Annotated in this window: 47 protein-coding genes and 1 pseudogene; 16 read left to right on the top strand and 32 right to left on the bottom strand. The window is 58.2% G+C overall.

The features are described from left to right. Positions 1–408: 408 nt before the first annotated feature. On the bottom strand, positions 409–1830 hold the full coding sequence (locus EHO01S_RS09925) for an NCS1 family nucleobase:cation symporter-1 (protein ID WP_024523811.1): 1422 nt from the start codon (positions 1828–1830) through the stop codon (positions 409–411). A gap of 629 nt (positions 1831–2459) precedes the next feature. Continuing rightward, positions 2460–3773, bottom strand: coding sequence for an MFS transporter (locus EHO01S_RS09930; RefSeq protein ID WP_024523812.1), 1314 nt, complete (start codon positions 3771–3773; stop codon positions 2460–2462). A gap of 174 nt (positions 3774–3947) precedes the next feature. Here EHO01S_RS09930 and EHO01S_RS09935 point away from each other — a divergent pair, with 174 nt between their 5' ends. Together EHO01S_RS09935 and tnaA are read left to right on the top strand one after the other, a co-directional pair. After that, positions 3948–4757: an AraC family transcriptional regulator gene (locus EHO01S_RS09935; RefSeq protein WP_024523813.1), complete on the top strand. Its 810-nt coding sequence runs from the start codon at positions 3948–3950 to the stop codon at positions 4755–4757. A gap of 559 nt (positions 4758–5316) precedes the next feature. Further along, positions 5317–6729 (top strand): annotated as a pseudogene (tnaA, locus tag EHO01S_RS09940) (tryptophanase); the annotation flags it as partial. Between the two features lie 255 nt (positions 6730–6984). On the opposite strand, the gene EHO01S_RS09945 reads toward tnaA, so the two are convergent. Then, complete coding sequence (locus EHO01S_RS09945) at positions 6985–8439, bottom strand: GGDEF domain-containing protein (protein ID WP_024523815.1); 1455 nt, start codon at positions 8437–8439, stop codon at positions 6985–6987. Positions 8440–8717: 278 nt separating this feature from the next. Further along, positions 8718–9710, bottom strand: coding sequence for a TDT family transporter (locus tag EHO01S_RS09955; RefSeq protein WP_024523816.1), 993 nt, complete (start codon positions 9708–9710; stop codon positions 8718–8720). Positions 9711–9819: 109 nt separating this feature from the next. Here EHO01S_RS09955 and EHO01S_RS09960 point away from each other — a divergent pair, with 109 nt between their 5' ends. The 9 genes from EHO01S_RS09960 (at position 9820) to EHO01S_RS10000 (ending at position 19878) form a co-directional block, all read left to right on the top strand. After that, positions 9820–10698, top strand: a complete 879-nt coding sequence (locus tag EHO01S_RS09960; RefSeq protein ID WP_024523817.1) for a LysR substrate-binding domain-containing protein — start codon at positions 9820–9822, stop codon at positions 10696–10698. A 141-nt stretch (positions 10699–10839) separates the two neighbouring features. Next, entirely contained in the window at positions 10840–11364 is a 525-nt protein-coding gene (locus EHO01S_RS09965) for a Dps family protein (RefSeq protein ID WP_024523818.1), read from the top strand. Between the two features lie 176 nt (positions 11365–11540). After that, positions 11541–12026: a DUF1198 family protein gene (locus EHO01S_RS09970; protein WP_024523819.1), complete on the top strand. Its 486-nt coding sequence runs from the start codon at positions 11541–11543 to the stop codon at positions 12024–12026. A gap of 599 nt (positions 12027–12625) precedes the next feature. Further along, on the top strand, positions 12626–13144 hold the full coding sequence (mprA, locus tag EHO01S_RS09975; RefSeq protein ID WP_024523820.1) for a transcriptional repressor MprA: 519 nt from the start codon (positions 12626–12628) through the stop codon (positions 13142–13144). 369 nt (positions 13145–13513) lie between these two features. Next, a complete protein-coding gene (gene emrA / locus EHO01S_RS09980) occupies positions 13514–14689 on the top strand; it encodes a multidrug efflux MFS transporter periplasmic adaptor subunit EmrA (protein ID WP_024523821.1) in 1176 nt (391 codons plus the stop codon). A 17-nt stretch (positions 14690–14706) separates the two neighbouring features. After that, on the top strand, positions 14707–16242 hold the full coding sequence (gene emrB, locus EHO01S_RS09985) for a multidrug efflux MFS transporter permease subunit EmrB (RefSeq protein ID WP_035370437.1): 1536 nt from the start codon (positions 14707–14709) through the stop codon (positions 16240–16242). 237 nt (positions 16243–16479) lie between these two features. Further along, complete coding sequence (locus EHO01S_RS09990; RefSeq protein WP_024523823.1) at positions 16480–17529, top strand: extracellular solute-binding protein; 1050 nt, start codon at positions 16480–16482, stop codon at positions 17527–17529. Continuing rightward, positions 17513–19192 carry an ABC transporter permease gene (locus EHO01S_RS09995; RefSeq protein ID WP_024523824.1) on the top strand — a complete coding sequence of 560 codons (1680 nt, stop codon included), beginning with the start codon at positions 17513–17515 and terminating at the stop codon, positions 19190–19192. The genes EHO01S_RS09990 and EHO01S_RS09995 overlap by 17 nt, the downstream gene beginning before the upstream one ends. A 2-nt stretch (positions 19193–19194) precedes the next feature. Beyond that, positions 19195–19878 carry an ABC transporter ATP-binding protein gene (locus tag EHO01S_RS10000; protein WP_024523825.1) on the top strand — a complete coding sequence of 228 codons (684 nt, stop codon included), beginning with the start codon at positions 19195–19197 and terminating at the stop codon, positions 19876–19878. Positions 19879–20043: 165 nt separating this feature from the next. On the opposite strand, the gene degP is transcribed toward EHO01S_RS10000, so the two are convergent. Beyond that, the gene (degP, locus tag EHO01S_RS10005) at positions 20044–21456 is read right to left on the bottom strand and encodes a serine endoprotease DegP (RefSeq protein WP_024523826.1); all 1413 of its coding nucleotides are present in this window, start codon (positions 21454–21456) and stop codon (positions 20044–20046) included. Positions 21457–21675: 219 nt separating this feature from the next. Beyond that, positions 21676–23199, bottom strand: coding sequence for a dGTPase (gene dgt / locus EHO01S_RS10010; protein ID WP_024523827.1), 1524 nt, complete (start codon positions 23197–23199; stop codon positions 21676–21678). Positions 23200–23395: 196 nt separating this feature from the next. Between dgt and mtnN the strand changes: the two genes are divergently transcribed. The 3 genes from mtnN (at position 23396) to EHO01S_RS10025 (ending at position 25858) form a co-directional block, all read left to right on the top strand. Continuing rightward, positions 23396–24094 (top strand): 5'-methylthioadenosine/S-adenosylhomocysteine nucleosidase, encoded by a 699-nt coding sequence (mtnN, locus tag EHO01S_RS10015; protein WP_024523828.1) that lies wholly within the window; start codon positions 23396–23398, stop codon positions 24092–24094. 3 nt (positions 24095–24097) lie between these two features. Beyond that, entirely contained in the window at positions 24098–24958 is an 861-nt protein-coding gene (gene btuF, locus EHO01S_RS10020; protein ID WP_024523829.1) for a vitamin B12 ABC transporter substrate-binding protein BtuF, read from the top strand. Between the two features lie 288 nt (positions 24959–25246). After that, the gene (locus tag EHO01S_RS10025) at positions 25247–25858 is read left to right on the top strand and encodes a TRIC cation channel family protein (protein WP_024523830.1); all 612 of its coding nucleotides are present in this window, start codon (positions 25247–25249) and stop codon (positions 25856–25858) included. A gap of 174 nt (positions 25859–26032) precedes the next feature. Here the strand turns inward: EHO01S_RS10025 and erpA are convergent, their stop codons facing one another. Next, entirely contained in the window at positions 26033–26377 is a 345-nt protein-coding gene (gene erpA / locus EHO01S_RS10030; RefSeq protein ID WP_024523831.1) for an iron-sulfur cluster insertion protein ErpA, read from the bottom strand. A 106-nt stretch (positions 26378–26483) separates the two neighbouring features. Beyond that, positions 26484–27908, bottom strand: a complete 1425-nt coding sequence (gene clcA, locus EHO01S_RS10035; protein WP_024523832.1) for a H(+)/Cl(-) exchange transporter ClcA — start codon at positions 27906–27908, stop codon at positions 26484–26486. A 226-nt stretch (positions 27909–28134) separates the two neighbouring features. Between clcA and hemL the strand changes: the two genes are divergently transcribed. Beyond that, positions 28135–29418, top strand: coding sequence for a glutamate-1-semialdehyde 2,1-aminomutase (hemL, locus tag EHO01S_RS10040; RefSeq protein ID WP_024523833.1), 1284 nt, complete (start codon positions 28135–28137; stop codon positions 29416–29418). Positions 29419–29567: 149 nt separating this feature from the next. On the opposite strand, the gene EHO01S_RS10045 is transcribed toward hemL, so the two are convergent. The 4 genes from EHO01S_RS10045 to guaB form a co-directional block, all read right to left on the bottom strand. Continuing rightward, positions 29568–30536 carry a BsuBI/PstI family type II restriction endonuclease gene (locus EHO01S_RS10045; RefSeq protein ID WP_024523834.1) on the bottom strand — a complete coding sequence of 323 codons (969 nt, stop codon included), beginning with the start codon at positions 30534–30536 and terminating at the stop codon, positions 29568–29570. Beyond that, complete coding sequence (locus EHO01S_RS10050) at positions 30533–32002, bottom strand: Eco57I restriction-modification methylase domain-containing protein (protein ID WP_024523835.1); 1470 nt, start codon at positions 32000–32002, stop codon at positions 30533–30535. Before EHO01S_RS10050 ends, EHO01S_RS10045 begins: the two co-directional genes overlap by 4 nt. 520 nt (positions 32003–32522) lie before the next feature. Then, positions 32523–34100 (bottom strand): glutamine-hydrolyzing GMP synthase, encoded by a 1578-nt coding sequence (guaA, locus tag EHO01S_RS10055; protein WP_024523836.1) that lies wholly within the window; start codon positions 34098–34100, stop codon positions 32523–32525. Between the two features lie 84 nt (positions 34101–34184). Next, positions 34185–35651 carry an IMP dehydrogenase gene (guaB, locus tag EHO01S_RS17540; protein WP_035370439.1) on the bottom strand — a complete coding sequence of 489 codons (1467 nt, stop codon included), beginning with the start codon at positions 35649–35651 and terminating at the stop codon, positions 34185–34187. A gap of 171 nt (positions 35652–35822) precedes the next feature. Between guaB and xseA the strand changes: the two genes are divergently transcribed. Beyond that, positions 35823–37208, top strand: a complete 1386-nt coding sequence (gene xseA, locus EHO01S_RS10065) for an exodeoxyribonuclease VII large subunit (protein WP_024523837.1) — start codon at positions 35823–35825, stop codon at positions 37206–37208. A 24-nt stretch (positions 37209–37232) separates the two neighbouring features. Here xseA and EHO01S_RS10070 read toward each other — a convergent pair whose 3' ends face one another. The 20 genes from EHO01S_RS10070 to pepB form a co-directional block, all read right to left on the bottom strand. Then, complete coding sequence (locus EHO01S_RS10070; RefSeq protein WP_035370440.1) at positions 37233–37817, bottom strand: TPR domain-containing protein; 585 nt, start codon at positions 37815–37817, stop codon at positions 37233–37235. Then, complete coding sequence (locus tag EHO01S_RS17545; protein ID WP_035370442.1) at positions 37817–38206, bottom strand: cytochrome c-type biogenesis protein CcmH; 390 nt, start codon at positions 38204–38206, stop codon at positions 37817–37819. Before EHO01S_RS17545 ends, EHO01S_RS10070 begins: the two co-directional genes overlap by 1 nt. Next, positions 38206–39885 (bottom strand): heme lyase NrfEFG subunit NrfE, encoded by a 1680-nt coding sequence (nrfE, locus tag EHO01S_RS17550; RefSeq protein ID WP_035370444.1) that lies wholly within the window; start codon positions 39883–39885, stop codon positions 38206–38208. Before nrfE ends, EHO01S_RS17545 begins: the two co-directional genes overlap by 1 nt. A gap of 33 nt (positions 39886–39918) precedes the next feature. Further along, a complete protein-coding gene (gene nrfD, locus EHO01S_RS10080) occupies positions 39919–40869 on the bottom strand; it encodes a cytochrome c nitrite reductase subunit NrfD (RefSeq protein WP_024523839.1) in 951 nt (316 codons plus the stop codon). Then, on the bottom strand, positions 40866–41537 hold the full coding sequence (gene nrfC, locus EHO01S_RS10085; protein ID WP_024523840.1) for a cytochrome c nitrite reductase Fe-S protein: 672 nt from the start codon (positions 41535–41537) through the stop codon (positions 40866–40868). Before nrfC ends, nrfD begins: the two co-directional genes overlap by 4 nt. Further along, positions 41534–42133, bottom strand: coding sequence for a cytochrome c nitrite reductase pentaheme subunit (gene nrfB / locus EHO01S_RS10090; protein WP_024523841.1), 600 nt, complete (start codon positions 42131–42133; stop codon positions 41534–41536). The genes nrfC and nrfB overlap by 4 nt, the downstream gene beginning before the upstream one ends. Before the next feature lie 43 nt (positions 42134–42176). Continuing rightward, on the bottom strand, positions 42177–43631 hold the full coding sequence (nrfA, locus tag EHO01S_RS10095; RefSeq protein WP_024523842.1) for an ammonia-forming nitrite reductase cytochrome c552 subunit: 1455 nt from the start codon (positions 43629–43631) through the stop codon (positions 42177–42179). Between the two features lie 442 nt (positions 43632–44073). Next, positions 44074–44295, bottom strand: a complete 222-nt coding sequence (locus EHO01S_RS10100; protein WP_024523843.1) for a zinc ribbon domain-containing protein — start codon at positions 44293–44295, stop codon at positions 44074–44076. Between the two features lie 9 nt (positions 44296–44304). Further along, positions 44305–45261, bottom strand: a complete 957-nt coding sequence (locus EHO01S_RS10105; protein ID WP_024523844.1) for an AEC family transporter — start codon at positions 45259–45261, stop codon at positions 44305–44307. 92 nt (positions 45262–45353) lie between these two features. Then, complete coding sequence (gene der / locus EHO01S_RS10110) at positions 45354–46841, bottom strand: ribosome biogenesis GTPase Der (protein WP_024523845.1); 1488 nt, start codon at positions 46839–46841, stop codon at positions 45354–45356. Positions 46842–46976: 135 nt separating this feature from the next. Next, on the bottom strand, positions 46977–48155 hold the full coding sequence (bamB, locus tag EHO01S_RS10115; protein ID WP_024523846.1) for an outer membrane protein assembly factor BamB: 1179 nt from the start codon (positions 48153–48155) through the stop codon (positions 46977–46979). An 11-nt stretch (positions 48156–48166) separates the two neighbouring features. Continuing rightward, the gene (locus EHO01S_RS10120) at positions 48167–48787 is read right to left on the bottom strand and encodes a YfgM family protein (RefSeq protein WP_024523847.1); all 621 of its coding nucleotides are present in this window, start codon (positions 48785–48787) and stop codon (positions 48167–48169) included. A 13-nt stretch (positions 48788–48800) separates the two neighbouring features. Then, positions 48801–50075 (bottom strand): histidine--tRNA ligase, encoded by a 1275-nt coding sequence (gene hisS, locus EHO01S_RS10125; RefSeq protein WP_024523848.1) that lies wholly within the window; start codon positions 50073–50075, stop codon positions 48801–48803. A gap of 106 nt (positions 50076–50181) precedes the next feature. Then, positions 50182–51306: a flavodoxin-dependent (E)-4-hydroxy-3-methylbut-2-enyl-diphosphate synthase gene (gene ispG / locus EHO01S_RS10130; RefSeq protein ID WP_024523849.1), complete on the bottom strand. Its 1125-nt coding sequence runs from the start codon at positions 51304–51306 to the stop codon at positions 50182–50184. 25 nt (positions 51307–51331) lie between these two features. Continuing rightward, complete coding sequence (gene rodZ / locus EHO01S_RS10135; RefSeq protein ID WP_024523850.1) at positions 51332–52369, bottom strand: cytoskeleton protein RodZ; 1038 nt, start codon at positions 52367–52369, stop codon at positions 51332–51334. Continuing rightward, entirely contained in the window at positions 52359–53108 is a 750-nt protein-coding gene (gene pilW / locus EHO01S_RS10140; RefSeq protein ID WP_024523851.1) for a type IV pilus biogenesis/stability protein PilW, read from the bottom strand. Before pilW ends, rodZ begins: the two co-directional genes overlap by 11 nt. A gap of 82 nt (positions 53109–53190) precedes the next feature. After that, positions 53191–54363 carry a dual-specificity RNA methyltransferase RlmN gene (gene rlmN, locus EHO01S_RS10145; protein WP_024523852.1) on the bottom strand — a complete coding sequence of 391 codons (1173 nt, stop codon included), beginning with the start codon at positions 54361–54363 and terminating at the stop codon, positions 53191–53193. A gap of 250 nt (positions 54364–54613) precedes the next feature. Continuing rightward, positions 54614–55045, bottom strand: coding sequence for a nucleoside-diphosphate kinase (gene ndk, locus EHO01S_RS10150; protein ID WP_024523853.1), 432 nt, complete (start codon positions 55043–55045; stop codon positions 54614–54616). A 302-nt stretch (positions 55046–55347) separates the two neighbouring features. Further along, positions 55348–56223, bottom strand: a complete 876-nt coding sequence (locus EHO01S_RS10155; RefSeq protein WP_332270325.1) for an enhanced serine sensitivity protein SseB C-terminal domain-containing protein — start codon at positions 56221–56223, stop codon at positions 55348–55350. Between the two features lie 69 nt (positions 56224–56292). Continuing rightward, a complete protein-coding gene (pepB, locus tag EHO01S_RS10160; RefSeq protein WP_024523855.1) occupies positions 56293–57594 on the bottom strand; it encodes an aminopeptidase PepB in 1302 nt (433 codons plus the stop codon). Between the last annotated feature and the right edge of the window lie 77 nt (positions 57595–57671).

Consider the following 57671-nt stretch of genomic DNA (forward strand, 5'->3'; position numbering starts at 1 on the left):
GATTCAAAATCTAGTTGTTGCACTTCCACCTAGATCTGAAGAACTAAAAATTATCGATAAAGTGAATGGACTGATGACTCTCTGCGACCAACTGAAATCCCGCCTGCAAACCAGTCAGCAGACCCAGCTTGCCTTGGCCGAGTCACTGGTGGAAGGGGCATTGGCTTAACTACCGCAAGGGCTTCCGCTGTGAAGCCCTTGCCTCTTTATATGCCGCCATTCACAGCAACCGCCGTTGCCAGCGAACGCCTGCAACTGCATCAGGATCGGTAAGCGGCTTTACCCGTTCAGCCTAGCGTTACCCTGCGCGCTTTACGTTTCGCATGCCTCCGGCAGACTCATGCTGCCATCAATGATCATCTCTCGACGTAAAGCGCGACATGGCACGCTCCCGGTGAGCGCTGACGATTACCGATTCGCCGCATTAGCGCTAATTTTACTCAATGCAAAGTAGACAAACGCGCCTAAGAATAGGCCAAAAACATACGATGAATCATACAGCCAAGCCAGAGCGTCTATATTTTTTGATAGCATTATCCCGCCCCAAACGCTCAGCAAGGCGATGACCGCATTTTTATTGACGCCCTGATACCTGCCGCTATCCACTTTGTAGAGATCCACCATGTCAATTTTGGTCTTATTCTCAATCCAGTAGGAGACCAGATAGATCCCGGTAATCGGCCCCAGTAGCGCACCCAACATACCAAGAACCACAAAAATAAGATTATCGGGGTCCGCCAACACCTTCCAAGGCATGCCAAAAACGGAAAGCAAGGCCACCAGCACCACCGCATATGAGTATTTAAATCCTGTTATCTTGCTTGATATTAATGTATTAAAGACATTCGAAGGTGGTATTAAGTTCGCCGGTACATTAGTAGTAAGCGTAGCCAGTAAAATAAATGCTGAAGTGATGATAACCAAGGAGGGGCTTTCAAATCTTGATATTAAAACAACCGGGTCCCAAATTATTTCGTTAAAGGCAATGGAAGAGCCGGCAGTCATGGCTACGCCGACAAACACGATATAAGCGGTAGCTAACGGTGCAAAAATTATTTGTCCTAAGAACTGAGAGCGTTGATCTTTAGCATTCTTGGTAAAGTCTGACATATTAAGAGCGATGGTGCTGTCAAAAGCAATAAATGATGATAGCGCGGGAAAGAAGATAAGCCAAAAGTTTTCTAGATCCTCCTTCCCAGAGACGGCCGGTTGAGATAAAAGCGCACTCACACTCCAACCTGACACCGATAGCGCCCAAAGAATAACCAGCAAAGAAAGAAAAATCAAAATCATTGCTGACTTATCAGCCAGCCATTTAACCCCGGCGTTTTCATTAAACGCCACGATAATATTGAGCAGTACAAATAAAAAGAAAGACAGAAACGCTGAAATAAAGCCTAGCGAGGAATACGCAGGGAAAAAGATAGAAATAATGTTAGTGATAGCTTGACCGCCAATCCACGCCGTCACACCAAACCAAAAACAGCCCAAAACAGCCCTAACGAATGTAGGGATGATACTTCCTTTTATGCCAAATACTGCCCGGGATAACAGAGGGAAATTAATACCATACTTAGCCCCCGGATACCCAAGCAAAACAGCGGGGATCATCACGATTGTATGCCCCAATACCACGGTAAACAGCGCCTGCGACCATGACATACCGACCTGTATAATCCCCGTTCCCAGCATCAATGCTGGAATTGATACCATTATCCCTATCCACAGCGAGGCAAAACTCCCGATGCCCCATGTTCGCTTAACAACGGGCTTGGTGTATTCATTATAAATATTTTTACATCCTAATAACTCCGAAGGAAGGCTTGCCATGATTCCACTCTTCACCATTATTTATAGTGTGTTCTATATCAGGAAAGCCATTACATCCAATTACTGTGCCAAATATTATCTATCTGTAAATAACATTGTGTTATAGTTGATGCGTGTGATAGTCATCTCAAATATAAATGACGCGTATGTAATAAGACTTAGCATAAAGATAAATAGTCCTCGTCATTGGGCCTAATGCCCCCAGCCCCTTCTCAATATGAGAATCATATGAAAATCAATATGATAAAATGCAAACATATTGATAACGAAATACTCTTCCCGAATAAGCGCCACACCGGCCGCCCACGCTGTCGGCTGATGGGGATGCATCAGTAAATTAGAAATAAAATCAATATGATAACAACAATCCTCTGCTATGGGCATGGCGGTATAGGTTCAATTTTTGCCAAGTTAAAGGCCCTGGCCGTGCCGACCATCGCGGGGGGAATAAGGAGAGGTTCAGAAGCACTAACGCGTGCCATGGCAATACTGTCCTAACCACGCGCGGCACCCTAGCTCGCCCACTCGCTGACGCTTAGCGCGAGAGGCGCGCAAGACGGAGCCCGCCGCCGCGCTGCGCTCACCACGCCCCGGCTATAACTACGCGACATGGCGGCCAAGAGCCGCGCTCATGTGTCAGGATCGCCCAGGCGCCAAGCAGAATAAGCGGCACCCAGCATCGCGAGCAGAGTTATCCCTATAAAGCCAAGATAACCGTGCGCGACACGCACCTGCGCCGAAAGTAATGCCGTACTGAACAAGCTCCCTAGGACACCCCCTATCAACTGCACCATACGGATCAACATGCTGGTGTCATTGAGCCAAATACGCGGCGTCAGCCGATAAGGCGCGCTAAGCAAAACCAGCAACGCCAAGCCGATACCGCCCCCCCGTACCAAGAATCCCAGCGCCTGCCATCCCAACGTGCCGGGCATGATCAATACCAGGCTCACAAGTGATAAGGCTAATCCCAACGCCATCACGCCAAAGTCGCTCCACTGGGCGAGCCGTGGGTAGAAGAGCCAACGGCTAATGCCGCTTCCTATCCCCTGGAGCGCTAACATCGCCCCCAGATACCACACGGGAAACGCCCCTTGCGACACCGCGGCCAAAGGGTAATAAACGAGAAAACCATAAAAAACCAACGAAGTGATCAATCCTAACCCCATCTGGGCCGCATAATGCGCATGACGAAACAACGTCAGCGTGAGCAGGGACTCCGCCATGGTCTGGTTGAGCCAAGTCGCCAGCGCAAACAGTAGCAAGGCGGCGACAGTGAAATAGAGCCCCCAGAGGAGAGAGAGCATCAGGCAGAAAAAAGCGAGGAAGAACAGAAGGAAAACAAGCCGATTAAAGCGCACTGCCGCTGACCGCACGTTTTCGCATACCGTCGGCCCGCTTAGCCATAACGCCGCGACGACCAGGGGAAGATTGAGCCAGAAGGCGAAACGCCAACTCCCACTCGCGCTCAATAATGCGCCCAACAACGGCCCGATCGCCGGGGCGAAAACCGCCAATACACTGATGCGCCCCATCATCGTTTTCACCTGATCCGCCGCCACGCTCACCACAATCAACGTCGGTACCTGCACCATCATAACCCCGGCGACGACGCCCAATAACGTGCGGCTCAGCAGCATCAGGTCGAAACGGGAGGCCAGTGCTACCAGTAGGGACGCGACGGCAAATACCGTGAGCGAGGCGCGCCACACGCAGCGGTATCCCCAACGCGCCGTCAGGTAGCCGGAAAGCAGCACGCCGGCCGCACTGGCGATGAGGTAAAGTGTAACCAGCCACGGCATGGCCACCAGATCCCCCTGTAGACTCTGCGCGATGTCGGGCAAGATCACATTGATAAGGCTGCTATCGAGCAAGGGTAAGATGGCGGCGATGATCATCGCCGCCTGCCATCGGCCGCTTATCTGCGTGGCTATCTGTGCCATCTTCTCCATCCTCACACGGGATAAACCGGGAGCGCCTGTCTGCATCGGGCTAACGATATGCCGAGCACGCTCGGCGCAGGAGAGAATATAGACAATGCCGTGCGTGGCCTGCTAACCTGCTCGGGTCAATCGCTATCCCATTGAGGCCATCTGTCTCCAGGAATCGCCCTGATCATGGAGCATCCGTTGCTCGCGCCGCACATCGCCGCCTCGCACCAAGGGGCCGTCATCATCGCCCGAGTCATCGAGCCGACGGGAAGGATAGCGCAAAAACATTCACACAATCGTGGTCAGGTAGTTTGTGCATTCAATGGAGTTATGGTTATCCAACTCGCGCAGGGCGCATGGCTGCTGCCGCCGCGCTATCTCTTGTGGCTCCCACCACATCAGCCGCACCGCCTGCAAAGTCTGACTCATACCGTACCGGGGATCGCCCTCTATATCCGTCGACACGCCTGCCTGCGCTTGCCGCAGCAGCCCTGCATCTTGCCGCTCTCCTCGCTATTACAAGCGGCGCTCCAACGCGTCCTGACATGGGACGAGCAACGGCTCGACGCACAGCAACAACGCCTGGCGGCGGTGATCCTCGACGAGATCGTGACGCTCCCCCCCACACGTCTGGCCCTGGCCTACCCTAGCGATCCCCGTCTGCAACGTATCGCCTGCGCCCTGACACAGACAGCGGCAGATCCCCGCAGCGCCGAGGCGTGGGCCCATGTGGTCGGCCTCTCCCGCCGCACGCTGAGCCGCCGCTTCGTGCAGGAGACCGGGATGCACTTTACCGCCTGGCGGCAGCGACTGCGCCTCTTACAGGCCTTGCCGCTGTTAGCCCACGGCGACGCTGTCACCGCCGTTGCGCTCCAACTCGGCTACACCAATATCAGCGCCTTTATCACCCTGTTTCGCCGACAGTTCGGCATCACCCCAGGGCAATATCGGCAACAATGTGAAGGAGCTCTCTCCCCCACGTCTTCCCGTCGCTAATAGAATAGGAATCGTGTTTACCAAGATAAACATGGCGTTATATATGCGCTGCCCGGCCAAGGCGCCGCTAACGGCATCCTCAAGCTTTTTCGCATGACAATGATCACCCGTGACATTCTCTCACCAGACTAACGCTAACAATAACACCTGACTTTATCTGATAAATTATTCAGTTAAATTATGGCGCGTGAATTTCATCACAATTGACCAATATGATCATAGACAAACAAATTACCCGCGAGCATTTTATGCTAACAAAAGTCACTACGGATATTTGCATATCATGAAAAAGCCATGTGAAACATACATTCCTAGCAAGTGGTTTAATCTCGATACCATCCTGGTCGAATTCTTTTCCTAATATCTCATCCGCGACACTTACACCTTTGACAAACTCGCATAGGATAACGTATTGCGGGATTTGCTCTATTAGATATGCGCTCTACGATATAACTATTTCGTTATATCCACGCGCGTTCGCCCTATATTTTATTTATCTACAGCGTTCTTTACCGCCGGTAAAGAACTCCCTACCTGTATAGCTAAAAGGGTAAGCACCATGGATAACTTTACACATTTACCAGAACCATTCCGTATTCGTGTTATTGAGCCAGTGAAAAGAACCACGCGTGAACATCGCGAGCTGGCGATCGTCAAATCGGGGATGAACCCTTTCCTGCTGGATAGCGAAGACGTATTTATCGATCTGCTCACCGACAGCGGCACCGGCGCCGTCACGCAGAGTATGCAGGCCGCCATGATGCGTGGTGACGAGGCCTATAGCGGTAGCCGTAGCTACTACGCGCTGGCCGATGCTGTTAAGCGGATCTTTGGCTACCAATACACCATCCCCACCCATCAGGGACGCGGCGCCGAACAGATTTACATCCCGGTATTGATCAGGAAGCGTGAACAAGAGAAGGGGTTGGATAGAAACAAGATGGTGGCCTTCTCCAACTACTTCTTCGACACCACCCAGGGTCATAGCCAGATCAACGGCTGTACCATCCGTAACGTCTACATCGAAGAGGCCTTCGATACCGCGGCACGCCATGACTTTAAAGGCAACTTCGACATCGACAAGCTGGAGCAAGGTATCCGTGAGGTCGGGGCCAACAATGTGCCCTATATCGTGGCGACCATCACCTGTAACTCGGCGGGGGGCCAACCGGTCTCCATCGCGAACTTGAAGGCGATGTATGCCGTCGCCCAGAAGTACGATATCCCGGTGGTGATGGACTCGGCCCGTTTTGCCGAAAACGCCTACTTCATCCAGCAACGCGAGGCGGAATATCGCGACTGGAGCATCGAGGCGATCACTCGCGAAACCTACAAGTTCGCCGATATGCTGGCCATGTCGGCGAAGAAAGATGCCATGGTACCGATGGGCGGTCTGTTGTGCTTTAAGGATGAGCACTTCTTCGACGTCTACACCGAATGCCGCACGCTGTGCGTGGTGCAAGAGGGCTTCCCGACCTATGGTGGCCTGGAAGGCGGCGCCATGGAGCGTCTAGCCGTCGGGTTGCACGATGGCATGAACCCGGATTGGCTGGCCTACCGCATCGCCCAGGTGCAATACCTGGTCGATGGGCTGGAGGCGATCGGCATCACCTGCCAGCAGGCCGGGGGACATGCCGCCTTCGTCGATGCCGGTAAGCTGTTGCCGCATATTCCCGCCGAACAGTTCCCGGCCCAGGCACTGGCCTGCGAACTGTATAAAGTGGCCGGGATCCGCGCCGTCGAAATCGGCTCCTTCTTACTCGGCCGCGATCCTAAGACCGGTAAACAACTGCCCTGCCCCGCCGAATTGCTGCGTCTGACCATTCCGCGCGCGACCTATACCCAGACGCATATGGACTTTATTATCGAGGCATTCCAACAGATCAAACAGAACGCCAAGAATATTAAGGGACTAGAGTTTATTTACGAGCCGAAGGTACTCCGTCACTTTACCGCCAAGTTAACAGAGGTCTACCCCCTAAAAATAGGAGCCTGCGCGCTCGGCGCAGGCTCTTTTCCATCAAAAATCATTATATTCTAAATAAGCGTGAGGTCTTATTCGCCAACAGGACACTCCTCAGCGAAACGCTCACCATGCAATTGGGCCATCAGGTTAATCCTCGTCAGCTCGGCATCGCCACGGCCATTCTCGGCTGAAATCACGCCAGAAGTGCCCCCAGCGGCGGCCTGTGCCTACCGCGCTGGCGGATCGCCAAGGTGTTCCGCCTTACAGCGTCTTCAATTCACGATGTTTCAATCGGTTACGGCCACTATTCTTCGCCTGATACAGCATCTCATCGGCATGACGCACCAAGGCATCGAAATCATGCGGAGTCACACTCTGCCGGGGCAACAGTACACAGCCGATACTGACAGTGAGATGGCCCTGCAATGCCTTATCGCTGCCGTAATCCAACGTCTCACGTAGCTTATCCAACCGCGCCAATACACCACAGACATGCTCGGCACTGCACACTACGATGAACTCCTCTCCGCCGAAGCGGCCAATCAAGCTCTCCGGCTCGCGAAAATGATGGCGCAATGCGCTCGCGAAATAGACCAAGGCCTCATCGCCGGCCTGATGACCATAGGTGTCGTTGTAGTGTTTGAAGTAGTCTAAGTCGAATAACGCTAGTGCCATCCATGATCCCGCCTGCGCTAGCATCGTTGCGAACTGCTGTATCAGGCTACGCCGGTTGCGGATCCCCGTCAGGTAGTCGATGCTCGCTTGGAGGGTCAACGCCTGATTCAGGCGCTGCAACTGTTCACGCTGCGCCGCCAGTTCGCGCAACGCCGTTCGCTCAGCCTGAATATCCTGGATTTGCGAGATATAAAATAACAGCACGTCATTTTCATAGATGGCCGAAACGCTCAGGCGCACCCACAGGTAGGCGCCATCCTTCTTCTGATAACGCTTCTCCAGGGTATAGGCATCGATACGGCGCTGCGCCAGATCCTCCAGATGCTGCAAGTCCAAGGCTAAATCATCCGGATGGGTGATGCTTTGGAAACAGATGCTGCGCATCTCCAGTTCGCTGTAGCCCAGCATCTTGCAAAAAGTGCGATTCGCGCGGCGGAAATAACCGCCGGGAGCCACCAGCGCCATGCCGATCGCCACGTAGTTAAATGCCTTATCAATGACCGTGTTGATGCGCTGATTCTCGCGTATCAGTTGCTGATTGGTATGGAGCAGCCGCGTCTGAGACAACAGGTGACCGATACTCCGCGCCAGGAGCGCGACATCGGCAAGCTGAGACTCACTAAACGGCGTTGACGGCGCCTGGGATGAGAGCAACTCCAGCAAGCCATAGCGCTCCTCTCCCAGCCATAACGGCACACCGATATAACAGCCCAGCGGCTGCGCACGGTAGGGGGCAGGCAGACATTGCACGACCTCAGCGGGTGGGGCGACCTGCACCACCACACCGTTTTCATCCATGACCCGCTGGCTGAAATCGGCGTTGAGACTCAACCGACGCCCAGGAGAAAACGCCGCTGAGGCGGGATAACGGTAGATGACGCTGGCGATGTTGTTACTGACCCGGCAGATCACAGCGAGTTGCATATGCAAACTCGCCAACCCCATCCGCAGGATGGCGTGGTACACCTCATCATCATCGCCGGCGGGCAAGACCGACGCTGGCGGGGTGGCTCGGGCCGGCGACGGTTCGTGGTTATTCACGGCGTCTCTCCTTCTCGGCTGGAGGCCAGGCGGCATTGCCGCAGGGCGCCAGGCAAACGACCTGACGTTATTACTATAGAACAGGAGCCCAGGGATGCTGCGTCGCAAGACGGGAGAAATAAAAAAACCCGGCCATCTGGCCGGGGAAAACGATACAACGATTACAGAGTCATCACATTTTAGAGAAACAGAGCCCATACGGTACAGGCGGCGAACAGCAGTACGGCCAATAACGGAGCCAGAGAGATAGCGCGACTATTCATTAATTTCACTCTCCATCAAGCCATCGGTTTGCACTGGGTATCATTCTTACTGCTCAGACGTAGCCCCGGCAGCCAGTAGTTGTGGGCATAACGCAGCGCGACGTAAGCGATAATCACCGTGGCAATCGCCACCTCGACCGTCGCCATCAGGTGCAGTTGAGCGGCATAGTCTTCAGCTCCCGGATACTGCGCGACCAGATGAGACATTTTGTACAGCGCGGTAGCGCCAATCGCCATCGGGAAGGTGAAAGCCGCATAACCCGGGCTAAACGGCAACTGCAACAGACGGAAGAAAGAGCAGTAGATCACCACCGTCATCAGTAACGCGATGCCCAACAGGATGGCGCAGAGCAGCAGAGAGGGCTGCTGTACCACGGTCAGATAACCCGCTAAAGAGAGGCTAGCCGGTGCCGCCATGATAGCGATGGTCGGTTTGGCTGCATCCGGTACTTCGTTGCAGAACATGAAGCGGTAGATCATCAACGGCAGCATGATCAAGTAGCTCACCATCCCGATCACCAGCAGGAACTGGGCGAAACCGACAAACGGTGCTCCCGGGCAGCAAACGTCAGCAACGATGATGCCGACCGGCGGCACGAACCAGCTCGGCACCATGTGGTGCATACGCGGCTCACGGGCACGATGGAAGAAGAACAGCGCCAGCGCGATCAGGTGTACGACCACCGCCGCCAGCCACAAGGCCATGCCGACACGCGGCAGGTAGTGCCCGACGGCGACGGAGACCACCATCGTCGCCATGGCAAAAGTCGGCACAATGCTGCCCACGACCGGATGTTTGATGTCTTGCATCAGGGTGTCTGGGTGGAAAATAAACCGCACGGTTAACGCCAGCAGGATCGCGCCGGCGATCAGTGCCCCGATGTTCTGTCCGACACCATGCAGCGGCAGCGCATTCTCTAAACACCAACCAATACTGGCGATACCCAGAGCCAGTCCAGCCGCCGGCGTAGGCATGCTACGAACTTTGCGATGAATTAATCTCAACACCTGAAACACCTCATATGTTTTTCATTCTTTCTATGGCTGATACTATAGCCACAGGATATTATTTAAAAAATCAATAAATATTTTACCATTGGTTTAGGGAAACTAAACAATGAACATCACCTTCAAGCAGCTACGCGTCTTCGTCGCCATCGCGCGCGGCGGAACCCTGACGCAAGCCGCCACGCAACTGTTCATGACCAAGGGGGCCCTATCCCAGACACTCAGCGAACTGGAGAGTCAGCTCGGGGTACGGCTGTTTGAACGCCAGCACGCCCGTCTGCTATTGAACCACGAGGGACAGCGTCTACTGCCGGTCGCCGACGAGCTGCTGACGCGCATGCAGGGCGTGGAAACCCTGTTCGACAATAGTAACGGCGACACGCGCTTACTGGTCGGCTGCACGAAAACCATCGGCAGCTATCTGCTGCCCGATCTGCTCTATGCCTTTCAGCAACGCTACGGCTGGCTCCCGCTGCCGATCATCGCCAATACTCAAACCATCGCCGGCATGGTGGCGGGCTTCGAACTGGATGTAGCGCTCCTGGAAGGCCCGGTCACCGATCCAGCCTTGCTCTGCCACCCTTGGCTCGAAGATGAGATGGTGGTCGTCGCCAGCCTAGCGCACCCCTTGGCTGGCTGTGGCGCATTGAGCTTCGCCCAACTCAGCCGGCAACACTGGCTACTGCGCGAGGCTGGCTCTGCCAGCCGCGCCTTCTTTGATCACCAACTGGCCCCCCGCTTGGATAACCCACAGGTGGTGTTGTCGCTGGATGCCTTCGACGCCATTCTGGCCTGTGTCAAAAATAATCTGGGGATTACCTTTATCTCGCGCCGCATGTTGGAGCAGCCGCTGTACGCCGGCCAATTCTGCGTCCTGCCGTGCGAACAGCGTTTTAGCCGCCATTTTTCGCTCTGTCTACAACGCAATAAGTATCTCTCTCCGACACTCAACTTATGGTTAGATTTTTGTCGTCATTGGCGCAGATAACACCGCACTGTAACGATTACTGGCCGCATCTGTTTGAAACGCTATGTATTATAAATAAACCCCCACTAACACAGGATGATCTATACTGCTTGGGTACTGAGCACTACTGCTGCTTTGATTATCTAATATAAGGAGATCAAGATGAGCACGGTTAAGAAAAGCGACGTCCAAGCACGCCAACGTCTCCCACTGTCTACCCCAACCGATTTGGGTCATGAGGCAACCAAAGCAATCAGCGCAGCAATGAATGCACTGTTGGCCGACATTTTTGCCCTTTACCTGAAAACCAAGAATTTCCACTGGCACATGAGTGGGGCGCATTTCCGCGATTACCACCTGCTGCTGGACGAGCAAAGCGCACAACTGTTTGCCATGACCGATGATATCGCCGAACGCGTACGTAAAGTCGGCGGCACGACCCTGCACTCCATCGGGGAAATCTCCCGTATCCAGCGCATCAAAGATAATGATGCAGAATATGTCGATCCGTTCGATATGCTGGCCGAGTTGTGCGAAGACAATAAACAAATTGCTGCCGAACTGCGTGCTGCTCATGCAGTCTGCGACGAATACCACGATATCTCCAGCGCGAGCCTGATCGAGAACTGGATCGACGAAACCGAACGTCGCGTCTGGTTCCTGTTCGAAGCTGGTCGTCGCTCATAAGATGCCGCACGGCGCCTAGCGGGCGCCGTCTTCTTTCCCGCTCTCCGCTTTTCAACGCTCCTGAATCATTGCTCGCACCCCCATGCCGTACGCCTAGCGCTCGGATAATGCCGCCGCGCTGGCCGAGCGCCAGCTTTGCCCGTATGATGTTCCCTCTGTTACTTGCGGAGAGCGGCATGATCTGGTTAATGCTCGCCACGCTGGCACTGGTGTTTATCGCCGGCTTTCGTGTGCTCAATACCCCAACCCGACGGGCTTGCCAACGCTTGACCCAGCGTTTGAACATCGAGCCAGTACACGTCGAATCCCTAATCAGTCAGATGGGGACGCAACAGGGTCAAGCCTTCGTGCGTTATTTGCTCAGCGGCGGCGAATCTCATCTTAATAACGGTGCCATGGTGTTATTGATCTATCAGACTTTTATCGTTAACGAGTCCGATGACAACCTCCATTATTGGCGTTCGCTCATCCGTAAGGCGGGATTAAATGCTGATATCAGTCCACAGCAGGTGAGATTAGCACTCGATTTTCTACGCGAGTTAGCACCAGATGCCGCAGAGATGTTGGCTTTTCGCCTACGTTACCAGCAACTTTTTGCCCAACCAAGCGAGGACGCTGCGGGCGAGGGAGATAATATCTATATCCTTGACGATTTCAGATAACTATAATAAGCGCCGTTAACGTTTCTTGTAGTGTATGTCACAAATCTGACATAAGATTTATTGCATATTACTAGTGTAACTTTTTATTCTCACTCTAATTAGTTAACTAAATGGTTCAATCCATGCGCTGCGTCCCCCGCCGCTCAGCCGTTTTTCCTGTAGCAGCGAGTGCGGCGCGCGGGTCCCTTGAACCCCGCCACGTTCAACACACCGACGGGCGGCCTAAGCAGGTGTCCACGGCGGAGACCTGTGCCGGAGCGGAATCCCGGCGCCATCGAGTAAGGACATTTTTTATAAAAATAAAGAGTTATTGGCCTAACTCGATAATAGTGAAAAAATGTATAACCCACATCTGTACGCTTCAATCAGCATCGCCAGTCGCTGCCATTTGGTGAGTTGCGACTGCCTTCCCTCCATCTGTCGCGACGCTCATATCTATCGTTTTGTTATAGATAACACATTAAAAACAATAAATTACTACATTATAATTTCCTCAGTAAATTTATTACCACACCGGTTAATGCTTTCTCAGAAACGTCGTTTACAAAACTGATAACCGAAGTTACTATAATCAATGAAACCAATGAGGTCATTACTCAATGCCACGTTCTATCACTCAAATCGAAGAAATGCTGAAGCAACGCGCAAAGCGGCAGAAAGATTTTCCCTATCAGGAGATCCTGCTGACCCGCCTGTGCATGCACATGCAGAATAAGTTGCTAGAAAACCGCAACAAGATGCTGAAAGAACAAGGGATTAATGAGACGCTGTTCATGGCGTTGATTACGCTGGATGCGCAAGAGGACTACAGTATTCAACCTTCCGAACTCAGCGCGGCGTTAGGATCATCGCGTACCAATGCGACCCGTATCGCCGATGAGTTGGAGAAGCGGGGTTGGATTGAGCGGCACGAAAGCGACAATGACCGTCGTTGTCTGCATCTGCACCTGACGGAGGCAGGAAAGGCATTTTTAGCTGAAATCATTCCACCACAGCATAAGTGTCTACACTTCTTATGGTCAACGTTAACACAGGAAGAGCAACAACAATTGGAAGTGTTGACACGTAAGCTGTTATCGCGCATTGAAGAGATGGAGCAATCAGGATTGACACAGTAAGCGGGTGAGCCGATAACCTCCTTACGCATGTAGACGATCGCGCGTCCGCCCCCTCTGCCTTGACTCGCTGGTTCCCGAGTGTCACGGCGGTGGGGTCTATCCACCCGCGCGCGATCCGCCTCCGTTCTCTCTTGCCTATTTTCTCCTCATCCGACGATATAGCGCACGTATCCGCCAGACGATTGGCATGGCGGTCTGTTTCAATGCGCGGCTAAGACTCTTTACCGTTTGACTCCCTCTGCCACGCCCCCCCTGCGTCTGTCCCTAGCCGCAGGCATGGCGGAGCGTTAGCCGAGGGCGGCGGGAAATGCATGCAGCATTAAAAAATCATTAAACTCGTAAGAAACAAGAAAAACTCGGAGATACACCATGAGTGACAATGTGGCGAAACAGGTTCAGCAAGCCCCCGCCCCAAACAAGAAGCGACAACGTAAAACCTGGATGCTGGCGATGACCTGTGTGTTTATTCTGATCGCCCTGGCCTATCTAGCCTACTGGTTCATCGTGCTACGTCACCACCAAGATACCGACGACGCCTACGTCACCGGCAACTTGGTGCAGATCAATGCCCAAGTCTCCGGCAGCGTAACGCAAGTCAATTTCGAAGGCACCGATCTGGTGAAAGCTGGCGATGTGCTGGTCACACTGGATAAAACCGATGCCCAACAAGCCTACGAGCGCGCCAAGACAGCCTTGGCTAATAGTGTCCGCCAAACCCACCAACTGATGGTCAACGCTAAACAATACCAGGCCAACATCGTCGTGAATCAGGTTGCCCTGAGCAAGGCTAGCAGCGACTATCAGCGCCGTCTGGCGTTGAGTCGCTCCGGCGCCATCGGCCGTGAAGAGCTGCAACACGCCCAAGATGCGATGGACAGCGCCCGCGCCGCGCTGGATGTCGCTATCCAACAATACAACGCCAACCAGGCGCTGATCCTGTCGACCCCGCTGGAGAAACAACCGGCCGTCTTGCAAGCGGCGGCGCAGGTGCGTGATGCCTGGCTGGCCCTTGAGCGTACCCAGATCCGCAGTCCGGTGACCGGCTACGTCTCACAGCGTAGCGTGCAGGTGGGGGCCCAGATCAGCCCGAATACCCCGCTAATGGCGGTCGTCCCCGCTAATCAGATGTGGGTGGATGCCAACTTTAAAGAGACACAGTTGGCCAATATGCGCATCGGCCAGCCAGCCACCGTCATCAGCGACATGTATGGCGACAAAGTGGTGTACCAGGGTAAGGTCGTCGGCCTAGATATGGGAACCGGTAGCGCCTTCTCCCTGCTGCCGGCGCAGAATGCTACCGGTAACTGGATCAAGGTGGTGCAACGTCTGCCGGTACGTATCGAACTGAACGCACAGCAGCTGGCTAAGTACCCGTTGCGTATCGGTCTCTCCACCCTGGTTACGGTCGACACCGCCAATACCCAAGGCGCGGTGCTGGCCCAGCAAGTCCGTAAGACGCCGGCCTACCAGAGCGACGTACTGAAGCTGGATCTGGCGCCGGTAAATCGTGAGATCGCCGAGATCATCCAGGCAAATGCCGCTTAATCTGCGCCGAGGTACCCGTGCAACAAAAACCGCTTGAAGGAGCCAAGCTTGCCTGGATGACCATCGCCTTGTCGATGGCGACCTTCATGCAGGTACTGGACTCCACCATCGCCAACGTGGCTATCCCGACCATCTCGGGCAACCTGGGAGCCTCGAACTCCCAGGGCACCTGGGTGATCACCTCATTCGGGGTGGCGAACGCCATCTCGATCCCCATCACCGGTTGGTTGGCGAAGCGTTTCGGCGAGGTACGACTATTCCTGTGGTCGACCGGGCTGTTCGCCCTCACCTCTTGGCTGTGCGGAATTTCCCACAGCCTGGAGATGCTGATCCTGTTCCGCGTACTGCAAGGTCTGGTAGCCGGCCCGTTGATTCCGCTCTCTCAGAGCCTGCTGCTCGGTAACTATCCCCCCGCCAAACGCAATATGGCTTTGGCCCTCTGGTCGATGACGGTGATCGTCGCCCCGATCTGTGGGCCCATCCTCGGCGGCTATATCAGCGATAACTACCACTGGGGCTGGATCTTCTTCATCAACGTGCCACTCGGCATCGCGGTGGTGTTGGTGAGCATGTCGACCCTAAAAGGGCGTGAAACACGCATCGAGCATAAACCGATCGATACCGTCGGTCTGGTCCTGCTGGCGTTAGGTGTCGGCTGCCTACAGGTGATGCTGGACAAAGGGAAGGAGTTGGACTGGTTTAATTCCCCAGAGATCATCCTGTTGACGGTCATCGCCGTGGTCGCGCTGGTCTTCTTGCTGATCTGGGAATTGACGGATGAACATCCCGTGGTGGATCTGTCGCTGTTCAAGATCCGCAACTTTACCATCGGCGTGCTGTGTATCAGCCTGGCCTATATGCTCTACTTCGGCGCCATCGTACTGCTGCCACAGTTACTCCAGGAGGTGTATGGTTATACCGCCACCTGGGCTGGCTTGGCATCGGCGCCGGTCGGCTTCATTCCGGTGTTGCTGTCGCCGATCATCGGCCGCTTCGGCGCACGTCTCGACATGCGCCGGCTGGTCACCTTTAGCTTCATCATGTACGCCATCTGCTTCTACTGGCGCGCCTATAGCTTCGAGCCGGGTATGGACTTCGGTGCCTCAGCGTGGCCGCAGTTTGTGCAAGGCTTCGCCGTGGCCTGCTTCTTCATGCCACTGACCACCATCAGCCTATCCGGCCTGCCGCCAGATCGCATCGCCGCAGCGTCCAGCCTAAGCAACTTCTGCCGTACTCTGGCTGGCTCGATCGGGGTATCGATCACCACTACGCTGTGGACGCGGCGTGAGTCGCTGCACCACACCCATCTGGCCGAATCGATCACGCCCTATAACCCCATCGCCCAGCATGCCTATGGCGAGATGGAGAAGCTTGGGCTGAGCAGCCATCAGGCCTCCGCCCTGATCGCCCAGGACATCACCGCCCAGGGACTGATCATCTCGGCCAATGAGATCTTCTGGGCCTCGGCCAGCGTTTTCCTGGTGCTGCTGGTGCTGATCTGGTTCGCCAAACCGCCCTTCTCCAGCGCCGGTGACAGCGGCGGCGCCCATTAACCCCGCCCCCTTGCCGCGTCGCCCTGTTCCGGGCGGCGTGGCAGTGCCGCTCTGCCAACACCGCCTTCCCTACTCTTTCTCCCATGCGGTTTCCTGCACGTGAATTCACCATCACCACGACCCGATGCAACAACAAGAATTAAATTGAAATTAAAAGTCATTATCATTTACAATCCGTTTCGCTTGGTACGGCGCCGCAGGTCGCGCGCCGCCCCCCGTTGATATGGAGAACAATCGATGATGCGCACCCTATCCTCCCGCATAAACACTTGGCTACGACTGGGCGCAGCCAGCCTGCTGTTCGGCCTAAGCACCCTACCTGCCGGTGCGGCCAGTGAATCGCTCACCCTGTATACCACCCGCGAGCCGGGATTAATCAAGCCCCTGCTCGAAGGATGGAGCCAACAAAGCGGGGTTCAGGTCAATACGGTGTATATCAAGGAGGGGATGTTAGAACGTCTTAAGGCCGAAGGGGCCAACTCACCCGCCGATCTGTTGATGACCGTCGATGCGGGTAACCTGCTGGATCTGGTCGAAGCTGGCGTGACCCAACCTGTCGACTCGGCCACCTTGACCCAGGCCATCCCTGCCAACCTGCGCGGTAGCGATAACCAGTGGTTCGCTCTGTCGATGCGTGCTCGCGTGCTGTATATCGCCAAGGATCTACCGGGTAGCGCGATCCAGTATGAAGATTTGGCGAAGCCGGAGTGGAGTAAACGTATCTGCATGCGCTCCGGTCAACACCCCTACAACACCGCACTGGTGGCGGCGATGATCGCCCACCAAGGCGAGGCGAAGACCGAGCAATGGTTGCGCGCCCTCAAGGCCAATCTAGCGCGTAAACCGACCGGCGGTGATCGTGACGTGGCACGCGATATCCTCGGCGGCATCTGCGACATCGGTATCGCCAACTCTTACTACGTCGGCCAATTGAAGAATGCCAAAGCGGGCAGTGACGCACGCCAATGGGGGGAGGCAATCAACGTGATCGCTCCGACCTTCGCCAGCGGCGGCACCCACGTTAATATCAGCGGCGCCGCCGTCGCCCGTCATGCGCCCAATCGTCAAGCGGCCATCCAACTGATGGAGTACCTGGTTTCGCCCGAAGCGCAACAACGTTATGCGCGCGCCAACTATGAGTACCCGGTACGCCAAGGCGTCGCGCTCGATCCGGTTATCGCCGCGACCATCGGCACCATTACCCCGGATCCGTTGCCGTTGAGCGAGATCGTTCAACACCGTAAACAAGCCAGTCTGTTGGTAGATAAAGTTGGCTTCGATCAGTAAATGCCTTCCCCGCCGGTTCGCGCCGGCGGGCGGCCTGCTCCGCTCCCCACTGGCACCCGGTGCCATCTTGGTAGCCCTGCTGGCCGTTACCCCGCTACTCTCGCTGTTATGGCTGGCGCTGGATGGCGACCTCGCCCATTGGGGCAACCTGCTACGCTATGTCCTGCCGCAAGCCACGCTGAACACCGTGTGGCTGCTGCTTGGCGTCGCGCTGCTGGCTGGAACCCTTGGCGTCGGCTGTGCCTGGGCGGTCAGCGCCTTCCAATTTCCTGGCCGACGATGGTTGACGTGGGGACTGCTGCTGCCGCTGGCGATGCCAACCTATATCGTTGCCTTTTCCTGGCTGGATCTGCTGCACCCCATCGGCCCGTTGCAGAGCACATTGCGATTACTGCTTGGCTACGACAGTCCGCGCCAGTTCCGCCTACCGGATATCCGTTCCGTCAGTGGCGCCATTGTATTATTCAGCCTGGTACTCTACCCCTATATCTATCTGACGATGCGAGCGATGTTCATCAGTCAACCCGCCCATCTGCTAGAGGCGGCGCGTACCCTAGGTGAAAACGGACGCGGCACTTTCCTGCGTGTAGTCTTACCGCTCGCCCGGCCAGCGCTGGCCGTCGGCATTAGCTTGGCGCTGCTGGAGACGCTTAACGATCTCGGTGCCTCCGAGTTTCTCGGTGTGCAGACGCTGACTGTCGCCGTCTACACCACCTGGATCACCCGCTCCGACATCGCCGCCGCCGCCCAGATCGCCTGTATGATGTTAGGCTTTATCTTCCTGCTATTGACACTGGAAATGTATGGCCGCCGCCGCCAACGCTACGCGGGCCGCGGACTACGCACACTCCAGCCACAAGCGCTGCACGGCGTGCGTGCCTGGTTGCTGACGGCGCTGACGGCGCTGCCGCTGCTGTTGGGCTTCGTCGTACCACTGCTGCATCTGATCTGGCAGAGCGTCAAGCGGCTCGAAAACCAGCATCTGCCATCGCACGATCTGTTGGTCGCTCTGGGCAATACCCTGATCTTGGCGCTGAGCGTAACCCTGCTGGCTATCGCAATCAGTCTGGCGCTCGCCTGGTATGCCCGTATCCGAGCGCTGGCACCAGCCAGCTCACCACTGCGCCGTCTAAGTCTGCGCCTGGCCTCGCTGGGTTATGCCGTACCGGGAACGATCCTCGCCATCGGCTTTATGCCGCCGGCGCTATACGCCGATCGCTGGCTGGCCAGCATACTGGAGATACGCGGCCTGCCGCTATTTTCCTGCGGCCTGCTACTGGTCCTGTGTTGTACCCTGCGCTTCCAGACCATCACCCTGGGGGCATTGGATGCCGGACTGGCTCGCATCCCGCCCAGTCTGGAGCAGGCCGCCCGTTCCCTCGGGGCCAACGAGCGCGGCACCTTCTGGCGCGTACACCTACCGCTGCTACGTCCGGCGCTGATCGGCAGCGCCCTACTGGTCTTTGCCGATACCATGAAGGAGTTGCCGATCACCCTGCTGCTGCGTCCGGTGAATGTCGAAACCCTGGCGACCCTACTGTACGCCGAGGCGGCACGCGGCAGCTATGAAGACGGCGCCATCGCCGCGCTGTTGATCGTGTTGGCCGGCACGTTACCGATGGCCTTGTTGGTTCGCAATCAATTGAAACAGGTGGGAGAATGATGATGAATAGCCTGGCCCTCAGCCTCGATAATCTGCATGTCGGTTATGGCCACGGACGCCATACCCAAACGGTGCTGAACGGCTTCTCTCTGCATCTGCGTCGCGGTGAGTTGGCCAGCCTGCTCGGCGCCTCTGGTAGCGGCAAGACCACCGTGCTGCGGGCCATCGCCGGCTTTGAACGCCTCAGCCAGGGCAGCATCCACCTCGCAGGACGCTGTGTCGCCTCGCCACAGCACCATCTGCCACCCGAGCTGCGCCGTGTCGGCATGGTCTTCCAAGATTATGCGCTGTTTCCACACATTACCGTGGCGCAGAACATCGCCTTCGGCCTACGGCGTCAACCGCGCCAGCAACAGCAGGCGCGGGTACACGAACTACTGCGTCTGATCGAACTGGAGGGAATCGGCGAGCGCTATCCGCACGCCCTCTCCGGCGGCCAGCAGCAACGGGTCGCCTTGGCGCGTGCCTTGGCTCCGCAGCCCGATATCGTGTTATTGGATGAGCCCTTCTCCAGTCTGGATGAGGCAACGCGCGAGCGTCTGGGACAAGAAGTCCGAGCCATCCTCGCCGCCGCCGGTCAGACGGCGTTACTGGTGACCCATAGCGCCCACGAGGCGCGTACGATGGGCGGGCCGATCCTGCACATCGCCCAGGGGCGTGCCATCACTTGCGCCGAGGCGGCGTAAGTCGGGTAGCGCGAGAGAAGTCACATCGGTAGCCAATCGGAGCGAGAGTTAATCGGGGTAAACCGCAGGCTAAGTGCGGTTCTAGGCAGAGAAAGCAAGGGAGCGATAAAAACATCGCCCGGCCTAAGCCGGGCGATTAAGGTTGGATAATCGGGTGTTGTTGACTTACTGCATCAACAGATACAGGGTGTTATCGCCACGCTGAATGTTCAGCGCCAGAACCGGCGGTTTGGCATCCAGGATCTTACGCAGCTCACCGATATTGGCGATAGCCTGCTGGTTAACGCCCAGGATGACATCCCCTTTCTGTAGGCCGATACGCGCGGCGGTAGAGCCTTTCTTCACGTTGTCCACCTTCACGCCCTTGCCACCCGCGGCGTTACTCAACTCGGCACCTTCGATGCCGCTGAAGATATTAGCGGAAGCGACCTGGCTCTGGCTGCTCTGCTCCAGCGTCGCCTCGACCGTCATCGGCTTACCATCGCGAATGATACCCAGCGACAGCTTACTGCCGACCGGCATGGTGCCGATCTCCGCCCGGAACGAGGCGAAGCTGGAGATGCTCTTCCCGTTCAGGGAGACGATGACGTCACCCGCCTTCAGCCCCGCCTTCGCGGCGGCGGACTTCGGCAGCACCTGACTAATGAAAGCACCACGCTGGGCGTCGATCTTCATCGCCTTGGCCAGTTCGGAGTTCAACTCGGTCCCCATGATGCCCAACTCGCCACGTTTCACTTGACCGTATTCAACCATCTGACCGGTCAAGTTTTTCACCATGTTGCTCGGAATGGCGAAGCCGATACCGATGTTCCCGCCGTCCGGTGCCAAGATCGCGGTGTTGATGCCGATCAGATCCCCGTTCAGGTTCACCAGCGCACCACCGGAGTTACCCCGGTTGATGGCCGCATCGGTCTGGATAAAGTTTTCGTAGTTCTCGACATTCAAGCCGCTACGCCCCAAGGCAGAGACGATACCGGAGGTCACGGTCTCACCCAGGCCATACGGGTTACCGATCGCCACCGCATAATCACCGACGCGCAGTTTGTCGGAGTCAGCCATCTTGATGGCAGTCAGGTTCTTAGCATCTTTCAGTTGGATCAGCGCGATATCGGTACGCGGATCGGTGCCAATCACCTTGGCATCGAAGCGACGACCATCGCTCAACTGCACCTTGATGCTATCGGCATTCGCCACGACGTGATTGTTGGTCACCACGTAGCCCTTGGCCGCGTCGATAATCACCCCGGAGCCCAGCGCCTTAAAGCGCTCTTTAGACGGTGCATTGCCGCCGCCTTGGCACAGGGGGGAACCCCCGAATGGGGAACCAGGCTGGCACAACGGGGAGTCTTCACCGAAAAATTGTTGGAACTGCGACGGCACATTGTTATTGACGGTCGCACTGCCCTCAACGTTGATGCTGACCACAGACGGCATCACTTTCTCCAGCATTGGCGCCAGACTCGGCAATGCCTGAGCAGTGGTGGCGGAAGAAGTCTCTGCCGCGCTGGCGGACATCGGGCTCAGCGCCATACCCAGGCTCAATGCGACGGCACTCAATACTAAAGTGGTTTTTTTCATAGCACGATTTTCTCTCGTATTTAGCAACGATAAAACGGATTCATTCAGTAACATTACTTTTCGTAACGCTACCATCACCGCGATACCTCGACAGTGATATTATGTTTACTAAGAGTAGGAAACGGAAATGAAGTTCACCGCAATAAAGTCAAGGAAGCGTAAATATTTATACATCTACATTTACAAAACCCCAGCACTTCCCCCGCGGCGCTCACGCGATTATTCTGCCGCCATCAGCCTACGGTACTCATCATAGGCGTACAAGTCTGTCATGCCGCTGATATAGTCCTGAATCAAGCGAGCGCGGTAATAATATTCCTGTACCCTCAGCGCCTCCCCGGACAACGACGCCAAACCATCCACGGCTTCGCAATAGGCCAAGCGATGCTTCACTGAGAGCTTATGAAATAGCCGGGTTTCAATCAGATAGTCAGGGTGACGGTCATCCTGTACCAGCCGTTGGAACGCCTCGAAGGGCATCGCCAGCAGCGGGCTATAAATATCCAGCAACCCCTTAATCACCCGATACCCTTGCAGCTCCAGTTGCTCCACCTCGAAATGATTAAATACATGCTTCAGCGCTACCTGCTTAAATATATTCAGCAGGCGGTACTCTTCCGACCCGGCAGCCAGCAGCGGGCCATTAAAGGCACCAACAAAAATCTGTTGCAAATTATTTAAAAAGCATCTCGCGGCATGAGGCACCAGCAGCTTCATAACATTGACCCGCAGATACATAAAAAAGAGATCGTCCGCGCTGCGCCGCCCATATTTCTTATTGCAGCGGTCGAAGGCATCCTGCACCGCGACGCTAAACAGATCGCCCGCCATCACCGTCCCCCACTCGGCCTTCAGGTAGCCATACAACTGTTCGACGCTTAACAGATGCTTCTCCACCGTGTCCTCGAGATCCGCCACGCAGTAAGAGATGTCATCCGCCGCCTCCATGATGTAGGTTAACGGAAAGCGGTGGTACAACGGCATCGCCACCTGCTGGCGCAGCTGCTCGACGAAGTCCGCCTCAGCCCAATAGTAGCCGGGTTTTTTCATCAGGTAATCGAATGCCTGAGGCAGCGGCCCCTGCCAATAAGCCGGCCGAGTATACTTCAGTACGCAGGCAGTCTGCGTATAGGTCAAATTCAGTTTCAGCAGGGTATGAATCAGACGAATGGACTGGGCGTTACCCTCGAAGTTACTCAGATCGATGCGCAACTGCGCGCGTAGCCGATCCAATGATGCATCACGCCCACTAGGACGTAGAACCGGCACCCGGCAAGCCTCATCATCCAGCTGGTTATGGCCGTCGGCGCTCACTCCCAGCTCACGGCTAAACCACGCCTTGATCGCCGCCTCACCGAAGTGACCGAACGGCGGATTGCCCATATCGTGCATCAAGCAGGCCATCTCGACGCAGCTTTCGAAGGCCTCGGTATAGTGCGCCAGCCCCAGCGCCTCGGTGCGCCCCTCTCGGGCCAGAGAATACAGGATCTCGCGGGCGATATGGCGACCTACCTGTTGCACCTCCATCGAGTGCGTCAGACGCGAACGCACCGCCGCGTTACGCTCCAACGGGAACACCTGGGTCTTCTGTTGCAGGCGACGAATGGCCGCCGAGTTGATGATACGCCCACGATCGCTTTCGAACTGACGGCTGATCTCATAGGCGTCGTGCAAGTGCTGTGCATCGCCCGCCGAACGCGCAGGGCGCTGGTAACTGAGTTTGGCGGCGAAATCAATACGCATAGCGAACCTCCTGGCGTCGTGAGCGCGATGGGCGACGCGCTGCGTCACCGATTTTTCACAGCCTAACAGATATTGGTCTATCTTGCCGCCCTATCCCCCTCCGCGTTCCTCACCACAGCACGCCTCGGCAGCCGCAACGCGGCTATGGTAGACTGCCGCAATGATCCTTGGTTTTCCCCCTAGAATAGGTATTGATATGAAAGTAGGCATCATTGGCGCCATGGAGCAGGAAGTCACGCTGCTGCGCGAACGCATCGAAAACCGCCAGACCCTCACCTTGGCCGGCTGCGAGATCTATACCGGCCGTCTGCATGGTGTCGAAGTGGCGCTGTTAAAGTCCGGCATCGGCAAAGTCGCGGCAGCAATGGGTACCACCCTGTTGCTGGATCACTGCCAGCCTGACCTGGTGATCAACACGGGCTCTGCTGGCGGTCTGGCCAGCACCCTGCGCGTCGGCGACATCGTCGTTTCCGACGAAGTACGCTACCACGACGCCGACGTCACGGCCTTCGGCTATCAGCCGGGTCAGATGGCCGGCTGCCCGGCGGCCTTTAGCGCCGATGCGGCACTGATCGCCCTGGCTGAACGCTGCATCGGTGCCTTGCAACTGAACGCGGTACGCGGCCTGATCTGTAGCGGCGACGCCTTCATCAATGGCGCCGAACCGCTGGCTCGCATCCGCCGCACCTTCCCCCAGGTGGCGGCGGTCGAGATGGAAGCTGCGGCCATCGGCCACGTCTGCCACGCCTTCGCCACTCCTTTCGTGGTGGTACGTGCCATCTCCGATGTCGCCGATCAAGCGTCCCACCTCAGCTTCGATGAGTTCCTTAAAGTCGCCGCCGAGCAGTCCACCTTGATGGTGGAGGCCATGCTGCGCGAACTGGCCCAGCAGTAAGCCATGGCCGCCCTACGCCAGACAGATCGCCGGCGCGGGATGGGCGGCAACGCGCTGCTCGCCCTGCTGCTCGGCGCCAGCCTGTGCGCCCCGCTGTGGGCGGCGGCACTGCGCGTCATCAGCCTCTCGCCACATACCACCGAATTGGCCTACGCCGCCGGGCTGGGCGAACGTATGGTGGCTGTCAGCGCCTACTCCGACTATCCCCCCGCCGCGGCCAAGTTGGAAAAGGTGGCGTCGTGGAACGGGATCAATCTGGAGCGGATCTTGGCATTGAAACCCGATCTGATCCTGGCCTGGCACGGCGGCAACCCGCGCCGGGCGATCGATCAGCTCGCCGCCTTCGGTATTCCGATCTTCTACGCCGATCCCCAACGGGTCAGCCAGATCGCCGACGATCTCGACCGACTCGCCGCCTACAGCCCCCATCCGGAGCAAGCGCACCAGGCTGCGACTGCGTTTCGCCAGCGACTGGATGAATTGCGCCAACGCTATGCGCAAGGGGCGCCGTTGCGGGTGATGATGCAGTTTGGCAGCCAGCCCCTGTTCTCCACCTCCGGCCAGACGTTGCAGAGCGATCTGCTGACGCTGTGTGGAGCGCACAATATCTTTGCCCAAAGCCCAGTACCCTGGCCGCAGGTGAGCCGCGAACAGGTGATCGCGCGCCATCCCCAGGCGATCGTCATCGGCGGTGATGCCAAGCAGGCCGCCAGTGTCGCCGCTTTCTGGCGCCCGCAATTGACAGTGCCGGTGATCGCCGTCGAGCGCGACTGGCTCAATCGCAGCGGGCCACGCATTCTTCTGGCCGCGGAGTCACTCTGCGCTCAGTTACAGGCGTTACCCCGCCCTCAGCCCGCCTCTTAGCCTCCCCGGGCGCGCCGCCGCGCGCCCTATTTTCCGCCGTCAGCGCCTTCCCCCTTGTCAGACAAAAGGCCGCCAGATTCGGTGGGATCCGCCATCGGCGCGAGCCACCGCACAGAATAGCGAAAAGCCCGTCCGCCATCGCCTTACCGGCATGGCAACGCCGCGTTTTTCACGCTATCTTATGCGCCGCCTCTGCAAGGTGATTTCCAATAAAAACAATAAGATCACAAATCATTATCGCGACAATCAATTCTGCCGGAGGTTGGCGGCATTAACGAGGTCAAAGTTATGCTGGTTTATTGGTTAGATATTTTGGGTACCGCCGTCTTTGCCATCTCCGGCGTCCTGTTGGCGGGGAAGCTACGTATGGATCCCTTCGGGGTTTTGGTGCTGGGAGTGGTGACCGCTGTGGGAGGGGGTACCATTCGCGACATGGCGCTGGATAACGGCCCAGTATTTTGGGTACGCGATCCGACGGATCTGGTTGTGGCGATGGTCACCTGCCTGTTAACCATCGTATTAGTACGCCAACCCCGCCGCTTGCCCGGTTGGGTATTACCCGTATTGGATGCCGTCGGCTTGGCGGTCTTTGTCGGCATCGGGGTCAATAAGGCCTTCGCCGCAGGGGCGGGGCCGATGATCGCCGTCTGTATGGGGGTGATCACCGGCGTCGGTGGCGGTATCATCCGCGACGTACTGGCGCGAGAAATCCCGATGATCCTGCGTACCGAGATCTACGCCACCGCCTGCATCATCGGCGGTATCGTCCATGTCACCGGATATGTGATCTTCGGGATACCGCTGCAACAGGCGATGATGCTGGGCATGATCATCACCCTGGGGATTCGGCTGGCCGCCATCCGCTGGCACCTGAAGCTGCCTACCTTTACTCTTGACTGACGCCTGTGGTATGAGGCGCGAATATAGTGCCCCACGCGGCAGCGCAGGAAGCGGTCAACGACTAGCGATCCGCACGCTGGGGCTTTCGGCGTCACCACAGGCTTGGATTCGCGCATAAAAAAATGGCGCCCTCCATAGGAGGGTGCCATTGTGATTAGCCGTTAGCCTGACGGCTCAGATACTGAACGACGAGCCGCAACCACAGGTGGTCTTGGCGTTCGGGTTATTCACGATGAAACGTGACCCTTCCAGCCCCTCGGTATAGTCCACCGTGCCGCCTACCAGGTATTGCAAGCTCATCGCATCAACGACCAGCGCTACACCCTGGTTTTCGATGGTCATGTCACCATCATTGATCTTATCGTCGAAAGTAAAACCGTACTGAAAGCCGCTACAACCGCCACCGGTAATGTACACACGCAGCTTCAGGTTCGGGTTATCCTCATCCGCGATCAGCGATTTCACCTTATTTGCCGCCGCATCGGTAAATTGCAACGGCACTGCCATTTCATCACTCATTGATTGCTCCAGCCAGTGTACCTATCAGAATGCCGCTTGGCGTCGGGCATACTGACTCATCGGGCGATTATCCAATACCCGACTAATCCATTCAAGTATTGTGCGCTTATTGCCCACTCTGCTCCGCCCGTTTCTGCGCATCCTGCTGCTCCTGCATCTGACGGTGCAACGTCCGCTCCAAGATACGGGAGTATAACGGTTTGCCACCCAAAAACTGCGCCAGTAGTGTAGCGCCAAGACAGGTAATGATCATCGGCAAAATAAGCTGATAGTTATCGGTCATTTCCAGCACCAGCACAATACCGGTCAACGGCGCACGCACCGTAGCGGCGAACAACGCCCCCATCCCGGCGATGGCGAAGGTACCTGGGTCGATGCCGTAATGCGGAAACAGATAGGCCGCCGCCATGCCGAAAGCGGTGCCCAGCAAGGTGCCGAGCGCCAACATCGGGGCAAAGATCCCGCCCGGCGCACCGGAGCCGAAGCATAGCAACGTGGTCACCACTCGAGCGATAAAGATAAACAGCAACATGCCGACCGTATAGTTGCCTTCTGCCGCGATAGGGATCAAAGCAAAACCGCCGCCGGCCGCCTCCTGCTGGATCAGGCCCAATGCCCCGCACAGACCGCCTAGCGCCGCGCCGATCAGCATCAACTTACGCCAGTCACCGCCATGCATCCGCATGAACATATCCTGGGTACGGAATACCCCCTGGTTGAACAGCACGCCAACGATGCCGAACACCATGCCCAACACCAGATAAAGCCACAGGGTGTTGATTTCGGCTACGCCCAGCCGCCCGACCTCGATCACCGAGTGTTCGCCATTGAAGAAGCGGAACACCACGCAGGACATGATCACGCCGATGAACACCGCCTTGATCGACACCAGGCTATAGTGGAACTGGGGGCGCATCTCTTCAATGATGAACAGGATACCGGCCAGCGGAGCGTTGAAGGCGGCGGTCAGACCCGCCGCCGCCCCCGTGGCTAACAGGGTATGACGCGTCTCATTGTCGCGCTTAGGCAGACGGAACAGGTCATACACCATCTGCCCGAGGTTGCCGCCCATCTGTACCGTCGGCCCCTCTCGCCCCAACACCATGCCGGCGCCGAGGGTCCCCATCCCGCCGAAGAACTTCACCGGGATCACACGCCACCAACGTGCCGGACGCAGATCTTCCAGCGCCCCCTCAATCTCCGGGATCCCCGATCCCCCCGCCTCGGGGGCGAAACGACGCACCAGGTAATAACCAAACATTGCCAACACCGCCGATCCCAAGATCGCCGCCGGCCAGACGATATACCAGTAATTGGCGACCTCGGCCAGACTGGCCAAACGCTGCTGCTGCACCCAGTCCACACTACGCTCAAAGGCAACGCCCATGAGCCCGGCCAAGGTTCCCACGATCGCCGCCAGCACCAAGGTGGCGAGCGGTGTCTTATCCCGGTGTATTACGCGTCTCAGCACGCTACTGCGCCGTAAACGGGGCGTCATCGGCTGAGAGCTCGAGTCTTGTTGCGTAGTCATAGTTAATTCAGTCAGTGAAGTTGGTCAAGGAATAGATAAATAGTACAAATAGGTTGAGCATTTTACTCTCTCTGGAGGGCGCCGTCTCCGCAAAGTATTAGACAATGTCTCTAACAGCAAAAATCAACACGATGCCATGGCACACCACGACGCATTTCATCTCGCGGCAGACTTCTTTAGAATAGCATAGGGTTATTTCTCTATTTTTATCAGCCTGGAGCCGAGAATGAATAAGTCCGAACGACTGTATGAGCAGGCCAAAACGCTAATCCCCGGCGGAGTGAACTCCCCGGTTCGCGCCTTTACCGGCGTTGGCGGTACGCCGCTGTTTATCGAACGGGCCGACGGCGCCTACCTGTATGATGCCGATGGTAAGGCCTACATCGACTACGTAGGCTCCTGGGGACCGATGATCTTGGGGCACAACCATCCGGCGATCCGTGACGCGGTGATCGCCGCCGTCGAACGCGGGCTAAGCTTCGGTGCCCCGACCGAGATGGAGGTGCGCATGGCCGAGCTGGTGACCTCACTGATCGACAGCATGGACATGGTACGCATGGTGAACTCCGGCACCGAAGCCACCATGAGCGCCATCCGCCTGGCGCGTGGCTTTACTGGCCGCGATAAGATCATCAAGTTCGAAGGTTGCTACCATGGCCACGCCGATCACCTACTGGTCAAGGCCGGCTCCGGCGCCCTGACCCTGGGTCAGCCCAACTCACCGGGCGTACCGGCCGACTTCGCCAAGCACACCTTGACCTGCCAGTACAATGATCTGGCGTCGGTGCGCGCCGCCTTCGCCCAGTATCCGCAAGAGATCGCCTGTATCATCGTCGAGCCGGTAGCCGGCAATATGAACTGTATTCCGCCTCAGCCAGGCTTCCTGCAAGGCTTACGCGAACTGTGCGATCAGTATGGTGCGCTGTTGATCATCGACGAGGTGATGACTGGCTTCCGCGTCGCCCTGGGGGGCGCGCAGGCGTACTACGACGTTACTCCAGATCTCACCTGCCTGGGCAAGATCATCGGTGGCGGCATGCCGGTAGGCGCCTTCGGCGGACGCCGTGAGGTGATGGAAGCGCTCGCGCCGACCGGCCCGGTCTACCAGGCCGGTACCCTGTCCGGCAACCCGGTCGCCATGGCCGCCGGCTATGCCTGCCTGAACGAAATCAACCAGCCGGGCATCTACCCGCAGTTGACTGAGCTAACCGACAACCTGGCCGCGGGCCTACTGGCCGCCGCGCATGAAGAGGGCATTCCGTTGGTGGTGAACCACGTCGGCGGCATGTTCGGCATCTTCTTTACCGATCAGCCCAGTGTAACCGGCTACCAAGACGTGCTGCGTTGCGACGCCGAGCGCTTCAAGCGCTTCTTCCACCTGATGCTGGAAGAGGGAATCTACCTGGCACCGTCCGCCTTCGAGGCGGGCTTCATGTCCCTGGCCCATAGCCAGGAGGACATCCAGAAGACCATCGACGCCGCCCGCCGCAGCTTCGCTAAGATGAAGTAAGCGCGCACGTCGCTTTCCTGTGTAGCAAGGCGGGTCTCAGCCCGCCTTTCTGTTTTCCGCGTATGCCCCATTCTGTCTCCCGCTCACGGCGCTACTCCTCATATTACGCGACAATCCGTCGAGAGCCCGATCCTTATGGGGAAACGAGGCTATTCCCCATTATCTTCCGCCGGATACGGCCCAAGGAAGCGCACACCGTTAAAGTGGATCAGGTGCGATGGTGCATCGGCCACCCACACCTCGGTCTCCCACGCAATTTCGCCCAAGTAGCGGCTCATAATAGTGCGGTTAGGGAAAGCGGTCACATAGACCAGCCCGGCCTTAGCGCTGGCAAAGAGTTTAGCGAGTTCGACGTGACGCTTGCCATCAACCGGGCCATGACTGGTGACAGACTCCACCAGCAACAACCAATTTTTTTCGGTAAAATGTAAAACCACATCGGGCATCTTACCGTGTAAATCTACATCCACGCCCAACTCGGCCAACAGTTCGGCATCGAAATAGCCCCACTTGTCGCCGGTGTCACCGGCATAGATCAGCACGCTCCCTGGCGCAAAACGCGGGGCGAACGCTTCGATGATATCCCGGATAAGTTCGCTGTGTTCGCCTGGGCTCAGGGTGATTTTCTTGCCCGGCGCAATCTCGACCGGGATGCGGTTCTGCTCGCGCGCTTTCGCGTACTTGGCCACCAGCGTTTCACGCTCAGCCAAATAAGCCGTGAGATTGTCGCGCCACTGCGCGGAGCCGAAACTGCGCAGTAGGTTAAGGGCTGCGGGTTCGACTTGATAAACGGCCTTTGGGCTATTCACCGGACGGTCTGGCTTGTCCGGGTTATAGAGAGCCAAGCTAGCATCACAGAACTGGTGCATGGTCTGACGTCGGAAAGTCTCGCGGGTATTCGGCGCATACGTCTTGCCATAGTGCTTACGAACCCAATCCATGATCGGCGTAATCCCCATCAACGGGTTCTCCGCTGCTGACCACGGCTTGTCCGGCGTGAGGTTCAGTAGGGCTAGCAATGACAATGCTGAGCGCTCGTTTTGCTGCGCACGAGGTAGACCTAGCGACATGATGATCTGATGAGCGGCCTCTATGTAGTCATTCTTCTTATCAGTCATGCGATCAATTTCCCTAATTGTTTATCAATCATGTTCTGCGTAATTTCGCGATGCTGTTTGGCCCACTGACCCAACGCGATCAACGCCTCACGACTCGGATACTTCATCCGCTTGAGATCAGTCGCGTTGACCTGCGTATGACCGTTGAAGCGGCGAAAGGTCTCATCCACGGCGCTACTGTTCAGAAACACGGCCAACCCTCGGGCCAGCGACTCGGGCAAGCCGCGCTTGTTCTCATGAAAAAGATTCATGTGATTTTCAAAACCCAACAGGGTATTCCTCCCAAAAACCGCAGGATCAACGACACTCGCCACCACTCGGCGCTTTTCCTCCTTTGATGAGAAGCGACGCACCACACAATAAAAACCATTCGGATAAAGCCACTTTTCCGTTTCAGCGTTACACATGATCGCATTCGGCTTCTTCAAGCCCGGCAACGGCCAGCGCACACCGGTGATGTTCAGGTGCCCGGGATAAATAAGCGGCACTGCGCCTTCTTCAGGCATGTCTCGCAGGTGCGCTTTCAAACGGAAGTCCACTACCGGCCCGGTCGATACATTGATCCCCATATCGGCCAACGAATAACGCACGGCAGGGGATAACTCAATAGCGCTTTTCTCTGTCGTGGTGGGTACATGAATGAAACGATCGACGTCATCCGGGAACACGATCCGCTCAAACGGGTGTTCGTTTGTGGCAAGATCGGTAAAACTATCATCGGTCGAGGTGGTGATCGTCACAGGTCCCTGCTGGCCGCCCCGCTCCAGGTGGATGATGACATTCTCTTGTAACACGTTATCGTCCTTAAATGCCTTATTGCGCGCAGCAAAAAGATGCATATGGCGAATGGCTGTATGCGCCAAGATAAAATCACGAAACGGACGGTAGTAGGGCCCATTACAGAAGCTACGTGGGATGATCGCCACAATCTGGCCGCCCGGTGCAGCCTGCGCCACCGCCAGCGCGACAAAGGCCGAATACAGATTCACCGTCTCGATGCCAACCGAGCGGAGGGCCAGCCGGTGCGCTGAGTTGCTGTTGATCTTCTTATAGGGCGGATTGAGGATCGCGTGGGTGTAGCTCCTAGCCTGCGGGCCCTCGGCTGTTGCCAGCGCGATGTAATCCCCAGCAATAACCTCAGCCTTGACCTTGCTATAGGCCGCCAAATGCTGCTTAAGGTATCCCTGTAATTTCGCGTCCACCTCATAAGCCGTTGCTTCGACAGACTCAAAGCCAAACTCCCCCATCACCCAGCGGTCAAGAAAAGCACAGGACAGCGCGCCGACCCCCGCACCAGCATCCAGGAGACGACAGGTCTGCTGACTACTGGCTGGAAACAACGACGCCATAAAGCGAGCCACAGTCGACGGCGTCATAAATTGCCCCAACTCGGCTTTGTGCTTCTTCGCTGTAGCAGAAGCCACCTTACGGCGCACGTTATCTGCAGTGTCTAGCTGTTGGTTCATCCAAGCTCCTCATTGATGTGGCGTGATGACGCCAACATACTTGTAAAAGACGGTTCGGGACACGCCATAACAACGGGTAACCGCGGCCACCGGTATCAAGGGAGCGCGCAACAGAGCCTTAATCTCGCCACCTGTTGGTCGTCTAGCTTCAGTTTGCAGCCACAACCTCGGCCACGCACATGAGCCACCGCGAGCCCAGCCTGCTTGAGCTCCTCGCACTGGAGATCCAGATACGGGGCATCAAGCGATACGCCAGAGCGCTCTATACGTTGCTTCATGTTCGTACCCGGGAAATTGAAAACTTGACGGCTATATTAACACCCGCAGCCCCCTCGCGACGGGAAATGACGATGTTGAATCTAGGTGCCAACGCACGCCGGCAGCGAGTAAACTAGCCCATTACCCTATAATAATTAAAAGCTCGGCGGCATCGCCAGACACAAAAACAAAAAAGCCCGCAGTGATGCGGGCTTAGCGGTGTTTTACGGCTTGTCCGTTCAGGCTGTTGCCAGACGCGAAATCATTCCCACTCGATGGTGGCTGGCGGCTTACCGGAGATGTCGTACACCACGCGTGAGATGCCGTTGACTTCGTTGATGATACGGTTGGAGACGCGGCCCAGGAAGTCGTAAGGCAGATGCGCCCAGTGGGCGGTCATGAAATCGATGGTCTCTACCGCACGCAGCGAGACGACCCAGTCATATTTACGCCCATCGCCCATCACGCCGACAGAGCGTACCGGCAGGAAGACGGTAAAGGCCTGGCTGACCTTGTTATACAGGTCAGCCTTGTGCAGCTCTTCGATGAAGATGGCGTCGGCGCGGCGCAGCAGATCGCAGTACTCTTTCTTCACTTCCCCCAGCACGCGCACGCCCAGACCCGGTCCCGGGAACGGGTGGCGGTACAGCATGTCGTGCGGCAGACCCAGCGCCAAGCCGATCTTGCGCACTTCATCCTTAAACAGCTCCTTCAGCGGTTCAACCAGCCCCAGCTTCATCTCTTGCGGTAGGCCACCCACGTTGTGGTGCGACTTGATCACGTGCGCCTTACCGGTGGCGGAGGCGGCGGATTCGATCACATCTGGGTAGATGGTGCCCTGTGCCAGCCACTTGACCTGGGGCAACTTGGCGGCTTCTTCGTCGAACACCTCGACGAATACGCGACCAATAGTCTTACGCTTGGCTTCCGGGTCGGCGATGCCAGCCAGCGCGGAGAGGAAACGCGCTTCGGCGTTGACATGGATGATGTTCAGACCGAATTGGTTACCGAACATCGCCATCACCTGCTCGGCCTCGTTCAGACGCAACAGCCCGTTGTCGACGAAGACACAGGTCAGGCGCTTGCCGATGGCGCGATGCAGCAGCAATGCGGTCACGGAAGAGTCCACCCCACCAGACAGGCCCAGGATCACCTCATCGTCGCCGATCTGCTCACGCATACGCGCCACGGCGTCTTCGATGATGGTCGCCGGGGTCCACAGCGCGGCACAGCCGCAAATATCCAGCACGAAGCGCTCTAGCATACGCTGCCCCTGGTGGGTGTGAGTCACCTCCGGGTGGAACTGTACGCCGTAGAAACGCTTCTCGTCGTTCGCCATGATGGCAAACGGGCAGCTCTCGGTGCTGGCGATGGTGGTGAAGTCAGCCGGAATGGCGGTCACCTTGTCACCGTGGCTCATCCATACATCCAATACGGCCTTGCCATCATCGCTGAGGGAGTCCTGAATGCCGTCGAACAGTCGGCTGTGCGCCGTGATCTCTACCTTGGCATAGCCGAACTCACGCTCGGTGGAGCTTTCTACTCGACCGCCCATCTGCATGGCCATGGTCTGCATGCCGTAGCAGACGCCCAGTACCGGGACGCCAGCCTGGAACACATACTCCGGCGCGCGCGGGCTGCCGGCCTCGGTGGTGCTCTCCGGGCCGCCAGACAGGATGATGCCGCTCGGGTTGAAGTCACGGATCTGCGCTTCACTGACATCCCATGCCCACAGCTCGCAGTAAACGCCGATTTCACGCACGCGACGGGCCAATAACTGGGTGTACTGTGAACCGAAATCCAGGATCAGAATGCGGTCTTGATGAATATTTTGCGTCATTGAGTGGCTCTATATTGGCAAATTGAACGGGCAAAACGGTACAAACTCAGTGGGCCAAGCAAATGCCTGGCCCGGCTCGCCGGATTATGAACCCAGGCGGTAGTTGGGTGATTCTTTAGTAATGGTCACGTCATGCACGTGGCTTTCCTGAATGCCGGAGCCCGTGATGCGGACGAATTGCGCCTTGGTACGCAGCTCATCGATGGTCGCACAGCCGGTCAGTCCCATGCAGGAACGTAGGCCGCCCATCTGCTGATGGACGATCTCTTTCAGACGGCCCTTATAGGCCACGCGCCCTTCGATGCCTTCCGGCACCAACTTATCGGCGGCGTTATCGCTCTGGAAGTAACGATCGGAGGAGCCCTTAGACATCGCGCCCAGCGAGCCCATGCCACGGTAAGATTTAAAAGAGCGCCCCTGATACAGTTCGATCTCGCCCGGGGACTCTTCGGTTCCGGCCAACATCGAGCCAACCATGACGCAGGAGGCACCGGCAGCCAGCGCCTTGGCGATGTCGCCGGAGAAGCGGATGCCGCCATCGGCGATCACCGGGATCCCCGTGCCCTCCAGAGCGGCGACGGCGTCAGACACGGCGGTGATCTGCGGTACCCCGACACCGGTGACGATACGGGTGGTACAGATGGAGCCCGGACCGATACCCACTTTCACCGCGTTGACGCCAGCGTCGGCCAGTGCCTTGGCACCGGCGGCGGTGGCGACGTTACCGCCGATGATCTGCAACTGCGGGAACTTGGCGCGCGTCTCGCGAATACGCTGCAACACACCTTCGGAATGACCGTGTGAGGAATCGATCAGCAACACGTCGACACCGGCCTCCACCAGGGCGGCAATGCGCTCTTCGTTACCGGCACCGGCACCGACGGCGGCACCGACACGCAAGCGACCGTGTTCATCCTTACAGGCGTTCGGTTTACGCTCAGCCTTCTGGAAATCTTTTACTGTGATCATGCCGCGCAGATGGAAGTGATCATCCACCACCAGCGCCTTCTCAACGCGCTTCTCGTGCATACGTTGCAGTACCACTTCGCGGGCCTCACCCTCTTTCACCGTCACCAGACGCGCTTTCGGCGTCATCACGGCGGTCACCGGCAGATCCAGATCGGTCACGAAACGCACGTCGCGGCCGGTAATGATCCCCACCAGTTCATTGTCTTCGGTCACCACCGGGTAGCCGGCAAAGCCGTTACGCTCGGTGAGCGCCTTGACTTCGCGCAATGTGGTGGTCGGCGTGACGGTCTGCGGATCGGTGACGACGCCGGACTCGTGCTTCTTCACTCGGCGCACTTCATCGGCTTGGCGCTCGATGGACATGTTCTTATGGATAAAGCCAATGCCGCCTTCCTGTGCCAGGGCAATCGCCAGGCGTGCCTCGGTGACGGTATCCATCGCGGCGGACAACATCGGAATATTCAGGCGGATAGAGGCAGTCAGCTGAGTGCCAAGTTCGGCGGTATTCGGCAGAACGGTAGAATGGGCGGGAACTAAGAGAACGTCGTCGAACGTCAGGGCTTCTTTAACAATACGTAGCATGAGCAATATCTCACCAGAGTGGAAGGTCAAACCAGATTTAATATTGCCGCGGCATTATACAGGCCGGAATCGGTTGCCTCCAGCATTTTTTTCAAAAATATCTTGCGATGCATGGTCATGCATGTAGTATCGACTAATTAACAGTATGATTTTAAGTTTGATCTAGGTCACATGACGCAGCCTGTTACCCCCACCATCTTTACCGTCAGCCGGTTGAACCAGACCGTGCGCCAACTGTTGGAGCTGGAGATGGGGCAGATCTGGCTGTCAGCCGAAATCTCCAACTTCTCCCAACCCGCCTCCGGCCACTGGTACTTTACCCTCAAGGATGACAAAGCTCAGGTGCGTTGCGCCATGTTCCGCAACAGCAATCGACGTGTCACCTTCCGCCCGCAGAATGGCCAACAAGTACTGGTTCGAGCCAGCATCACCCTGTACGAACCGCGCGGCGACTATCAACTGATCGCCGAGAGCATGCAACCCGCCGGCGATGGCCTGTTGCAGCAGCAATTCGAGGCACTCAAGCAACGTCTGCAAGCCGAAGGACTGTTCGACATCCGCCATAAACAGCCCTTGCCGCAACCGGCACGTTGCGTCGGGGTGATCACCTCGGCCAGCGGGGCGGCACTGCACGATGTGCTGCATGTGCTGCGCCGGCGCGATCCGGCCTTACCGGTGGTGATCTACCCCAGCGCGGTGCAAGGGGCCGAGGCGCCCATGCAGTTAGTTGGCGCCATCGAACGCGCCAACCAACGGGCGGAGTGTGACGTTTTGATCGTCGGACGCGGTGGCGGATCGCTGGAAGATCTATGGAGTTTTAACGACGAACGGGTGGCGCGGGCGATCTTCGCTAGCCGTATCCCCATCGTCAGCGCTGTAGGGCACGAGACCGACGTCAGCATCGCCGACTTTGTCGCCGATCTGCGCGCGCCGACCCCCTCGGCGGCGGCGGAGGTGGTCAGCCGTAACCGTGATGAGTTACTACGTCGCCTAATGAGTCAACGTCAGCGCCTAGAGATGGCACTGGACTACACCCTGGCGCGCCAGCGTCAACGCCTGCAACAGTGGCACCACCGCCTGGCGCAACAGCATCCTCAACTGCGCCTAGCGCGTCAACAGGCACAGTTGCTCGTTCTGCGCCGCCGTCTGGCGCAAGCCATGGATACCCGTCTGCGCCTGGCGGAACGGCGTTGGCGCCATGCTGCCGAACGCCTCGCCCAACACTCGCCGCAACATAATCTGCGTAACCAGGCCTACCAGTTACAACAGTTGCGCCACCGCTTAGAAAGCCAACTACAACGGCGCATGGCTGAACAGCACGAACACTTCGCCACCCTGTGCGCCCGCCTCGAAGGGGTCAGCCCTCTGGCCACGCTGGCGCGCGGCTTTAGCGTCACCCAGTGCGCCGATGGCCACGTACTACGCCGACGGGCTCAGGTCGCCGTGGGTGACGTGCTACGCACGCGCCTGGAGGATGGCTGGATCGAGAGCCAAGTGACGGGGAGCGCGCCGCTCACGCCTCGCCGCCGCCAGCGTAAACCGCACGATAAAACCTAACGCCGTGCCCGACCGGCAGCGTATTCAGCGCGAGCGCGCCTGCGCTAGCTGGCGAGCGATGGCGATAGCTTCGATCAACCGCGGACGATTGATGCGTGGCGAGCCACCGTCCAGTAGACGCTGCCAGAGGGCGATCGCCTGGAGGTAATCCGCCTGTCTAAAGGCCTCCTGCGCCAACAACATCAAGGCAGAAACCTCTTGCGCATCTAAACGTAGCGCCGCCGCCACATCGGCCCGCGCCGATGCGGTCATACGTTGCCCGGCGGCATAGTAGTGCGCCGTCGCCCGCGCCGCTAGCAACTCGGCGTTATCACCGCGTAGCTGTAACGCCTGATCGTAGGCACGCAAAGCCGCACGATACTCGCTGCGCTCCAGGTAGCGCTGCCCTAAGGCCGCCCACGCCGCGCTATCTTGCAGCGCCGCACGCACCGCCAACCAGCGCTGAACCAGTTGCGGATCGGCCACTTGCCGGGAGGCCTCCTGCGCCGCTTCCTGCTGCTGATGTTGCGCCTGCCACACCAAACTGCCCCGCCCGCTCAGTCCATACAACAACGACGCCAGCAATACGGCCAACGTCGGCCAGAAGAGTGCATGTCCCCCGACTTTCATCACCGCCTCCGCCATAAGCCGAACAGAATCAACGCTAACAACAGTGGCGGCAGCCCCCATAGCGGCAGCGTATAGCGATGGATAGCTGGTTGATAGCGCACGAACTCGCCATAACGCGCCGTCATAAAGTCGACGATCTGCGTCTCACTCTGCCCCTGCGCCACCCGGCGGAACACCTCATGACGCATCGCGACGGCCACCGGCGCGTTTGACTCTAACAGGTTTTGATTCTGGCACTGGGGGCAGCGCAGCTGGGCGGCGATGGCTAATCCCTGCTCGCGCGCCTGCGGCGTCGGGAACTCCCAGGTATCCACCACCTGCGCCGACAGCGGGCCCGCTAGGGCCAGCCACAACCCACTCGCTCTCCAGAACATCGCCACCATACGCATCAACGTCGTCCTCCTTTCACCAGGCACAGCAGTGTCCCAACGATCATCAGGATCGTCCCGGTGCCGACCCAGCGGATCCACTGGCGTAGATAGAGACGGAACGCATAGCGCGAGCCCTGTTTTTCCGCCATCAAGCCATACCAATCGTAACGCCAGCCCCAGGCGATGCCGGGCTCAAACATCGCCTGATGACGGGCCAGGTAGTAACGCCGCTCCGGGTAGAGACGCGCCACCTGTCGTCCCCCATGCCATACCGTGATCTCCCCTCGCTCGGCGGTATAGTTGCTGCGGGCGAACTGCGTCACCCCCAGGAAAGTAAAACGATAGGCGTCTAACTGTACCGACTCGCCGGGTGCCAACACCACGCTGCGCTCCTGCTGCCCACTGGCGTAGGCCGCGATCCCCAGCGCGCACAACAACGCCCCCAGATGCGCCAAACGGACACCCGCCGCCAACGGATGGCGCAAGCCACGATAGAGCATCAACGTCAACGCCAGCAGGGCGAAGGGCAACAATACGCTATTGAAATAGGGCGCCCCGACCGAGATACGCCCCCATCCCAACAAGCCATACAGCATCGGATAGAGCGTGCCCAACAGCACGATCAAGGTGGCCGCGCTAAATAGCCACAGCACGCCCAATAAGGATGGGGCGGGGGCGACCGCCTCTCGTTTCAGGCGCCCGGCATACAAGGCGTACAACGTCAATGCGCCGACGGAGAGGCCGCCAAATAGCAGCAATAAGCCCAGCGCCCGCGCCGCATCCAAAGCGAAGGCATGTACCGACAGCAAGACACCGGAACGGACAATCAACGTTCCCATCAGGGTAAATACCAACGAGGCCAAAGCCAGCAACAGCGACCAGTGCGCCAATGCACCTGTGCGCCGAGTCACGTTCAGACTATGCACTAAGGCGGTGGCCGTCAGCCAAGGCAGTAGCGAGGCATTCTCGACCGGATCCCAGAACCAGAATCCCCCCCAGCCCAGTTCGCTATAAGCCCACCATGAGCCCAACAGAATGCCGCCCGTCAGGCAGCCCCAGGAGAGCAACAGCCAGCGCCAGCAACCATCAGCCATCGCTGACGCCGTCTGATACGCCAACAGACCGCCCAGCAAACGAGCGGCGCAGAGCGCCAAACCGGCATAGCCCAGGTAGAGTAACGGCGGATGGAAGATCAGCCCGGGATGCTGCAACATCGGGTTGAGATCTCGCCCCTGTAGTGGCGCGGGAAACTGGCGGGCGAACGGATCGCCCAGGGTGACGATAAACAGCAAGAAGGCGGCGATCATCAGCGCCATCACTCCCAGGGTATAGTCGCGCGCCAGCGTCGCCTGTCGGCGCGCGCCCCAGGCGAATAATGCACTCCAGCCAGCCAAACACAACAGCCACAACAGCAGCGAACCTTCGTGCCCTCCCCAGGCGGCGGCTAGCTTCAGCCCCCAGGCCAGCGCCGCATGGCTATGCTGCGCCACATAGCGCAGGGAAAAATCATCTGCCAGCAGAGCCAGTAACAGCAGCAGAAAGGCAACCAGCACCAGTCCCCCTTGCGCCCATGCCCAGCACCGAGGATGCCACGCCGGCAAGCGACGCGCTAAGACGAGACCGCGCAACGCCGCTAGTAAACTGACACACAGCGCCAACAAGAGGGTGAAGAAGCCCAGTTCAGGCCACCACAGCATGCCGTCTCCTTAGTCGCGAGGCGTGTGCCATACTCAAGCGACAGTCAGTTGGCCGGCATACAGCACGAAGAAGCGTAACAGCAGCACCCCACACAGGGTCAGCCCCGCGCCCCACAGAATGCGCCGCGCCTCGCTCCAGCGCTGGTAGCCCTGCACCCACTGTGGCGCGACCATTCCCAGCCCCACGACCCCCAGCCAAAACCACCCGCTCCAGAAGCCTCCATCCACCACGCTGTGAAAGGCGCGCGCCTTGCCCTCATCCCCTAACGCCAGACCGATCAGGAAGGCCGCCAGCAAGAAGATCTCCAGCCAGACGATAGGCCGTTCGACGCGATGCAGGAAGCGCCGCTCCCGATGCCCCGCCTCTCCGTGCCCCCAGCGCCCCAGCGAGGCAAGCAGCGCCACCGCCACGCCGGAGGAGAGGCCGGAAAACAGAAACAGCGCAGGCAACAACGGGTGATTCAGCATCGGATACGACTTCAGCGCCGACAGCAGGAAACCGGTGTAGGCGCCCAGCAGGATCGCCAGCACCAGTAAGAGGGTCTCCAAGGGGCGTAAGGCGGCATGCAGGCGTGCCAGCCAACGTGGCAACCACACCGCGCGCGGCAACCAACGATGTTGCAAGGCACTCAGCTCGCTATGGAACACCAATGCCAGCCACACCAATAGCGCCAGCATGTAGATCTGAAACAGCATGACCCCCATCGACATCACCGAGGTCAGGCTGTAGTGCAGCATCAACGTCCAGAATGTCCAGGGACGCGCCAGATGGAAGATCAAGATCAACAGCCCCAACATGACCGAGCCGGGCGCCAGCCATAAGGTGACGCGCATCAGCGCGCTCTGACTCTCCCCAGCTCCCGGCGTGCTACGACGCAGCACGATCGCCAAGACCACCAGCCCCGAGGAGATACCGATCAGAAACAGGTACACGGCGATCGGCCAGTCCCACACTAGCGACGGAAAATGAAACGGCGATGTCATTGCGTCACCTCCCCGTAACGAAATGGTATACGATACAGCTTGGGACGGGTGCCGAGCGCTAACTTGTAGCGATAGGTCGGCTGGCTACGCAGCAGGCGACTCACGGTGCTGTTGGGATCGTCCAGGTTGCCAAAGGTCAACGCCTGGGTCGGGCAGGCCAGCACGCAGGCTGGCGCCTTCCCCGCCTTCAGGTTGGTCTTGCGACAGAAGTCGCACTTATCCGCCGTCTTGCTGACCGGGTGGATAAAGCGCACCCGGTAAGGACAGGCGGCGATACAGTACTGACAGCCGACGCACAGATCGGCATCGACGTCGATGATGCCGCTAGCGGCATCGCGAAACGACGCCCCCGTCGGACAGACCTCGACGCAAGGTGGCGAGTCACAATGCTGGCAGGAGTGGCGAAAGAAACGGTACTTCACCTCGGGGAAACGACCGATGGGGTCGCTGCGCAGGATCTCCAGACGGGAGACGCCCGCCGGTACCTGATTGACCTCGCGACACGCCTCCATACACGCGCTACAACCGATACAGCGCGTCTCGTCATACACCATTCCCAGCCGGACGCCCTGTGACGTCGTCGTAGCGGCTACCACCCGCGGCAAGATGCCGCCGGACAGGGCCATTGCCCCCACCCCGGCGATAAAGCGGCGACGCGAGCAACTCATGGCTGTGGCTCCTTAGCCGGCGTTGCCGACGGCAGGGTCAACGTCACCGCCGCGCCATCGAAGGCCGGGTTATTCTGCTGCTGGCGGTGGCAATCGACGCACAGCGTGATACGCGCACGCTCGCTCAACCGGATGACCGGATCGACGGCAGGATGGGCGCGATGACAGGCGGCGCAGGTGACATTCGTCAGATGCACGTCATGCGGCCAGAAGGCCTTCTGTAGCTTCTCCGGCAGGTGACAGGAGAGGCACACACTGTTCTGCTGTGCCGCACTGTGACCATCGCGGTTGAAGCGCATCACATCCGGCGCGCCATCGCGATGCGTCTCCAACGACACATTACCGTGACAGTTGGTGCAACTGATGGCCTGTTGGCTATTGGGGTTCAACTCCTGCGCGTGACGCCCATGCAGGGCATCCTGCGGCTGTTTATGACAATCCAGGCAAGCCTGGTTCGGGTCGCGTTGCGCCGCGACCTCCGCCGAGGCGGCCGACACGGCACCGGGCGTAGCCTGCGCTACGGCCAATGATGGGGCAGTCAGCGCCAGACTTCCGAGCAGCACCCCAACGCTAAAAAACGAACGCAGTCGGTTCATGATGACTCCATCTGCCATGCCCCGCTAACGCGGGGCCGTGGGGTTAATTATCCAGACGCCCGGCGCTACGCGCCTGAGCTTCCCACTCGGGAACAACCGTGTTCAGGAAGCGCTGCTTCTCGTCGCTCATCTGCGGCATAGTCATCCCCAGCGCCTGCTGGGCCAGTGCCTTGGTAGAAATATCCGGCAGCACGACCGGCTCATTGACCCCATGGCGCGCCAAGACACGCACCAACTGGGTACGCGCGTTAGCGGCCTTATCCAACGCGCTGCCCAGCATGTGCAACGCCACATCCGGCGCATGCATCTGCACCCCATGAGAGGCGATGGCGAAATCCCAACGCCATTGGGCATGACGGATATCCGTCAGGATCGGCTGCATCTCGGCCTCGTTAGCGCCGGCGGCCCAAGCGGCCTTAGCCTCGAAGTGCGCCCGTACCAACTGATCCTCCGCCTTCAGCTTGAGATCCTGGATGTCTTGCTTACGCTTGGCCACGGTCTGCTGCAAGGTAGCCTTATCCTGGGTGTGGCAACTGCGGCAGGTCTGCTCGAAGTTATCGAAGGGATTACCGATCTTGTGGCTGGTGTAGCGCTTACCCTCGGCATTCTGTACCTTGGGCATGTGGCAATCGACGCAAGAGACATTATTCTGGCCGTGGATCCCGACGCGCCAGGTCTCATATTCGGGGTGCTGCGCCTTTAACATCGGCGCCTTAGAGAGCGGGTTCAGCCAATCGGTGAAGCCAATACCGTCGTAATAGGCCTCGATCTCATCGACCTGGGTCCCTTTATCCCAAGGCAGCTTGACGAGCTTCTCCTTGCCAGAGAAGTAGTACTCCACGTGACACTGACCGCACACCATGGCTTGCTGATCGAAGCGGTTACCCCGCTCGAAAGGCTTGCCGATTGCCGCTAGGGCGCGTACCGCATAGGGACGCGACAGGTGCAAGGCCGGTTTTCCGGCGGCGAACTCGGCCGATGCGGTGTTGTGGCAATCGGCGCAGCCCAGCGCGTTAACGATCTGCGGCCCGCCGCTCGCCCAGGTACCGTGGTAGTAGGCATCCTCGCCCTGTTCGGCGATCACCCGCGCCACGTCGGGGCTCTTACAACTCCAACAGGCCATCGGCTGCGGGCCATCCTCGGGCTTCATCGGCGCGCCAGTGCGCAGCGTCTCACGCACATCGGTCAGCGCATAGGCATGCCCGCGCGGCTTGTTATAGTCTTTAGCGAAAGCGTAACCGGCCCACAGGATCACCAGACGCGGATCTTCGGCCAAGGCATCGGTGCGCTCGGCCTGTTCGCGGGTCGCCAGCCAAGAGGCGTATTGATCCGGATGGATAGCGGCGAAACGATCATTGCGCGCCTCCACCACCTCGCCGACAGGCTGTGTCGCCGGCTTGTCCTTGTCTACAGCGTCAGCGGCCGACACCCCCCAGCCCCATACGCCTAACACCACCCCGCACACTATCCGTTGTAGTGCCTTGCTTACCTTGCTCATAAGCGCTCCATCCACCGTGATATATCTGCCTGGTAGCCAAACCGGGCAGATTAGGCTTAACACAGCGCGCATCCTTGGGCGTGATGAGGAAAATAATTGTCAGCTCGGAGTAAACAGCTCATGGCGGCATAAATAACGGCATGCTGCCCACTCAAGATTACATGTCCCCAGCCTGCACGCGGTTTATTTTTATTATCCAGTGACGATTAATAGCAAAAACCACACAAAAAATATTGTTTTCGATCAATACAGGAAAACGCCTTATATAACAAAGAAGTATTTCGTAACTTACGCCACAGCAAGGCATGAAAAAATTATTTAATACAGGATAACGGTGCAGGAAATACGACAAAACAAATAAAAAGCAGATGGCCATTATCACAACAAATAAAAAATACCCCAAGCGGGGTATTTTTTATTTAAACAAAATAAATTACTGCCGTTAGCAAGGAATATAGCGAAACTGCACCTGTTTTTTCGAGATCAAGCCATGCCCTTGCTGGCAAAAATAGTCAACGGCACCGCATGCCTGCAATACTTGCAAAGGCTGTTGGCATTGTGGGCACATGGCCTCACGGCGATAGGCCTGCTGACAGGCCGGGCAAAAAAAGTGCCCGTCCTGCCAAATTAACGCCTGCTGGCACTGCGGACAGAGGTCTTGCATCATATGCTCCTAAATCACGCCCCATTGACGCAGGAAATAGAGACCCAGCGCCGTGGTGAAGAACGAGCCCAGGGTCGTGATGGCGATGATATTCGCTGCCAGCGTCGCATTGCCGCCCATTGCCCGGGTCATCACATAGCTCGCCGCCGCGGTCGGCGTCGAACTCAACAAGAAGATCACCCCCAGCGTAACATGACGGAAGCCAAGCAGCCAGGCACCGCCGGTCATGAATATCGGTAAGAGCACCAGCTTGGCCAATGAGGCAGAGCCGGCTACATTCGACGCCCCAAACATGGCACGCCAATCAATGCTGGCACCGGCACACAGCAGAGCCAACGGTAAAGCCATCGCCGCGAGGAAATGGCCGGTATCCTGCACCACCTGCACCATTGGCCAGCCGCTGGCGGCCCACAGCAGACCGAGGACAATGGCGATAATCAAGGGATTCAAGGCGATACCGCGTAACAGCAGGCGCCAGCCGATCCCCTGTTGACTGTCGCCGTACAGCGAGCGCGTCAGGGTGATCACCGACAAGACGTTAAACAGGATCACCGTCACCGCCATATATAGCGAGCCGATGGCCACCCCTTCGCTACCATAGGCGCTGGCGCAATAGGCTAGGCCGACGATCGCCGTGTTAGCACGAAAGCCGCCCTGCACAAAGATCCCCCGCTCGCGCGGATCGGCAACCAACCAGCGGGATGCCCACTCCAACAACAAGAAGCTGAGCAGCGTTGCAGCGGCGCCATACAGCACCAAGGGCACGTTCTGGCGTAGCGAGGCTTGACTGGTGGCGATGCTAAAAAACAGGAGACAAGGCAGAGACAGGTTAAACACCAGGCGCGTGGCACTATCACAGAAGCGGTCATCGAGCAATCGCCAGCGACGCAGCAGGATGCCGATCAGTAACATCAGCAGGTTGGGGACGGTCACGCCGAAAGCGAAGCTCCAGGTCTCCCAGGACATAGCACATCCTTGTTACAGGCGGGAAAGAGAGGGGAATTACGTTAACATAGCCGCCAAAAAAACGGGACACTTTCGTGTCCCGTCTAGCGGCGTTACTTGGCCTTTCTCAGATGGCTCAGTAAGCGCTTACGCTTACGCATCTGGTTAGGTGTCAAAGTGTTACGCTTACCGGCGAACGGGTTATCTCCCTCTTTAAACTGGATACGGATCGGGGTCCCCATTACGTTTAACGAGCGACGGAAGTAGTTCATCAGGTAACGCTTATAGGAGTCCGGCAGATCCTTGACCTGGTTGCCATGAATGACCACGATCGGCGGATTATAGCCACCGGCGTGCGCGTACTTCAGCTTAACGCGACGTCCACGCACCATCGGCGGCTGGTGATCATCCTGCGCCATAGTCATGATACGCGTCAGCATGGAGGTGCTGACGCGGCGGGTGGCGCTTTCGTAAGCTTCCTGAATCGACTCGAACAGGTTGCCGACCCCGCTGCCATGCAGCGCAGAAATAAAGTGGATGCGCGCGAAGTCAACAAAGCCCAGGCGCAGATCCAGCATATCTTTCACCTGCTCCTTGACCTCCAAACTCAACCCATCCCACTTGTTAACCACCACCACCAGTGAGCGCCCACTATTCAGGATGAAGCCTAACAGCGAGAGATCCTGATCAGAGATGCCCTGGCGCGCATCGATCACTAAGAGTACCACGTTGGCGTCTTCGATCGCTTGCAGCGTCTTGATCACCGAGAACTTCTCCACGGTGTCCGTCACCTTGCCGCGCTTACGCACCCCGGCGGTATCGATCAACACGTATTCGCGTTCATCGCGCTCCATCGGGATGTAGATGCTGTCGCGCGTGGTGCCCGGCATGTCATACACCACCACCCGATCCTCACCCAGGATGCGGTTGGTGAGTGTGGACTTACCGACGTTAGGCCGGCCAACGATGGCAATCTTAATCGGTTGACCGATCGGATCGAACGCCTCTTCTTCCGCCTCCTCGGCGGCGTCGGCCGCTTCAGCCTCCAGCGCTTCCCAGTAGGCGGCGTTCGCCTGCTCTTCGCTCAGCGCCGGTGCCGGCTCTACCTGCGGGATGAACGGCACCAGCGCGTCTTCGATCAGTTGGGTCACGCCGCGGCCATGCGAGGCGGCGATCGGGTGTACTTCACCTAGCCCCAGCGCATAAAAGTCACCGACAGCCACATCGGCATCGATGCCATCGGTCTTATTCGCCACCAGGAAGGTCGACTTATCACGGCTACGCAGATGACGGGCGATCGCCTCGTCCGCTGGCAGCAGACCGGCACGCGCGTCGACCAGGAACAGCACGATGTCAGCTTCTTCGATCGCCAGCAGCGACTGTTCCGCCATATGGGTCTCGACGCCATTCTCGCTGCCATCGATCCCGCCGGTATCGATGATGATGAACTCGTGACCGTTTACTTCAGCACGACCATACTTGCGATCTCGGGTTAACCCGGGGAAGTCGGCAACCAACGCATCTCGGGTGCGTGTCAACCGGTTAAATAAGGTGGATTTCCCCACATTCGGGCGCCCGACCAGCGCGACGACAGGTATCATTGTTGAAGCCTCTATTACGTAATCTCATCCTGCATCGCCATTTTGCGCACAGGAATATGCAGAAGACGAAACGGCCCCTGAGGTCATCAGGAGCCGTTCCGGGCGGCGGAAAGCCGCCCTATATCATTTTATAAATCAACGGGAAATGGCGTAAACGTCACCACCGCGCGCCTGAATAATCAGGTTATCGCCTGCCACTTGGCCGGCGCTGAGCAGACCCGAACTATCCAGTTTCTGCTCCACCACCAAGCGCCCATCGTCTGGATTGATCCAGTACAGGTATCCTTCCGCATCGCCGACCACCAAGTAGCCGCGATACAGTACCGGTGCCGTCACACCACGGTGCAACAGGTCGCTATTCTTCCACAGCACCACGCCGCCGTTGATGCTCAGGGCCGCAACGCGCCCATCCTGATCAACCAGGTAAATGCGCCCGCCATCGACGATGATATTATTCACCCCGCCCATGTCGCGTTTCCAGACGATCTGGCCAGAGCGCAGATCCAGCGCCGACAGGCTGCCGTTGTAGCCCAGGGCATACACCACCCCATCGACCACCACCGGTGTCATATCGATATCGTTAAGGCGATCGATCTCCGTCGCACCGGTCGGCTGCGCCACCCGTTGCTGCCAAATCATCTGCCCCTGTTGCAGTAAGACCGCGCTGACGCGACCATTATCGCCGCCGACGATCGCCGCGCCATAGGCGACGGCAGGTGCCGACTCGCCACGCAGCGTCAGCGATGGCATATCCAGGCTCACGGTCCACTTGATCGTACCGTCGCTCTCATCCAACGCCTGCAACATGCCGTTGCTGGTGTGGATCAACACCAGTCCGTCACTAACCACCGGGCGAGAAATAGCCTCACCGGCAACCGTCGTCTTCCAAGCCTCGCTGCCATCGTCGCTGTTCAGCGCATACACCACCGCGTGCTCGGAACCGACATACAACTTGCTGCCAGAGATGGTCAGCCCACCGGAGAGCAGGGCGTCGCTACGAGAGAACCAGCCGTCCTTCTCGCCCAGATTTACCGACCACAGTTTGTCACCGTTTTCGGCGTTCATCGCCATCACTAACCCCTGACGATCCGCGGCATAGATGCGGTTATCCTGATACGCCGGGCGCAGGTGGGAATAAAAATCACCGACACCGTTACCCACCGAGCGGCTCCAGACCGTCTGCGGCGTAAACTGGTTTTCCACCTGCGGTAACGGCGCCATCACTACCGTATCCGTCTCGCCGCTAAACCAGGAGCATCCGCTCAGCATGGTTGCTGACAGTAAGCCGACCAGGAGCGTTTTACGCAATTGCATCGATTATCCCCTTAGCTGGATAAATTATTCAGTTTCATCCGCAGTAGCGCCTGCAATGACTGAGAGGCCCCCTCTGCCAGCCCTTTGCTGTAGGCCTCACGCGCACCCTTGGCGTCGCCCTTCTTCAGCAACACATCGCCGCGTACATCCTGTGCCAACGCCTGCCATCCTTTAGCGGTAACGCCATCCAAGGTCTTCAGCGCGGCATCCAGTTGGTTATCCTGTAGTTGTACCCGAGCCAGGCGCAGATCGCTCAACGCTTTCAGGTTTTCATCCTGCGCCTGCCCTGCCGCCCAGGCTAACTGGCTCTGCGCCTTGCCAAACTCGGCCTTATCGACTTCGTATTGTGCCAACTGGAGCGCCGCCAGGACGCCATAGTTATTGGCGTTCTCTTTGATGAAGGCCTCGCTCAGGGCGATCCCATCCTGCTTGCCGCCGTTCAACGCCTCGCTGGCCTGCTGGTAAGATTGAGAAGCCTGCGCCATACCGGCTTGTTGATGGTTAACCCAATAACGCCAGCCAAACAGTGCGCCGACGCCGATCACCACCCCGACCACCAGCGTTTTACCATACTCTCGGAAGAAATGGCGGATGGCATCAACCTGTTCGTTCTCTGTGCTATAGACTTCCACTGTTTCTTACTCCTTAGCCCAACATGGTCGCCAGCAATTGTGCGGCCTGATCCTGCGCCACGCTTTGCTGCTCGCCGCTCGCCAGGCACTTCACATTCACCTGACCGCTCTGCACTTCGCTTTCGCCCAGCACGAGGGCAATGCGAGCCCCCCACTTGTCGGCTCGCGCGAACTGCTTCTTAAAGTTACCGCCGCCGTAATTGGTCATCAGACGCAGTTGCGGCAAAGCATCGCGCAACTGCTCGGCCAGACGCATCGCCGCACTCTGCGTCCCCTCGCCGACGGCGATCAGGTAGGCATCCACCGTACGCTGCGGCAGGAAATCCGGATTCACCGCCTGAACCAACAGCACTAAGCGCTCCAGTCCCATGGCGAAACCGACCGCCGGTGTCGCATGGCCGCCCAGTTGTGCCACCAGGCCGTCGTAACGGCCACCAGCACAGACGGTACCCTGCGCTCCCAGGCTATTGGTCACCCACTCAAACACGGTACGGTTATAGTAGTCCAAACCACGCACCAGCCGCTCATTCACCGTGTAGGCGATGCCCGCGTCATCCAGCAGGCGGCACAGTCCGGCAAAGTGGCTACGAGACTCCTCGTCCAGATAATCCGACAACCGCGGCGCATCGTTCAGCAACGCCTGCACCTCCGGATTTTTGGAGTCCAGCACGCGCAACGGGTTGCTGTACATGCGGCGCTTGCAGTCTTCGTCCAGTTGCTCTTTATACTGCTCCAGGTAAGCCACCAGGGCGTCGCGGTAGTTAGCGCGCGCCTCCAGCGAGCCGATGGAGTTCAGCTCCAACGCTACGTGATCGGCGATACCCAGCACTTTCCACCAACGGGCGGTCATCATGATGATTTCAGCATCGATATCCGGACCGGCGAGGCCAAACACCTCTGCCCCCAACTGATGGAACTGGCGATAACGCCCCTTCTGCGGGCGTTCGTGACGGAACATCGGCCCGATGTACCACAGACGCTGCTCCTGATTGTACAGCAGACCATGCTCGATCCCGGCGCGTACGCAGCCGGCGGTACCTTCCGGACGCAGCGTCAGGCTATCGCCATTGCGGTCTTCGAAGGTATACATTTCTTTCTCAACCACATCGGTCACTTCGCCGATGGCGCGTTTGAATAACGGGGTCTGCTCTACAATCGGCAAACGGATCTCGCTGTAGCCGTAGCTGGCCAGCACCTGCTTGAGCGCCGCCTCGATCGGCTGCCACAGCGCCGTGTCTGCCGGCAGATAGTCGTTCATGCCACGAATGGCCTGGATATTCTTAGCCACGTCAACTCTCTATGTAATTTGCAAAAACTGGCCCGATTATAGAGGCAACGCTAGTTCCTCTTCAACGCGGGCAGACTGCGGCACCGCCGACGCGGCGCCGCGTATGTCACTGAGCGTCCAATTGGGTGATGCCGATACGCATCTTTTCATCCAACTGCGCCGCCTTGGCGCGGATCTTCGCCTCCAACTGATCGATGATGTCGGCGTTATCGAAGCGCGTTTTCTGCCGCACGCCATCCTCATAAAATCCGCTCTTGTTATGGCCGCCGGTGACGCCCAGCGTCGAGACCAATGCCTCGCCTGGCCCGTTGACCACGCAACCGATGATCGAAACATCCATCGGCGTGACGATATCTTCCAAGCGCTGCTCCAGTGCATTCACCGTACCGATCACGTCAAACTCCTGGCGCGAACAAGTCGGGCAGGCGATGAAGTTGATACCACGAGAACGGATACGCAACGACTTGAGAATGTCGAACCCGACCTTGACCTCTTCCACCGGATCGGCGGCCAGCGACACACGCAGGGTATCGCCGATCCCCTCCGCCAACAGCATGCCCAGCCCGATCGCCGACTTGACGGCGCCGCTCCGAGCGCCGCCCGCCTCGGTGATCCCCAGGTGCAATGGCTGGTCGATACGCTCCGCCAACAGGCGATACGCCCCGACCGCCAAGAAGACGTCAGAAGCTTTCACGCTCACCTTAAACTGATCGAAGTTAAGCCGATCCAGAATATCGACGTGGCGCATCGCCGACTCCAACAGTGCCTGCGGTGTCGGTTCGCCATACTTTTCCTGGATATCCTTCTCCAGCGAACCGGCGTTCACACCGATACGAATCGGAATACCGCGCTCGCGTGCACAATCGACCACCGCGCGAATACGGCTCTCGTTACCGATATTACCGGGATTGATACGCAGGCAATCCACGCCGTACTCCGCTACTTTCAAGGCGATGCGATAGTCGAAGTGGATATCGGCCACCAGCGGCACCTGGGCCTGTTGCTTGATCTGCCTAAAGGCCTCGGCCGCCTCCATGGTCGGTACCGAGACCCGCACGATATCGACCCCAACGCGCTCCAAGGCGCGGATCTGGGCCACCGTCGCCGCCACATCGGTGGTGCGGGTGTTGGTCATAGACTGAACGGCGATGGGGGCGCCGTCACCGATCGGCACATTGCCGACATTGATACGCGTCGATTTACGGCGCTTAATGGGGGATGCGTTATGCATGACTTCTCTCCGCCCTTGCCGTAACTCAGTTAGCCGCCGCTGGCTGTGCGTCTAACGTCAAACGGGCAACCTGGCTTGACTTGATAAAACGACTCAGATCGACCGGCTTACCCAGATACTGGATCTGCACCGCCGCTGGCGCGCCGATCTTCAGACGGTAAGGCGCCTTACCGGAAAGCTCGAGCTTCGCCCCGGCCGGCTGTAAGCCGCTAAACAAGACCTTACCGCTCGCATCACGCACCTCCAGCCAACACTTGTCGCTAAAGTGCATCACCAGAGGTTGACCGCTCGCCGCCTCGCTCCCGGTCGCCACGCTGGCCGCTGCCGTCGGCAACGCCGCTGTAGACAACGGGGCGATATCCGCCTGGCTCGGCGCCACCACGGCGCCCGGAGTGGCTGGCGTGGAGGCAGCCGGCGCGTTAGCGCTGTTGACCGCCGGAGCGGGGGACTCGCTCGGTGCCGCCGTTGCGGCCGGAGTATGACTGACCGACGCGCTGCTAGCCGCGGGCTGAGAGGCCGGGGTGTTGCGGGCGTCGGCATCGTCTGCCGCCGCGCCGCCTGAAGCGGACAACTCAACGGGCTGTGCCTGTTGCTGCTTCGCCAGCTGTGCCGAGGACTCATCGGCCATCTCGGCGATATCCTGCTGCTGGGCCTTATGATTCTGCCACCACCACGAACCGGTGATGCCGATCACGACAAAGATCACCAGCCAGGTGAACGTCATCAACCAACCTTCGCGTTTCTTCCGCCGCTTGCCCAGCGAAAAGCTTTGCATCGGCGCCATTTTTACCGCCCGAACCGGCGCCTGTTTGGCCAACAACGGGGCGATCTCCTGCTCAGGGATCTGTACCAGCTTGGCATAGGCGCGGATATAGCCACGGACGAAGGTCGACACCAAGCCATCGGGGGCCTTGTCTTCTTCAATGTCTCGTATCGTCGAGAGCTTCAGGCACAGGCGCTCTGCCACCTGCTGCTGAGTAAGCCCTAAACGCTCACGGCCCTGGCGCAGACGCTCGCCAGTGCTCATCGGTGCTGCTTGATCTTGGGAGGCTTCAGTATTCATTCGCTAGGAACTGCTGGTACTGTTGGGATTGTGGAAAATTTCGCGCCAGTTGTTTGCCATAACGTTCTAGGTTCGTCTGGCGCCCATCTAACGCAGCGAAACGGATTTGTAACCATAAACTATCGGCGCTGACCGGTAAAATATGATTGTAAACATCCAACATCAGTCGTGCTTCCGTGCGCTTACCCTGTTGTAACGCTTGCGAGGCGTCGGCCAGCAAGCGCACACCTTGCTGCGGATCCGCCTTCAACGCACGGATGAAAAGTCTACGCGCCTCATCGGGATGGGCGGCATGCAAGAAGCAGCTTCCTGCACTGAAAAATGCATCGGCAACCCATCCCTCATCGGGGAGCTGCGCCGCCGCGTTAAACTGTTGTTGCGCCGCTACATACTGCCCTAAAGTGCAGAGAAACGCACCGTAATTATTCATTACCGTGGCGCTGCGCGGCGCCGCCGCCAATGCTTGGCGATACCCTTGCGCGGCAGCGTGCAGCTGGCCACGCTGTTGCTGGTACATCGCCGTCAGCAGCAGCGTACGGTAGTCGCCCGTGGCAGAAACCGAGAGTTGCGCGAGTGCCTGCTGTGCCTGCGGCAAATCGCCACGCGCCAACGCGGCGAAGGTCTGCTGCGGGAGCGGCAAGGAAGCCTCGCTCTGCGGCGGTGCCTCGCTTGACTTTTCAGCACACCCGACCAGCAACGCGGCCAACATCCAGCTCATCACAGCCCTTGTCGTTCTCATCCCTTGCTCCCGCTCTCTGCCATGCGAACGAGCCTCGATGCACGGTGCGCGTCCCGCCATGCGGACGCCCATCCCTGTTACATCAGACTTCTCGCACGTTGATAGGTTCCCCCGCCACCCGCTTCTTCAGGGTCCGTTTGGTTCGGTCGATAACTTCACCGGCCAACTGACCGCAGGCGGCGTCAATGTCGTCACCACGCGTCTTGCGTACGATGACGGTAAAGCCATACTCCATCAACACCTTGGAAAAACGATCAATACGGCTGTTGGAGCTGCGGCCGAAGGGCGCGCCCGGGAAGGGGTTCCAAGGGATCAAGTTGATCTTACATGGGGTATCCTTCAAGCATTCCGCCAACTGGTGCGCATGCTCCGTGCCATCGTTGACATGATCCAGCATCACGTACTCCACCGTTACCCGCCCCTGGTTAGCGTTGGATTTATCCAGGTAACGACGCACCGCCGCCAGAAAGGTTTCGATGTTGTACTTACGGTTGATCGGCACGATCTCATCGCGGATCGCATCATTCGGTGCGTGCAGCGAGATAGCCAACGCCACGTCGATCAGATCGCCCAACTTGTCCAGTGCCGGCACCACCCCAGAGGTAGACAGGGTTACGCGCCGTTTGGAGAGACCGAAACCGAAATCATCCAGCATGATCTCCATCGCCGGGATCACATTGGTCATGTTGAGCAACGGCTCACCCATGCCCATCATCACCACGTTGGTGATCGGACGATTACCGGTGACCTTCTGTGCCCCGATGATCTTGGCCGCCCGCCATACTTGACCGATGATCTCCGAAACCCGCAGGTTACGGTTAAAACCCTGCTGGGCCGTCGAACAGAATTTGCACTCCAGCGCGCAGCCCACCTGGGACGAGACGCACAGGGTGGCCCGATCGTCTTCCGGAATATAGACCGTCTCGACCCGCTGGTCGCCGACCTGGAGGGCCCACTTGATGGTGCCGTCGGAGGAGCGCTGCTCCACCGCCACTTCCGGTGCCCGGATCTCCGCGACCTGCTTCAGCTTGGCGCGCAGCACCTTGTTGATGTCAGTCATCGCGTCGAAGTCGTCGCAGCAATAATGATAGATCCACTTCATGATCTGATCGGCGCGGAACGGTTTTTCGCCCATCGCGACGAAGAATTCACGCATCTGCTTACGGTTCAGATCAAGCAGGTTGATTTTTTCCGCCGGCTGGGCGACACAAGAGGCCCCCTCGGCAGAGGGCGGGGTAAGATGAATATCAGACAAGGGAGACTCGACGGCAGTGGCACCGGGCGCGTTGCCCGTATGCGATGAAGGATTCTTGGACATAAAAATAGCTAGGCCTCGTTGTTACACTTTGCGGCTCATTGCCAGCACGCCGCCTGCGGCGCGCTGGAAAAACTGGCATACAATAACGCCCCGGAAGAGACACGGGGCGCTATATTGTACTCACTCTCGCCGGACGATGCCATGACGATCATGCATGCCGGACGGATTTCACTGCCTGACGACAGCCTCAGCGCGTACGCGGGCAGAGCTCATCGGCGCTGAAGAAGTAGGCAATCTCCCGCTCGGCGGAGGCCGGCGAGTCAGAACCATGCACTGCATTCTCCGTCAGGCTATCGGCATAATCCGCACGCAGTGTGCCTGCCAAGGCATTTTCCGGATTCGTCGCCCCCATGATCTCGCGGTTACGACGGACCGCCTCCTCCCCTTCCAGTACCTGTACCATGATCGGCCCCGAGGTCATAAAGTTGACCAGGCCAGTGAAGAAGGGACGCTCGCGATGCTCGGCATAGAAACCTTCCGCCTGTTCGCGCGTCAGGTGCACCATCTTGGCGGCGACGATTTTCAGCCCCGCCGCCTCAAAGCGTGCGTAGATGGCGCCGATCACATTCTTGGCGACCGCGTTCGGTTTTACGATGGAAAAGGTACGTTCTAAGGTCATGTCTACCCCTGTCAGACTGCTTGAATCAAAATCCGCACGGGATTCTACGGCGCCACAGCGCCGGAAGAAAGCCGACCGGCCATGCTAACGCCATGAGCAGACGGAAGATTTTAATTACGGCCCCCTCCAGCGATGGCGCAATGCCGACCCGATATCCCCCTGAGGATATCCTGGCCAAGCGCGTCGATTATACGGGGAGCGCCGGGGCGTTGCCTACGGTGCCCGGCGTTAATTTGTTAAAAATATATGAATTTTTTGATGCCTACCACAGCTGTCCTCGCGCTGTGGTAGGCCTGTTGCGCTTAGCGACCTGGCGCACTAGGAATGGCGTTGCGTAACCAACCGCCCCAACGCCGCTGGTAGATGGGAGTGATATGAGTGCGCAGGTAGTCGGCCAACGGATCGGCTTGCGTGCGGCGAATGCAGCACACATCCACCCATGCATCCTGCTCCAGTAACCCACTGAGCAGAGTCCCCGCCTCATGGATCAACAATTGATGGGCCGCCTCATCGTCGCCCTCCAGCTCCAGCGCCAACAGCAACACCGGCTGCGTGTCGCACTGCGGATCCTGAAAACGCACCAACCAGGCGCTACGCACCAACCCGCGTTGGCCGCACAGCGTCGTGATCCCTTCCTGCAATGCGCCTGGTAGATGTTCCAGTGGCCCAATGCGTATCGACTGACCGCCCTCAATCGCCAGACACTGTGACGGCACCATGCCACCACGCTCCAGCAATAGGGCGATCTCTTGCGGATAAAAAGCCTTGCCCTGTGCACACTTGGGATTCAGGAATAGCCGCTCGCCACGAGTAAGGCTGAATAGTTCGCGAGCCGGCAAGGCCGTCACCGCTCCTGGCTCCTCACTGCCTAACACTTGTTGTAAGCGCTGCGGCGTCGAGAAGAAAGGGATGACGCTCGTACCGTCGCTCATCTCCCAGTGCTCAATCGCGACCCCATCGTCTTGCTCGGCCTTCGATGCCGGCGCGCGCAGCGGCAGATAGACCGTCGCGGCCAGCAATTCGCGATAGAACAACGCCAAGTAGGCCGGATCGCGACTCGCCTGCGCGAGGCTTGCCTCAAGCCGTTCCCCCGGCGTCACGTGATGGTGATCATGCTGATGATCGTGCGGCTGTTCGCCAGACTGCGGATGATTATCGCTTGCGCACACCGTGCTCACTCCTGTTCTCCGGTTCCATCTTCTCTCAGACTCACGACCCCGCCCGATGGCGGGGCAGCGAGTATCTCGTTAGCCACACGCAGCCTGGTTGAGCAACAGACGAGCTAGCGTACGCACGCCGATACCCGTCGCACCGGCCGCCCACTGCTCGACCGGCGCCTTGCGGTAGGAGGCACTACAATCGATGTGCAGCCAGCCGTGGCGATAATCGCTGACGAAGTGCGACAGGAAGGCCGCCGCCGTACTGGCACCTGCGGAATGCGCCGCGCCGGCCACATTACTGAGATCGGCGAACGGAGACGGCAACTGGTTGCGGTGAAACTCTGCCAACGGCAGACGCCAGAAGGGCTCGTCTTCCTGGGCTGCACTCGCCTGCAAGGCCGCCACAAGGGCGTCGTCGAAGGAGAACAGGGCGTGGTAATCGCCGCCGAGAGCCGTCTTGGCCGCCCCGGTCAGCGTCGCGCAGTCGATGATCAGGCGTGGGTTCTGCCGTGAAGCATCGATCAAACCGTCGGCCAACACCAGACGCCCTTCGGCATCGGTGTTCATGATTTCGACTCGCTTACCGTTACGGTAGTGGATAATGTCACCCAGTTTAAACGCATTGCCGCTCACCAGGTTGTCGGCACAGCACAGGTAGAGTTTGACCCGCGCCTGTAACCCCTGGGCGATGGCCAGCGCCAACGCACCGGTTAGCAGTGCCGCGCCCCCCATGTCGGACTTCATCGAATCCATATAGGCGCTCTGCTTCAGGCTATAGCCACCGGAGTCGAAGGTGATACCTTTACCGACCAGGCAGGCCAGCACCGGTGCCGCCGGATCACCGCTCGGGTTATAATCCAGCTCTAACAGGGCCGGAGAGCGGGACGAACCTCGCCCGACGCTATGCAGCCCCATATAACCCTGCTCACGCAGATCCTCCCCCTTGGTGATGCGGTAGTGAATGCTGTCGCAGGCCTGGGCGCACAGCAGATCGACCGCACGTTGCGCCAGTTGGGACGGCCCCAAAGCCTCTGCCGGGGTATTGATGATCTCGCGCACCCAGTCGACAGTCGCCAGACGGCGATCCAGCTCAGCGCGTTCGGCCGCACTCAACGCGGGCCATTCGATCTGTTGTCCGCCTTTCGGGTTACGGTACCCCTGCCAGAACGCCCAACAGGCGCTCAGGCTCCAGTCATCTCCCAACAAGGCGACCTGCTTCACCCCTTGCCCATCGAGGCGGCGCGCCGCGCGCTGGATCAGCCCGCTATCGAGGTTTTCTCCGGCATGGAGGGTCATTCCCTGGGCGTCGGCGCTCAATAGGGCATCGTTGCCCCAACGAGCATCGGCGGCCTGACGCGATAAACGGATCGGCATCAATTCATTCGTCATGCTAATTCTCCCGCTTGCTTACGCGGCCCGCACCAGCCCTGGCTGGCACAGAGCCAATAGTAAAAAGCCACCCCTAC

Source organism: Edwardsiella hoshinae NBRC 105699 = ATCC 33379, assembly GCF_000474215.1.
Taxonomy (GTDB): domain Bacteria; phylum Pseudomonadota; class Gammaproteobacteria; order Enterobacterales; family Enterobacteriaceae; genus Edwardsiella; species Edwardsiella hoshinae.

Coding starts and splice junctions, on each gene's coding strand:
- EHO01S_RS09925 (WP_024523811.1), bottom strand. CDS start 1,830: ATGGCAAGCCTTCCTTCGGAGTTATTAGGATGTAAAAATATTTATAAT.
- EHO01S_RS09930 (WP_024523812.1), bottom strand. CDS start 3,773: ATGGCACAGATAGCCACGCAGATAAGCGGCCGATGGCAGGCGGCGATG.
- EHO01S_RS09935 (WP_024523813.1), top strand. CDS start 3,948: ATGGAGCATCCGTTGCTCGCGCCGCACATCGCCGCCTCGCACCAAGGG.
- EHO01S_RS09960 (WP_024523817.1), top strand. CDS start 9,820: ATGAACATCACCTTCAAGCAGCTACGCGTCTTCGTCGCCATCGCGCGC.
- EHO01S_RS09965 (WP_024523818.1), top strand. CDS start 10,840: ATGAGCACGGTTAAGAAAAGCGACGTCCAAGCACGCCAACGTCTCCCA.
- EHO01S_RS09970 (WP_024523819.1), top strand. CDS start 11,541: ATGATCTGGTTAATGCTCGCCACGCTGGCACTGGTGTTTATCGCCGGC.
- mprA (WP_024523820.1), top strand. CDS start 12,626: ATGCCACGTTCTATCACTCAAATCGAAGAAATGCTGAAGCAACGCGCA.
- emrA (WP_024523821.1), top strand. CDS start 13,514: ATGAGTGACAATGTGGCGAAACAGGTTCAGCAAGCCCCCGCCCCAAAC.
- EHO01S_RS09990 (WP_024523823.1), top strand. CDS start 16,480: ATGATGCGCACCCTATCCTCCCGCATAAACACTTGGCTACGACTGGGC.
- EHO01S_RS10000 (WP_024523825.1), top strand. CDS start 19,195: ATGAATAGCCTGGCCCTCAGCCTCGATAATCTGCATGTCGGTTATGGC.
- degP (WP_024523826.1), bottom strand. CDS start 21,456: ATGAAAAAAACCACTTTAGTATTGAGTGCCGTCGCATTGAGCCTGGGT.
- dgt (WP_024523827.1), bottom strand. CDS start 23,199: ATGCGTATTGATTTCGCCGCCAAACTCAGTTACCAGCGCCCTGCGCGT.
- mtnN (WP_024523828.1), top strand. CDS start 23,396: ATGAAAGTAGGCATCATTGGCGCCATGGAGCAGGAAGTCACGCTGCTG.
- btuF (WP_024523829.1), top strand. CDS start 24,098: ATGGCCGCCCTACGCCAGACAGATCGCCGGCGCGGGATGGGCGGCAAC.
- EHO01S_RS10025 (WP_024523830.1), top strand. CDS start 25,247: ATGCTGGTTTATTGGTTAGATATTTTGGGTACCGCCGTCTTTGCCATC.
- erpA (WP_024523831.1), bottom strand. CDS start 26,377: ATGAGTGATGAAATGGCAGTGCCGTTGCAATTTACCGATGCGGCGGCA.
- clcA (WP_024523832.1), bottom strand. CDS start 27,908: ATGACTACGCAACAAGACTCGAGCTCTCAGCCGATGACGCCCCGTTTA.
- hemL (WP_024523833.1), top strand. CDS start 28,135: ATGAATAAGTCCGAACGACTGTATGAGCAGGCCAAAACGCTAATCCCC.
- EHO01S_RS10045 (WP_024523834.1), bottom strand. CDS start 30,536: ATGACTGATAAGAAGAATGACTACATAGAGGCCGCTCATCAGATCATC.
- EHO01S_RS10050 (WP_024523835.1), bottom strand. CDS start 32,002: ATGAACCAACAGCTAGACACTGCAGATAACGTGCGCCGTAAGGTGGCT.
- guaA (WP_024523836.1), bottom strand. CDS start 34,100: ATGACGCAAAATATTCATCAAGACCGCATTCTGATCCTGGATTTCGGT.
- guaB (WP_035370439.1), bottom strand. CDS start 35,651: ATGCTACGTATTGTTAAAGAAGCCCTGACGTTCGACGACGTTCTCTTA.
- xseA (WP_024523837.1), top strand. CDS start 35,823: ATGACGCAGCCTGTTACCCCCACCATCTTTACCGTCAGCCGGTTGAAC.
- EHO01S_RS10070 (WP_035370440.1), bottom strand. CDS start 37,817: ATGAAAGTCGGGGGACATGCACTCTTCTGGCCGACGTTGGCCGTATTG.
- EHO01S_RS17545 (WP_035370442.1), bottom strand. CDS start 38,206: ATGCGTATGGTGGCGATGTTCTGGAGAGCGAGTGGGTTGTGGCTGGCC.
- nrfE (WP_035370444.1), bottom strand. CDS start 39,885: ATGCTGTGGTGGCCTGAACTGGGCTTCTTCACCCTCTTGTTGGCGCTG.
- nrfD (WP_024523839.1), bottom strand. CDS start 40,869: ATGACATCGCCGTTTCATTTTCCGTCGCTAGTGTGGGACTGGCCGATC.
- nrfC (WP_024523840.1), bottom strand. CDS start 41,537: ATGAGTTGCTCGCGTCGCCGCTTTATCGCCGGGGTGGGGGCAATGGCC.
- nrfB (WP_024523841.1), bottom strand. CDS start 42,133: ATGAACCGACTGCGTTCGTTTTTTAGCGTTGGGGTGCTGCTCGGAAGT.
- nrfA (WP_024523842.1), bottom strand. CDS start 43,631: ATGAGCAAGGTAAGCAAGGCACTACAACGGATAGTGTGCGGGGTGGTG.
- EHO01S_RS10100 (WP_024523843.1), bottom strand. CDS start 44,295: ATGCAAGACCTCTGTCCGCAGTGCCAGCAGGCGTTAATTTGGCAGGAC.
- EHO01S_RS10105 (WP_024523844.1), bottom strand. CDS start 45,261: ATGTCCTGGGAGACCTGGAGCTTCGCTTTCGGCGTGACCGTCCCCAAC.
- der (WP_024523845.1), bottom strand. CDS start 46,841: ATGATACCTGTCGTCGCGCTGGTCGGGCGCCCGAATGTGGGGAAATCC.
- bamB (WP_024523846.1), bottom strand. CDS start 48,155: ATGCAATTGCGTAAAACGCTCCTGGTCGGCTTACTGTCAGCAACCATG.
- ispG (WP_024523849.1), bottom strand. CDS start 51,306: ATGCATAACGCATCCCCCATTAAGCGCCGTAAATCGACGCGTATCAAT.
- rodZ (WP_024523850.1), bottom strand. CDS start 52,369: ATGAATACTGAAGCCTCCCAAGATCAAGCAGCACCGATGAGCACTGGC.
- pilW (WP_024523851.1), bottom strand. CDS start 53,108: ATGAGAACGACAAGGGCTGTGATGAGCTGGATGTTGGCCGCGTTGCTG.
- ndk (WP_024523853.1), bottom strand. CDS start 55,045: ATGACCTTAGAACGTACCTTTTCCATCGTAAAACCGAACGCGGTCGCC.
- pepB (WP_024523855.1), bottom strand. CDS start 57,594: ATGACGAATGAATTGATGCCGATCCGTTTATCGCGTCAGGCCGCCGAT.